The 57,671-nt window shown below is 61.8% G+C and carries 53 protein-coding genes (2 of these 53 running past the window's edge); 34 read left to right on the top strand and 19 right to left on the bottom strand.

What is annotated here, in order from left to right; all coding sequences use genetic code 11:
* The 8 genes from R4P70_RS05020 to R4P70_RS05055 form a co-directional block, all read right to left on the bottom strand.
* Positions 1-1,973: the 5' portion of a serine hydrolase gene (locus tag R4P70_RS05020; RefSeq protein ID WP_317830476.1), read on the bottom strand. Its footprint begins 1,387 nt before the window's first position; the window shows 1,973 of its 3,360 coding nt (coding positions 1-1,973); its start codon is at positions 1,971-1,973; its stop codon lies beyond the left edge, outside the window.
* Entirely contained in the window at positions 1,970-2,761 is a 792-nt protein-coding gene (locus tag R4P70_RS05025) for an ABC transporter ATP-binding protein (RefSeq protein ID WP_003940215.1), read from the bottom strand. Before R4P70_RS05025 ends, R4P70_RS05020 begins: the two co-directional genes overlap by 4 nt.
* A complete protein-coding gene (locus R4P70_RS05030; RefSeq protein WP_020909058.1) occupies positions 2,758-4,638 on the bottom strand; it encodes a dipeptide/oligopeptide/nickel ABC transporter permease/ATP-binding protein in 1,881 nt (626 codons plus the stop codon). Before R4P70_RS05030 ends, R4P70_RS05025 begins: the two co-directional genes overlap by 4 nt.
* A gap of 1 nt (position 4,639) precedes the next feature.
* A complete protein-coding gene (locus R4P70_RS05035) occupies positions 4,640-5,653 on the bottom strand; it encodes an ABC transporter permease (RefSeq protein WP_019745232.1) in 1,014 nt (337 codons plus the stop codon).
* Positions 5,654-5,718: 65 nt separating this feature from the next.
* Positions 5,719-7,320 (bottom strand): ABC transporter substrate-binding protein, encoded by a 1,602-nt coding sequence (locus tag R4P70_RS05040; protein ID WP_019745231.1) that lies wholly within the window; start codon positions 7,318-7,320, stop codon positions 5,719-5,721.
* A 227-nt stretch (positions 7,321-7,547) separates the two neighbouring features.
* The gene (locus tag R4P70_RS05045) at positions 7,548-9,152 is read right to left on the bottom strand and encodes an ABC transporter substrate-binding protein (protein ID WP_020970729.1); all 1,605 of its coding nucleotides are present in this window, start codon (positions 9,150-9,152) and stop codon (positions 7,548-7,550) included.
* A 144-nt stretch (positions 9,153-9,296) separates the two neighbouring features.
* Complete coding sequence (locus R4P70_RS05050; RefSeq protein ID WP_097388127.1) at positions 9,297-10,898, bottom strand: PucR family transcriptional regulator; 1,602 nt, start codon at positions 10,896-10,898, stop codon at positions 9,297-9,299.
* Positions 10,899-10,947: 49 nt separating this feature from the next.
* Entirely contained in the window at positions 10,948-11,862 is a 915-nt protein-coding gene (locus tag R4P70_RS05055; RefSeq protein ID WP_019745228.1) for an SDR family NAD(P)-dependent oxidoreductase, read from the bottom strand.
* A gap of 100 nt (positions 11,863-11,962) precedes the next feature.
* Here R4P70_RS05055 and R4P70_RS05060 point away from each other — a divergent pair, with 100 nt between their 5' ends.
* Complete coding sequence (locus tag R4P70_RS05060; RefSeq protein WP_317830479.1) at positions 11,963-12,580, top strand: TetR/AcrR family transcriptional regulator; 618 nt, start codon at positions 11,963-11,965, stop codon at positions 12,578-12,580.
* 302 nt (positions 12,581-12,882) lie between these two features.
* A complete protein-coding gene (locus tag R4P70_RS05065; protein ID WP_007731382.1) occupies positions 12,883-14,034 on the top strand; it encodes a magnesium and cobalt transport protein CorA in 1,152 nt (383 codons plus the stop codon).
* 104 nt (positions 14,035-14,138) lie between these two features.
* Here the strand turns inward: R4P70_RS05065 and R4P70_RS05070 are convergent, their stop codons facing one another.
* Positions 14,139-14,756, bottom strand: a complete 618-nt coding sequence (locus tag R4P70_RS05070) for a hypothetical protein (RefSeq protein ID WP_019745226.1) — start codon at positions 14,754-14,756, stop codon at positions 14,139-14,141.
* A gap of 109 nt (positions 14,757-14,865) precedes the next feature.
* Between R4P70_RS05070 and R4P70_RS05075 the strand changes: the two genes are divergently transcribed.
* From R4P70_RS05075 to R4P70_RS05135, 13 genes are all read left to right on the top strand, one after another.
* The gene (locus tag R4P70_RS05075) at positions 14,866-15,912 is read left to right on the top strand and encodes an ATP-dependent DNA ligase (RefSeq protein WP_019745225.1); all 1,047 of its coding nucleotides are present in this window, start codon (positions 14,866-14,868) and stop codon (positions 15,910-15,912) included.
* On the top strand, positions 15,912-16,952 hold the full coding sequence (ligD, locus tag R4P70_RS05080; protein ID WP_042952883.1) for a non-homologous end-joining DNA ligase: 1,041 nt from the start codon (positions 15,912-15,914) through the stop codon (positions 16,950-16,952). Before R4P70_RS05075 ends, ligD begins: the two co-directional genes overlap by 1 nt.
* Before the next feature lie 78 nt (positions 16,953-17,030).
* A complete protein-coding gene (locus tag R4P70_RS05085) occupies positions 17,031-17,546 on the top strand; it encodes a DUF6764 family protein (protein ID WP_020970725.1) in 516 nt (171 codons plus the stop codon).
* A gap of 109 nt (positions 17,547-17,655) precedes the next feature.
* A complete protein-coding gene (locus R4P70_RS05090) occupies positions 17,656-18,867 on the top strand; it encodes a serine hydrolase domain-containing protein (protein WP_047889667.1) in 1,212 nt (403 codons plus the stop codon).
* A 15-nt stretch (positions 18,868-18,882) separates the two neighbouring features.
* Positions 18,883-19,101 carry a dodecin gene (locus R4P70_RS05095; protein ID WP_003939815.1) on the top strand — a complete coding sequence of 73 codons (219 nt, stop codon included), beginning with the start codon at positions 18,883-18,885 and terminating at the stop codon, positions 19,099-19,101.
* A 10-nt stretch (positions 19,102-19,111) separates the two neighbouring features.
* Positions 19,112-19,993, top strand: coding sequence for a hypothetical protein (locus R4P70_RS05100; RefSeq protein WP_092764358.1), 882 nt, complete (start codon positions 19,112-19,114; stop codon positions 19,991-19,993).
* An 81-nt stretch (positions 19,994-20,074) separates the two neighbouring features.
* On the top strand, positions 20,075-21,757 hold the full coding sequence (locus R4P70_RS05105) for an FAD-dependent oxidoreductase (protein ID WP_042952881.1): 1,683 nt from the start codon (positions 20,075-20,077) through the stop codon (positions 21,755-21,757).
* Between the two features lie 216 nt (positions 21,758-21,973).
* Complete coding sequence (locus R4P70_RS05110; RefSeq protein WP_019745219.1) at positions 21,974-22,897, top strand: Ig-like domain-containing protein; 924 nt, start codon at positions 21,974-21,976, stop codon at positions 22,895-22,897.
* A 74-nt stretch (positions 22,898-22,971) separates the two neighbouring features.
* Positions 22,972-23,946 (top strand): carbohydrate ABC transporter permease, encoded by a 975-nt coding sequence (locus tag R4P70_RS05115; RefSeq protein ID WP_019745218.1) that lies wholly within the window; start codon positions 22,972-22,974, stop codon positions 23,944-23,946.
* The gene (locus R4P70_RS05120; protein WP_317830480.1) at positions 23,943-24,845 is read left to right on the top strand and encodes a carbohydrate ABC transporter permease; all 903 of its coding nucleotides are present in this window, start codon (positions 23,943-23,945) and stop codon (positions 24,843-24,845) included. Before R4P70_RS05115 ends, R4P70_RS05120 begins: the two co-directional genes overlap by 4 nt.
* A 38-nt stretch (positions 24,846-24,883) precedes the next feature.
* Positions 24,884-26,215 (top strand): ABC transporter substrate-binding protein, encoded by a 1,332-nt coding sequence (locus R4P70_RS05125; RefSeq protein WP_019745217.1) that lies wholly within the window; start codon positions 24,884-24,886, stop codon positions 26,213-26,215.
* 15 nt (positions 26,216-26,230) lie between these two features.
* On the top strand, positions 26,231-27,316 hold the full coding sequence (locus R4P70_RS05130) for an ABC transporter ATP-binding protein (protein WP_019745216.1): 1,086 nt from the start codon (positions 26,231-26,233) through the stop codon (positions 27,314-27,316).
* A gap of 16 nt (positions 27,317-27,332) precedes the next feature.
* Positions 27,333-27,659: a YnfA family protein gene (locus R4P70_RS05135; protein ID WP_003940244.1), complete on the top strand. Its 327-nt coding sequence runs from the start codon at positions 27,333-27,335 to the stop codon at positions 27,657-27,659.
* Positions 27,660-27,727: 68 nt separating this feature from the next.
* Here the strand turns inward: R4P70_RS05135 and R4P70_RS05140 are convergent, their stop codons facing one another.
* The gene (locus R4P70_RS05140) at positions 27,728-29,686 is read right to left on the bottom strand and encodes a M13 family metallopeptidase (protein ID WP_019745215.1); all 1,959 of its coding nucleotides are present in this window, start codon (positions 29,684-29,686) and stop codon (positions 27,728-27,730) included.
* Positions 29,687-29,799: 113 nt separating this feature from the next.
* Between R4P70_RS05140 and R4P70_RS05145 the strand changes: the two genes are divergently transcribed.
* The 3 genes from R4P70_RS05145 to R4P70_RS05155 all read left to right on the top strand — a co-directional run bounded on the left by R4P70_RS05145 (position 29,800) and on the right by R4P70_RS05155 (position 33,114).
* Positions 29,800-30,249 (top strand): helix-turn-helix transcriptional regulator, encoded by a 450-nt coding sequence (locus R4P70_RS05145; RefSeq protein WP_019745214.1) that lies wholly within the window; start codon positions 29,800-29,802, stop codon positions 30,247-30,249.
* Between the two features lie 5 nt (positions 30,250-30,254).
* A complete protein-coding gene (locus R4P70_RS05150; RefSeq protein WP_020909044.1) occupies positions 30,255-30,665 on the top strand; it encodes a VOC family protein in 411 nt (136 codons plus the stop codon).
* A gap of 88 nt (positions 30,666-30,753) precedes the next feature.
* A complete protein-coding gene (locus tag R4P70_RS05155) occupies positions 30,754-33,114 on the top strand; it encodes an ATP-binding cassette domain-containing protein (RefSeq protein WP_019745212.1) in 2,361 nt (786 codons plus the stop codon).
* Between the two features lie 13 nt (positions 33,115-33,127).
* On the opposite strand, the gene R4P70_RS05160 is transcribed toward R4P70_RS05155, so the two are convergent.
* The 6 genes from R4P70_RS05160 to R4P70_RS05185 all read right to left on the bottom strand — a co-directional run bounded on the left by R4P70_RS05160 (position 33,128) and on the right by R4P70_RS05185 (position 38,619).
* Positions 33,128-34,117 carry a protocatechuate dioxygenase gene (locus R4P70_RS05160; protein WP_317830481.1) on the bottom strand — a complete coding sequence of 330 codons (990 nt, stop codon included), beginning with the start codon at positions 34,115-34,117 and terminating at the stop codon, positions 33,128-33,130.
* A 66-nt stretch (positions 34,118-34,183) separates the two neighbouring features.
* Complete coding sequence (locus tag R4P70_RS05165) at positions 34,184-35,110, bottom strand: PaaI family thioesterase (protein ID WP_047889660.1); 927 nt, start codon at positions 35,108-35,110, stop codon at positions 34,184-34,186.
* A 44-nt stretch (positions 35,111-35,154) separates the two neighbouring features.
* Positions 35,155-35,937, bottom strand: a complete 783-nt coding sequence (locus tag R4P70_RS05170; protein WP_020970714.1) for a pirin family protein — start codon at positions 35,935-35,937, stop codon at positions 35,155-35,157.
* Positions 35,938-36,051: 114 nt separating this feature from the next.
* Positions 36,052-36,798, bottom strand: a complete 747-nt coding sequence (locus tag R4P70_RS05175) for a pirin family protein (RefSeq protein ID WP_019745208.1) — start codon at positions 36,796-36,798, stop codon at positions 36,052-36,054.
* A 1-nt stretch (position 36,799) separates the two neighbouring features.
* Positions 36,800-37,765, bottom strand: coding sequence for a pirin family protein (locus R4P70_RS05180; RefSeq protein ID WP_020970712.1), 966 nt, complete (start codon positions 37,763-37,765; stop codon positions 36,800-36,802).
* A 131-nt stretch (positions 37,766-37,896) separates the two neighbouring features.
* The gene (locus R4P70_RS05185; RefSeq protein WP_317830483.1) at positions 37,897-38,619 is read right to left on the bottom strand and encodes an IclR family transcriptional regulator; all 723 of its coding nucleotides are present in this window, start codon (positions 38,617-38,619) and stop codon (positions 37,897-37,899) included.
* 138 nt (positions 38,620-38,757) lie between these two features.
* On the opposite strand from R4P70_RS05185, the gene R4P70_RS05190 reads away from it, so the two are divergent.
* The 6 genes from R4P70_RS05190 (at position 38,758) to R4P70_RS05215 (ending at position 44,228) form a co-directional block, all read left to right on the top strand.
* A complete protein-coding gene (locus R4P70_RS05190; protein WP_021345469.1) occupies positions 38,758-39,207 on the top strand; it encodes a nuclear transport factor 2 family protein in 450 nt (149 codons plus the stop codon).
* 49 nt (positions 39,208-39,256) lie between these two features.
* Positions 39,257-40,093, top strand: coding sequence for an SDR family NAD(P)-dependent oxidoreductase (locus R4P70_RS05195; protein ID WP_007731420.1), 837 nt, complete (start codon positions 39,257-39,259; stop codon positions 40,091-40,093).
* Positions 40,086-40,868, top strand: a complete 783-nt coding sequence (locus tag R4P70_RS05200) for an SDR family NAD(P)-dependent oxidoreductase (RefSeq protein WP_317830484.1) — start codon at positions 40,086-40,088, stop codon at positions 40,866-40,868. The genes R4P70_RS05195 and R4P70_RS05200 overlap by 8 nt, the downstream gene beginning before the upstream one ends.
* The gene (locus R4P70_RS05205; protein WP_317830485.1) at positions 40,865-42,322 is read left to right on the top strand and encodes an FAD-dependent oxidoreductase; all 1,458 of its coding nucleotides are present in this window, start codon (positions 40,865-40,867) and stop codon (positions 42,320-42,322) included. The genes R4P70_RS05200 and R4P70_RS05205 overlap by 4 nt, the downstream gene beginning before the upstream one ends.
* A gap of 76 nt (positions 42,323-42,398) precedes the next feature.
* Complete coding sequence (locus R4P70_RS05210; protein ID WP_007731424.1) at positions 42,399-43,712, top strand: MFS transporter; 1,314 nt, start codon at positions 42,399-42,401, stop codon at positions 43,710-43,712.
* 27 nt (positions 43,713-43,739) lie between these two features.
* Entirely contained in the window at positions 43,740-44,228 is a 489-nt protein-coding gene (locus R4P70_RS05215) for a nuclear transport factor 2 family protein (RefSeq protein ID WP_317830486.1), read from the top strand.
* Between the two features lie 68 nt (positions 44,229-44,296).
* On the opposite strand, the gene R4P70_RS05220 is transcribed toward R4P70_RS05215, so the two are convergent.
* Together R4P70_RS05220 and R4P70_RS05225 are read right to left on the bottom strand one after the other, a co-directional pair.
* Complete coding sequence (locus tag R4P70_RS05220) at positions 44,297-45,937, bottom strand: ABC-F family ATP-binding cassette domain-containing protein (RefSeq protein ID WP_317830487.1); 1,641 nt, start codon at positions 45,935-45,937, stop codon at positions 44,297-44,299.
* A gap of 208 nt (positions 45,938-46,145) precedes the next feature.
* A complete protein-coding gene (locus R4P70_RS05225) occupies positions 46,146-46,703 on the bottom strand; it encodes a TetR-like C-terminal domain-containing protein (RefSeq protein ID WP_317830488.1) in 558 nt (185 codons plus the stop codon).
* A gap of 51 nt (positions 46,704-46,754) precedes the next feature.
* Here R4P70_RS05225 and R4P70_RS05230 point away from each other — a divergent pair, with 51 nt between their 5' ends.
* The 8 genes from R4P70_RS05230 to R4P70_RS05265 all read left to right on the top strand — a co-directional run bounded on the left by R4P70_RS05230 (position 46,755) and on the right by R4P70_RS05265 (position 54,459).
* Complete coding sequence (locus R4P70_RS05230; RefSeq protein WP_070386419.1) at positions 46,755-47,714, top strand: DMT family transporter; 960 nt, start codon at positions 46,755-46,757, stop codon at positions 47,712-47,714.
* Positions 47,711-49,306, top strand: coding sequence for an amidohydrolase (locus tag R4P70_RS05235; RefSeq protein WP_317830489.1), 1,596 nt, complete (start codon positions 47,711-47,713; stop codon positions 49,304-49,306). The genes R4P70_RS05230 and R4P70_RS05235 overlap by 4 nt, the downstream gene beginning before the upstream one ends.
* A 515-nt stretch (positions 49,307-49,821) precedes the next feature.
* Positions 49,822-50,364, top strand: a complete 543-nt coding sequence (locus R4P70_RS05240) for an alternate-type signal peptide domain-containing protein (RefSeq protein WP_200316635.1) — start codon at positions 49,822-49,824, stop codon at positions 50,362-50,364.
* A gap of 3 nt (positions 50,365-50,367) precedes the next feature.
* On the top strand, positions 50,368-50,922 hold the full coding sequence (locus tag R4P70_RS05245; RefSeq protein WP_317830490.1) for a hypothetical protein: 555 nt from the start codon (positions 50,368-50,370) through the stop codon (positions 50,920-50,922).
* Positions 50,919-51,554, top strand: coding sequence for a signal peptidase I (locus tag R4P70_RS05250; protein WP_317830491.1), 636 nt, complete (start codon positions 50,919-50,921; stop codon positions 51,552-51,554). Before R4P70_RS05245 ends, R4P70_RS05250 begins: the two co-directional genes overlap by 4 nt.
* Positions 51,547-52,170, top strand: a complete 624-nt coding sequence (locus R4P70_RS05255) for a SipW-dependent-type signal peptide-containing protein (RefSeq protein ID WP_317830492.1) — start codon at positions 51,547-51,549, stop codon at positions 52,168-52,170. Before R4P70_RS05250 ends, R4P70_RS05255 begins: the two co-directional genes overlap by 8 nt.
* A gap of 7 nt (positions 52,171-52,177) precedes the next feature.
* Positions 52,178-53,800: a hypothetical protein gene (locus R4P70_RS05260; protein WP_317830493.1), complete on the top strand. Its 1,623-nt coding sequence runs from the start codon at positions 52,178-52,180 to the stop codon at positions 53,798-53,800.
* Between the two features lie 41 nt (positions 53,801-53,841).
* Positions 53,842-54,459: an alternate-type signal peptide domain-containing protein gene (locus R4P70_RS05265; protein WP_158024815.1), complete on the top strand. Its 618-nt coding sequence runs from the start codon at positions 53,842-53,844 to the stop codon at positions 54,457-54,459.
* Between the two features lie 98 nt (positions 54,460-54,557).
* Here the strand turns inward: R4P70_RS05265 and R4P70_RS05270 are convergent, their stop codons facing one another.
* Positions 54,558-55,190 carry a hypothetical protein gene (locus R4P70_RS05270; RefSeq protein ID WP_317830494.1) on the bottom strand — a complete coding sequence of 211 codons (633 nt, stop codon included), beginning with the start codon at positions 55,188-55,190 and terminating at the stop codon, positions 54,558-54,560.
* Positions 55,191-55,623: 433 nt separating this feature from the next.
* Between R4P70_RS05270 and R4P70_RS05275 the strand changes: the two genes are divergently transcribed.
* Positions 55,624-56,907: a hypothetical protein gene (locus tag R4P70_RS05275; protein WP_317830495.1), complete on the top strand. Its 1,284-nt coding sequence runs from the start codon at positions 55,624-55,626 to the stop codon at positions 56,905-56,907.
* Positions 56,907-57,671, top strand: partial view of a lipase family protein gene (locus tag R4P70_RS05280; RefSeq protein ID WP_411742457.1) — the 5' portion only. The gene runs 621 nt beyond the window's last position; 765 of the gene's 1,386 nt are visible here — the first part of the coding sequence; the start codon lies at positions 56,907-56,909; its stop codon lies beyond the right edge, outside the window. The genes R4P70_RS05275 and R4P70_RS05280 overlap by 1 nt, the downstream gene beginning before the upstream one ends.

Raw genomic sequence — 57,671 nt, forward strand, 5'->3', positions numbered from 1 at the left:
GGCGTAGGCGAGAGATGACGTTCGATCCAGTCGACGAGACGGGTGCTGTAATCCAGACGGTGGGAGGGTCGACCCGTCAGCACAAAGGCATGCGACGCGCCCGGGAAGACCACCAGTTCGGTCGGGGTGCCGGCCAAACGCAGTCCACCGAACCACTGTTCTGCCTGGTTGACCGGGCAGCGGACGTCGCTACCGCCGTGAAGTATCAGCGTCGGTGTCGTCACCTGGGAGACTCGCCCCAGCGGCGAAAGTTCCTGTACCCGAGATGACTGCGGGTCGAATTCGACCGTCTGCAGCAAGATGCCCTCGTCCGAGGGGCCCGCCATGTTCGCGATGTCGCAGACAAGGCCGCCAGCGACTGCGACGGCAAACCGATCGGTGACGGACGTCAGGGCGCACGTCATGAATCCGCCGTAGCTGTAGCCCGTGAGCACCAGTTGCTTCGGATCGGCCATCCCTTCGGCGACAAGGGTTTCGACTGGTTCGAGCAGGTCGGCGCGATCCGCCTCACCCCAACCGTCACGCACACCGTCGAAGAACTCGTTGCCGTAGCCGTCGCTTCCCCGCGGATTGATCATCAAGACCGTGTATCCGAGCGCGACCAGTTCCGCGTGGTACGCGTGCATCGGGGTGGGTGTACCGGTCCAGGCATTGTGTGGTCCGCCGTGGACGTCCAGAACCAGCGGACCGGCGCCCGTGACGTTCGGGTCGCGCAAGATCCAACCCTGAACACGGGTGCCGTCGCTGATGCCGAACCAACGCTCGGAGGCGACTGGAAACGCGACGGAAGTTGTCAGTTCCGTGTTCAATTCGGTGACGGTTTCGACTGCGCGAGTCTCGAGATCGATGACGGCGACCTCACCGAAGGACGTCGCCGTTGCCAGCGCGACGACGGCCTTCCCGGATGTCAGGGCAAGACCGGAGACCACTGTCTGTTCTCCGGTGAGAAGTGGTGAGACGGAGCCTGATCCGAAATCGATCTTGTGCAGTTCGGTGGAGCCGTGGTTGCGGATGCAGAAGACGATGTCGCCGTCGGCGGTGAAACGCGGTGCGCCACCGGGATAACCGGTCCCGCCAGGCATGACGTTTCGGTCGAGTGCGGATGTCAGACTGCGGTCTTCCACTCGCTGGTCGCGGTGAAGGACAAGAAGTTCGTTGTTGTGAATGATCGGCGTATGCCAACCGACTGCTACGACGGCGTCGCCGGCAGGTGTCCACGTAAGTGGTCCGGCGATGCCGCGTGCGTGCCCCAGCATCCGCGGAGCCGAGGCGAGATCAGTCAGCGATACGGTCCACGCGGAGCTCGCCCGTGTCAGATCGGCATTGCCGTCCATCGCCGCGGTGAAAGCAAGTTCGGTGCCGTCGGGACTGTACGCGGGATGCGAAGCGTCCCAATCGCCGTCCGTCAGTTGCCGAAGCGAGCCGGCGGCCAGATCGAACTCGAACAAGTGCGCCCGAACGCTGCCCCGGACACCGGATCCGTCGACCTTGTAGTTGAGGCGTTTCGCCACCAAGAGGTGTGACGATCCGGCGGCAGTGCGGTCGACCGGGGCACTGAAGGCGATTCGAGCACCGTCGGGAGAGAACACTGGTGCCCCAGCGCCGAGCGGGAGCTGCGCCGTGGTGGTCATCTGAACGGCGGGCCCGCCGGTGGCGTCGACCTTCCACAGTTGCGGTGTGCCCGAGGAATCCGGCCGAACGAAGACCAACAGCGTGGAAACGGGATGCCATGCCGGCGAGGTGTCGGCAGGTCCCGCGGTGAGCTGTAGTTGCGGGGAAGCCAACCAGATCGAGTGCTCGTTGGTATCCGCGGCCGGATTCGCTTCGGTACGTACGTATGCAATGCGTCCCGACGCCGAGACGGCGATGCTGGTCGGTGTAACCACGGACGCGTAATCCTGGATTCTCGCCGAACGACGTTCTTCGGCACGGGCTGCGGCAGCGGGGGAGTCGAGAGTGGTCGGCGTTGTCATTGGAACATCGGCTCCCCGAAGGTCGGGATCGCGGACAACAGCTTTGCCGTGTACGGCTCCTTGGGCGAATCGATCACGTCGAGAACCGGCCCGTGTTCGACGATCTCGCCGCCGAGCATGACTGCGACGTGGTCACAGACATAGCGGATCACCGCCAGGTTGTGACTGACGAATAGAACCGTCAGACCTAGCTGCTTCTGCAGATCCACCAACAGATTCAGAACCGCGCCCTGCACGGACACGTCCAGAGCGGAGGTGATTTCGTCTGCAAGCAGAACTGCCGGTGCGGCTGCCAATGCCCGCGCGAGGGCAACGCGTTGGCGCTGACCACCAGACAACGACGACGGGTATTCGTGCGCCTTCTCCACCGGCAGTTGGACGGTGGTGAGGAGTCGAGCCACCTCGGCAGCGCGGTCGCCGCGGCTGCGGCGAGCTTTGTCACGACGCTCGGTGGACCGCAGCGCCTCGGCGAGTGACTGGCCGATGGTCATTCGCGGGTCGAGGCACGAGTACGGATCTTGGAAGACCATCTGGATCCGGTGGCGCAGACGAGCCGTCGCGCCGCGGGCGTGAGCGACGTCCACACCGTCGAGAAGGATCTGGCCGGAACTGGGCTCGGCCAAGCCGACAGTTGCTCGCGCCAGTGTCGACTTTCCGGAACCCGATTCACCGACGAGACCGACCACCGATCCGGAGGGGATGTCGAGATTGATGTTCTTGACGGCGTGGAATTTTTTCGAACCGCTACCGAGGTGGACGTTGACGTCACGGAATTCGAGCCTGCTCATCGGATCTCCTCTGCAACAGCCAACAGTTCTTCCAACTCGATGTCGGCGGTGCTCTCCTCGGCGTCGAGGCTCTCCACCTGCCAGGCTTCGTCGACGGTGGCAAGCGGCTTGTCGCGATCGGTGCTCATGGTGGGGACCGCGGCGATCAGCGCGCGGGTGTACGGATGCTTTGCACGACCGGCAATCAGATCGTCGACTGCGATGTCTTCGACGATTTCGCCGGCAAACATGACCAGGACACGGGTGCACATGCCGGTGATGACGGCCATATCGTGTGAGATGAGAAGGATTGCGGCGCCGGTTTCTTCGCGAACCTCGTGGAGCAGCCCGAGAACCTCACGCTGAACGGTCACATCGAGCGCAGTGGTGGGTTCGTCCGCGATGATCAGAGCGGGCTTGCCCATCAGACCCATGGCGATCATCGCGCGCTGACGCATACCGCCGGAGAACTCGTGGGGGTACTGCTTCGCACGCCTGGGCGCGTCGGGGATCTTGACGGCGTTCAGTCGCTCGACTGCCGCCTTCTTCGCGTCGACCTTGCTCATACCTTCGTGGAGCCAACCGATCTCGGCGACCTGGTATCCGACCTTGAGAGACGGATTCATGGACGACATCGGATCCTGGAACACCATCGCCATACGTGTGCCGAGTTGGCGGGCAACCTTGCGCGAAGCCGCGTTGTCCGGCCGCTTCCCGTCCTTCATCAGCACGGTGCCGTCGAACTCGATGAGCCCGGCGTCGACCACGGTGGGGTGGTCGGTCAGCTGCGCGATTGCCATGCAACTCAGTGACTTTCCGGAGCCGGATTCACCGACGATGCCCACGGTTTCGCCGCGATGAACTGTAAAACTGATGTTGTCGACGGGGCGACGCCAGTCGTCACCCGCGGGGACTGCGACGGACATGTTGCGGACGGTGAGAACTGCGTCCTCGTCGCTGGGCGCCGAATCGGCCTGGGCAGTTTTCCGGTTGATCGGCTTCCACTTCGGCAGGCGACTGCTGATCGGGCTGCGAACTCCCGCGCCGCGAGCAATGGCCTCGCCGAGCAGCGTGAAGGTCAAGCCGGCGAGCACGACGGCGATGCCGGGGGCAAGTGCGGTGGCCGGGTTGACGAAGATCTTCGACAGACCTTCGTTGAGCATCCGGCCCCAGTCGAATGCAGGCGGCTGAATGCCCAAGCCGAGGAACGAGAGTCCGGCGAAGACCACCAGGCCGCTGCCGACAGCGATGCTGGCATTGACGATGAGTGGTTCACGGATATTGGGGAGAATGTGGCGGAACAGCAGCCCGGGCTTGGTGACCCCGAGGATGCGTGCTGCGTCGATGAAGTCGCGTCCGTTGACCGACGAAGCCAGTGCGTACGTCAACCTCGCGAACGGCGAGGCCAGGGCGAGACCGATGGCGATCACCGCGCTGCCCGCACCCTGTCCGAGAACGACCAACAGGAAGATGGCGAGGAGCAGTCCGGGGAATGCGATGGCGAAGTTGAGGAATGCCACGACCATTCGTCCGACCCAGCGGGGTGCGAGCGTCGGGAGCGTACCGAGTATCAGGCCAATTGTGACACCGAGTGCGACGGCTCCGAGAGCCATGAGCACCGACAGTCTCGCGGCGGTCATCGTGCGGGCGAAGACGTCACGCCCGCCGGCGTCGGTGCCGAAGATGTGCTCGGAACTCGGTCCCTGAGACAGTGCCTTCGGGTTGGCTGCGACAGCGGCGTCACCCCAGATCATCGGTCCGAAGATGACGAGGGCGATCAGAGCGGTCAGGAAGGTGAGGGCCAGGATTCCCAATGGGGTGCGGAACGTTCCGACGATCCAGTGTCGTCGCGGGGGCGTCTTGGGGGCCGCAGTGGGGGCCGTAGGTGAGGTGCTCAACTCAGTTCTCCCGAATTGTGGATCGTGGGTCGATGAGAGCGAGCACCACGTCGACGATGAAATTGATGAGAAGGACGATGGCGCCGTAGATCACGACCAGTGTCTGGGCGAGCGGGTAGTCCTTCTCGGTGATGGACTTGACCAGCGCCATGCCCATACCGGGCCAGGCGAAGATGCTCTCGATGAGCACGGTGCCGGCAATCAGACCACCCAGGAGGAGTCCGGCGAGCGTCAGCGTCGACGTCATGAGGTTGGGCATTGCATGACGGAAGTAGATTCGTGCCACGGGCATTCGCTTGGCGCGCGCCGTACGGATGTAGTCCATGTCCAACACGCCGAGTGCCTCTGCACGGACGATGCGCGACATCGAGGCGATGGCACCGATCGACATGGCCGCGACCGGGAGGATGTAGCTTTCCGGTCCACCGCGGCCGGCGACGGGCAGAACAGGGAACGTGACGGCAAAGAGGTAGACCAGCGCCGTACCGAACATGAACTCGGGGATCACGGCGATGGTGCCTGACGTTGCGGTGTAACCGATCTCGACTCCGCGTCGTCGACCGTTGCGGGTCAGTGCAGCGAAGATGAGGCCGATCGGAATGCCCAGTAGCAGCACCGTGACGACTGTGAGTACAGCCAGTTCGAGTGTTGCAGGGAGGCGGGACGCGATCACCTCGAAGACCGGAGTCCTCAAGGTGATCGAGTCACCGGGATTCCCGCTCAGCAACCCGCCGACGAATCGGAAGTACTGCTGCCACAAGGGAAGGTCGTAACCGAGCTGAGACCTCGTTGTCTCGACCAGTTCGACCGGTGCGTTCATTCCCAGAGCCAACCGAACCGGGTCGCCCGGAATCAGTTGGAGCATCAGGAACGCCGCAGTCACCAGCGCCCAGAGTGAAATCACGAAGGTGCCGAAACGACGCAGAAGATATGCGGGCCAGCTGTCGGACTCGAGCCACTTTGCTCGAGCCTGAGGCGCCGCTTCTGGTTTCGCGGCTTCAATAGTTTGACTCATGGGCTGTCTTTCCGGAGGGCGGGAACAGATGCAGGGCGGGAAGAGATGCTGAGCGGGAAAACGACTTACTGGTAGAGACGCAACGCAGAACCGGTGAGCGTCTTACCGAATGAGAGTCCGGCCTTGTTGAAGTACACGTTCATGACGGAATCCGCGAAGGGCACGGCCGCGATCGTCTTGGTGAGCTCCGACTCGGCGTCGGCCCAAGCGTCACAAGCGTCGCTACCGGTCAGACCGGAAGCCTTGGTGGCTGCTGCTTCGTAGGCGGGGTTGCTGACCGATCCGAAATTCTTGCCTGCTGCGGGAACCGGCCCGGCAAAGTACGCGGTGAACGTGCTGGGCAGCGAGGAGTTGATCTGGACCCAGGCGATGTCCCAGGCAGAGTTGTCCTTGCCGCTCAGAATGACGTCGATGATCTTGTTCGAGTCACCACCGGTCACCTCGACGTTTGCGCCGAGTTCGGACCACGCCGACTGAGCAAGTTCGGCCGCCGCGTTGCGCGGATCGTCGGTGCCGTCGTACACGAGGCGGAGATTGAGCGGCTTGCCATCCTTGCTTCGCTTGCCGTCAGCGCCGGCAGTCCAACCAGCGCCGTCCAGTGTTGCCTTTGCAGCTGTGAGGTCGAAGTCCGGAATGTTGCCTGCGACAGAGTCGTAGACACAGGCGCGCGGTTCGACGGCGACGAGACTGGTTGCCCGGACCCCGTTTCCGGCGGTGATGACCTGAGTGAGGTCGTCGAGATTGACCGCTTGGATCAGCGCCTTGCGCACTGCCGGATCACTGGTGGGGTTGCTGGCGATCTGGTTGAAGTACATCTGGCCTGCGGGCACCGGCCGGCCAACCGAGTCCAGATTGGCTGCCGCGACGCGGTCCTTGTCCGGCCCGGCGATCGGAGCTGCATTGAGTTCACCCGAGAGAAGCTGATTTGCGGCGGTGCTCACGTTCGGTGCCATGGCGGCGATGACCGTCTTGGGGACGCCGGGGGTATCGGAAGCGGTGCCGTCGGGGCCCCAGTTGTAGCCATCACGTCGCTGGAACGTGTAGTGGTCGTTGGCGGCGACTTCGGTGACTTCGAACATGCCGGTGCCGAGCGACTTCTTGTTCGATGCTGTCGGATCTTTCAGCCCGGCCTCGCACAGGATCGGCAGTCGACCGACGTTGAGAAGCAGGAACGGGCTCGGCGCCGCAGTGGTCACCGTGACGGTGCGCGCTGCCGGATCGGCGGTTGCTGTGGCACCGGTCGGAACGGAGGACCCGCGCAACTGTGAACCGTTGTCCGGATTGGCCACGAAGTTGATGTTGTCCGCGACGGTCTGGGAAGTCAGCGTCGATCCGTCGGTACAGGTCACCCCGTCACGGATGGTGAAGGACGCCGAGGTCGGGGTCTCTTCCCACTTCTCCGCCAACCACGGTCCGACTTCGCTGGTATCGGGATCCTGGTAGATCAGGTAGTCGTAGGCCAAACGAGACAACTCGGCGGTTGCCTGAGAGGCCGACATGATCGGGTTGAGTGCGCCCGGATCGGCCTGCAGGGCGAAACGGAAGGTCCCGTCCGTGGCCGGTTCACCGCCACTGGCGCCCGAGGACGTGCCTCCCGAGCCACAAGCAGACAACACAAGCGTGAGCCCTGCGGCTGCCGCAAGTGTTGGATAGGAGCGGTGTTTCATGGTGCCTCCGGGATGGAGCTGGGGCCCGAGCGAAAAACGTGAGGGCGCGATTGAGTGTTGACTGCTAAATCTTGGCGCATGACGTGACGCGCATCTCTGTCGATCCTCACGAAAATCGGGTCGATTTTCGTCCGCTCCCACGAAAACCGCCTGGATCGGTGAATACCTGTCCGTATACCGACAGCGACCGGCGAAACACGACGATTTCCCCGGTCGCTACCGGCGGTCTACTGGTACAGGCGCAGGGCCGAACCGATGAAATTGCGGCCGAATGCAAGACCCGCATTGTTGAAGTAGAGAGTCGTGATCTTGTCGGCAAAAGGTACCGCCGAGTTTGCTTTGATGATCTCGGACTCGGCGTCTGCCCAAGCGGCACAAGCGTCCTCGCCCGTCAGCCCGGAAGCCTTGGTGACGGCTGCGTCGTAGGCCGGGTTGGAGATCGACGCAAAATTCATTCCCGCAGCGGGCACAGGACCGGAGAGGAAGGGGACCAGCATGCTGGGCAGCGCGACGTTGATCGGCTCCCACACAACATCCCACGCCGTGTTGTCCTTGCCGCTGAGTGCTACATCGAGAATCTTGTTCGAGTCTCCACTGGTGAGTTCAATGGTGGCGCCCAGGTCGTTCCACGCGTTGACCGCGACGTCGGCGGCAGCATCGGTCGCGTCACCGAACGTCTCGTAGACCATCCGAATTCGGAGCGGTGTGCCGTCCTTGCTGCGCTTACCGTCCGCGCCGACCTTCCAGCCCGCAGACTCGAGAGTTGCTGCGGCTGCACTGGTATCGAAGTCCGGCAGGTTTCCGGCGACAGAGTCGTAGATGCAGGCCCGCGGTTCGATGGACACCATCGTGGTCGATCTGGTTCCGCGACCGGCCGTGAAGATCTCGGCGAGGTCGTCGAGATTGAGAGCCTGGACCAGAGCCTTGCGGACGGCAGGATCGCTCGTCGGATTACCGGGACTGTGGTTGAAGAACATCTCGCCCGCCGGAGCAGGCTGCTTGACGGTGTCCAGGTTCGCGGCGTTCATGCGATCCTGGTCGGGGCCGGAAACTGCTGCGGCATTCAGATCGCCGGACAACACCTGGTTGGCCGCTGTGCTGTTGTTCGTGATGATGGACGCGACGACATTCTTGGGTACTCCGGCCGTATCCGAGGTGGTGCCGTCCGGTCCCCAGTTGTAGCCGTCGCGCCGAACGTAGGAGTAATGATCGTTGGCGACTGCCTCTGTCATCTGGAACATGCCCGACCCGAAGGTCGTCTTGTTTGCCGCCGTCGGATCCTTCAACCCGGCCTCGCACATGATCGGTATTCGCGCCAGGTTGAGAAGCAGGAACGGAGAGGGCTCCGGAGTCGTGACCGTCACTGTCCGTGTCGCCGGGTCGGCGGTGGCGCTCGCAGTTGCCGGTGCGTACACCCCGCGGAGAGCAGATTTGTTTGCTGCGTTGGTGATGAAGTTGACGTTGTCGGCGACAGTCTGGGCAGTCAGAGCGGATCCGTCGGTACAGGTGACGCCGTCGCGAATGGTGAAGGACGCGGAAGTGGTTGTCTCTTCCCATTTCTCGGCGAGCCATGGCTTGGTGACACCGGTATCGGGATCCGGGTGGAGCAGATAGTCGTAGCTCAGACGCGCCAGCTGGTGCGCCGGCGATGCGGCCGTCATCAGCGGATTCAGAGCGCCGGGGTCGGCCACGAGAGCCAATTTGAAGGTGCCGTCCGTGACGGGTTCACCCCCACCCGAACCCGAACCCGACGAGCCACCCGATGAGCACGCGGTCAGGGCAAGAACGGTGCCAGTTGCCGCAGCCAGCAGTGCGTAGGACCGTTGTTTCATGGTGCCTCCGGAAGGTGTAGTCCCGCCCGAGTGACGCGAGGTCTGTCGGGTCAGGAGCAAAAAACGATTGCTTGAATCCTCACTCAACAAAAGGAGGAGAACATCGTCCGGATTTACGAATGTTTCGTGAGACTTGGTAGATCGCTACAACGCTGTCGGATAGAAGAGACGAAGCTGGAGCATCAGGCTGAATCGAGTTTCCGGATCATCGAGATCGATTCCGGCAATCCCGGCAAGCTTCTTGAGGCGGTATCGAAACGTGTTGACGTGGATGTGAACCAACGACGCAGCCGCCGGAATGTCGCCGAACGTGTCGAGCCAGGCTCGAAGGGTGTCCACGAGGTTGATGTCGTGAGTGCGGTCGTACTCACGCAGTACCGCGAGCGGACCCGACGCGGTCTCGTTCTCGTCCGCCAGGGCGTCGGAGAGGCGCAGAAGTAGGGAATTGATCTGCACGTCGTCGGCGCGCGCGACGGTCCGGCCCGAGGAATTCCACGTCGACCTCAGAACGCGAAGCGCTCGGTCGGCTTCGTCGCGTGACTTCTCCAGCGTCATCACGTCGGCCACTGTCGCACCGATTCCGATGACCACCGACTTTTCCGAACGGGAACGGTCTGCAAACTCCGACGCGATCCGACGCACGTAGTCGTCGTCGGTCTGGTGCCGGGTGTGTGGGATGACGGCGTAGACGGTGCCGCCGATCGCTGCCGCCACCGACAACGGAAATACTTGGTCGAGATAGGTATTGAGTGTCAGGGCCAGTTGATCGACGTCGGCTTCGGCCTCAAACGATGCGCCGGCGCCGCTACGGAAGCCGGCCGCAAGTACGTTTGCTTTCGAGCGGCCGTAGCCCAGTCGCTCGGCCGCTTCCTTGGCCGAAGTGCCGCCACTCAGTAGCGTGATCACCTCGCCCAACCTCAGCCGTCGTGCGGAATCGGCGGCCAGCTTGGCGCGAAGCAAGCTCATCGCGGCTACGCCCGCCGCCTCGACGAGCGTTTTGACCTGCAATTCGTTCGGCTCCTCGTCCAAGATCACCCAGATCGAACCGAGGATCTGTGATGCCGCATGTATTCGCATGCCGACCCGGGGCCTGATGCCCGGCCCGATACCCGGTAGAAATACCGGCAGGGTAGAGCCGTAGATCTTGTTGAAGTACCCCATTGACCTGAGCCGGTCGGAATAGTGCTGCGGCACTTGATGTCCGAGGACGCTCTGCTTACGTGCCTCGTCACCGAAGGCTTGATCCGCCGAAAACGCGAGGATCCGGCTCGACTGATTCTCGATGGTGACCGGGCCGTTCAATACCTGAGCGATCGAGTTGGCAAGATCGAACAGGTCGGCGTCGGCGGCGGACGTGCGGTCCCCGTTGTTGCCGGATTCGAGGATCTCGTTGATCAGCGACGCACTTTGCAGCCAGCTTGCATCCTTGACCATTCCCAGTAGTGCGATATCGGCTTCGGCGACCGCCCGTGCGACGCTTTCGTCGACGGCCAATGGCTCCCTGACGATCAGCGCGACGGCTCCGGCCGAACCGTATTCTTTTACTGCAGTGGCAATGTCGGCCGACTCGGCCAGTCCTGCGCCGAGCACGACGGCGCCCGCACTGCCTTGCGTGACTCCGGACCCTTCGTGCAGGGTCACTCGGCTGACAGTGCGGGCGTCGTCGACGGTGTCGCCTCCGCTGAGGAACGTCATTCCCAGTCTGTCGACGATGTCGACGATCGAAACTCCCGTTGGTGTGGTCACCACCACACCTTAGGGGGAGCAGGATCGATCAGTCGGCTGGTTGCCCTGCTCAGTTGGCCGGCTGCTCGGCTACAGCTTTCTCGACGAACCGGCGGGTCTGATCGAACGCCGCGGGCACCTGGACGGAATTGGTCATGTCACTGATCTCGGACCACCGTTCGGCGACGACCTCAGGGGAGAGTGCGCCTTCGGGGATGTACACGCCCTGCGACTCTTCCATGCGAGCGATCGCGAAGACACCGGCACCGGCGCTGAGGATGGTTTTGGTCGGTGCGTCATCGGAGACCATGAACAGTGCGCCGGGTGAAATCGATTCGGGTGCAAGCAGAGCGAGAGTCTTCTCGTCGAGGAGGTCTTCGGTCATGCGGGTCGCGGCGGTCGGGGCCAGCGAGTTGACGCGGATGCCCTTGCGTTCGCCCTCGATGGCGAGAACGTTCATCAGGCCGACGACGCCGGACTTCGCGGCGCCGTAGTTTGCCTGGCCGAAGTTGCCGTAAATTCCCGACGCCGACGTGGTCATGAGGATGCGTCCGTAGTTCTGTTCGACCATGTGCGGCCAGACTGCCTTGGAACAGATGACGGAACCCATCAGATGCACGTCGATGACTTTGCGGAAGTCGTCGAGCTCGGCCTTGATGAACGACTTGTCGCGCAGGATTCCGGCGTTGTTGATCAGGATGTCCACGCGGCCCCACTTGTCCACCGCCGTCGCGACCATGGCGGCGACGGCGTCGACGTCGGTGATGTCGCAGTGGTCCGCGATGGCCTCGCCACCCAGCTCGACGATTTCCGCCACTACCTTCGCTGCTGCGGTATCAGCGCCGCCACTGCCGTTGACCGAGCCACCCATGTCGTTGACGACGACGCGTGCGCCGCGTGCGGCGAGGGCCAATGCATGTGAACGGCCGAGTCCGCCGCCTGCGCCTGTGATGATCGCTACCTTGCCGGAAAAATCCAACGACATTGGAAAACCTCTCTGATCTGGGATACTACTCAGTATTACTATGCGATAGCGTGGAAACAGTCAAGGGCCGGCAGGCAGTGCGAATGGGAGTGGAAGTCGAATGAGTAGTGATCTTCCGGACGTGCGATCCGCGATCATCACCAGCGCCGCCGACGCCTTTGCCGAAGACGGTTACGCGGCCACGACCATGGATTTGCTGGCCGATCGAATCGGGGCCACCAAAGGTCTTGTCTACTACCACTTTCGTTCGAAGTTCGACATCTACCTGGCAATCTACGAGCGCGGGATGAGCCTGCTCCGCGCGGAGGTCGAGTCTCGGATCGACGGGCCAGACAGCGGCCTCGCGCGTCTCGAAGCGATGTCGCACGCCCACCTGGTCAATCTCATGACACATCTCGGGTACCACCACACGATCCACCAAGGTGTCCGGGGCCAGATGAACTCCGCGCTCAAGCCGAGGCAACAGCAAGTCCTCGTGGAACTGAATTCGCTGCGACTCGACTACGAGAATCTGTTCGTCGACGTGATGACCGAAGGTGTCGCGGATGGTTCCATTCGTGCGAGCTCGCCGCGAATGGCGGCAAAAATACTCCTCAGCAGTCTCAACGGCATCGACCTCTGGTACCGAAGGCGTGAAGGGCAGACTTTGGCGGAGACGGAGTCGTTGGCGGACCAGATCGTCGAACTCTTGATCGGCGGATTGCGCGCTGCGAACTGACTGAAAGCTGCATTCGTCGAGCGGGTTTCCTCCGACCGGTTCGTGCTGTCCTGCGGCTTGTCGTTCGGTTTGTCCCGCTCTGACAGTCGGGGTAGCATGTTGGCGTCGTGCGCGGACTTGCGTAGGAATTCAGGGAAGAGGAGGTGTGGCTGTAATGCGTGGCCAACCTCCGAGTACCAACTGAAGCTGTAGCCGCCCGGGTTGTTCCGGTATTTTGCTGCAGCTTCATCGTGTGTTCATCGGCTTCGGCTTTGCTGTGAAGCAAGCGTCGTCGTTCACTCTTCCCTCGAAAGCTGTTCAGCATGCGCGAATTTCGTCGTTCACGGTCGGTACTGCCACGTCGTTCCGCGGGTCTCGGTGACTCACATCCCGGGCACTCGCGTGCCGCACGCACCGTCGTCAAGGCTGCCCCGCCCGAGGCGGTGGCGCCCGTCGAATCGACCGTCGTCAACAGTGGCGTGTACCGCGACGGCGAGCGGATAGCGTCGCCGTCCACGCTGGCGGAAGCACTGTCATGCCTTCCGGATTCGCAGTCGATGGCGTGGATCGGCATGTACCGGCCCGACGACGCCCAGTTGTATGCCGCTGCACAACATTTCGACCTCCACGAACTGGCGGTCGAGGATGCGATTGTCGCGCACCAGCGCCCCAAGCTCGAGCGCTACGGCAAGACACTGTTCGTGGTCCTGCGTGCTGCGCGGTACCGCGACGAGACCGAGCGGGTCGAATTCGGCGAGTTGCACATCTTCTGTGGTCCGAACTTCATTCTGACCGTCCGTCACAGTGAATCGCCGGATCTCTCGGCGGTGCGGACTCGCATGGAGAACGATCCTGACCTGTTGCGGTTGGGTACCGAGGCCGTTCTCTACGCCATTCTCGACGCAGTCGTCGACGGGTACGCCCCGGTGGTGGCCGGCCTGCAGAACGACATCGACGAGATCGAAACCGAAGTGTTCAGTGGCGATCCCGGAGTTTCGCGTCGCATCTACGAACTGACCCGTGAGGTGATCGAATTCCAGCGGGCGACGCGTCCGCTGCTGGGAATGCTGCGTGGGTTGTCGGCGGGGTTCGACAAGTACCACACGGACGAGGAACTCCAGCGTTACCTCCGCGACGTCACCGACCATGCGACGACTGTGGTGGAGCGGGCCGACGGCTTTCGTCAGTTGCTCGGAAACATCCTCACGGTGAACGCAACTCTGGTGTCGCAGAACCAGAACGAGGAGATGCGCAATCTGACGCAGGCGAGCTACGCGCAGAACGAGGAGATCAAGAAGGTCTCGGCGTGGGCGGCAATTCTCTTCGCGCCGACGCTTATCGGAACCGTGTACGGAATGAACTTCGACGACATGCCGGAACTGCACTGGCACTTGGGCTATCCGTTTGCGCTCTCGATGATGTTCTTGACGTGTGGAAGTCTCTACACGATCTTCAAACGTCGGGGCTGGTTGTAGAAAGCGCTGGTTGTAGAAGGCACTGGCTGTAGAAAGCGCTGTGCGCCTTGCCAACCGAGATCGGTTGGCAAGGCGCACAGGTGTTTTTCGGGAGGGCGCTCGAATCAGAGCGTTGCGACGCAGACCGTGAACTTACGTTCCGGGTGCTCGAATCCCGAGTCTGCCCCCGAACCGCATTCGTCGATCGACGTGGAGTTCTGCAGGATTTCGACGACCTCGACTACATTGGTGCCGCTGGTATCCGAGCATTCGATGCGGGCGGGCTCGTCCATTCCGCTGCCGAGGTCCATGCATCCGCCGACTACCCAGTCGACGTCGAGACAGACAGCGCCCTGCTCGTCACCCGCGAGGGTCTCGTAGTAGTACGAGTCGACATCGGAGGCACACTGATCAGAGGTGGGAACCTTGGCGACCACCTTGTAGTTGGAATCCTTGCTACCGCAGTCCGCGTTGTCGATTTCCGCGGCCGTCGTGGTACCGCCGAGCTTGACGCAATCACCGATCGACACGTCGATGTCGACGTCGCCGCCGTCGTCCGAACCCTCCTGGCCGGTGATCTTCGAGGTGGTCGGGGCTGCGGACGTAGTGGTCGAATCGGCAACCGAGGAAGATGATTCCGCAATGGCTTTCGGCTCGATGTCGGAACCGCAACCGACGGTGAAGGCGGCGATTGCAGAAGTTGCGATCACCGCAGTGCAAAGTCGCCGGACGATTCCGGACATAAGGACCCCTTTGTTGATTCTTGGATAATTCTGTTGGTTCGTAGATTGTTCGGGACCTATTCCAATACATCGGTAGTCGAATTGCCAACCGGACTGTCAGTATGGGTAGGTGGAGCTACCCCTGATGCCGCCGCTTGCCCCGATGCTCGCGAAGGCTGCGGCCACTGTGCCGCCTCAGCCCGAGTCCGGTGACCCGACGTGGTCGTACGAGCCGAAATGGGACGGATTTCGAGCAATCATCTTTCGTGACGGTGACGAAGTGGTGCTCGGGTCGCGAGGAGGAAAGGACTTGGCGCGGTACTTTCCCGAGGCGGTGGAAGCCGTCAAGTCTGAATTGCCCGAAAAATGTGTGGTGGACGGAGAACTGGTGGTTCCCCGTGAGATCGACGGTGTGACGCGCCTGAGTTGGGAAGCGCTCTCCGAGCGGATTCACCCCGCCGCGAGCCGCGTCGCATTGTTGTCGGAACAGACGCCCGCGCAATTTGTCGGGTTCGATTTACTGGCGCTCGGGGATCGCGACGTCTCGATCGAGGACTTCGGTGTGCGACGTGCGTTGCTCCTCGATTGCGTCGGTGGCGGGCCGAGTTGCCACGTCACGGCAGCGACGGCCGACAGCGCCGAAGCAATGGCCTGGTTCGAAACCTTCGAAGGCGCGGGCCTCGATGGGGTTGTCGCCAAGAAGCTGGCGGGACCGTACCTGCCGAACAAACGCGAGATGATCAAGGTGAAACACGCCAGGACCGCGGATGTCGTACTGCTGGGCTACCGTCCACACAAGAGCCAGCCGGGTATCGGGTCGATGCTTCTGGGTCTGTTCGACGGTTCCGAATTGAAGATGATCGGTGGCGCTTCGGCTTTCACCGCGGCGCGGCGGATCGAGTTGTTGGCCGAACTCGAACCTTTGCGCCTCGGGGACGACGTTGTGGCAGAGGGAGAGGCCAGCCGGTGGAGATCGGCCGCAGACCGCTCCTGGATTCCGCTTCGTCCTGAGCGGGTGCTGGAAGTGGCGTACGACCAGATGGAAGGGGAACGCTTTCGGCACGCCGCACGGTTCCTGCGCTGGCGTCCGGACAGGGTGCCCGACGAATGCACTTTCGATCAGTTGGAGGTTCCGGTGCGATACGACTTCGCGGATGTTCTTGCAGGTGGTAAGTGATGGCGAGTCCCGCAGAGGAACTGGACGTCGACGGGATCGCGGTCCGGTTGTCGAGCCCGGACAAGATCTACTATCCGCAGTTGGGTGAGGACGGCGGAACCAAACGGCATCTTGTCGAGTACTACCGAACGGTGGCGCTGCAGGGTGCAGCGTTGCGGGCGCTCCAAGATCGGCCAACGCATCTTCAGCGATTCCCCGACGGCATCGAGGGCGAAGAGGTTTACCAGAAGCGGCTGCCGGCAAAGCGGCCCGAGCACGTCGAATCCTGCGAGGTCACGTTCCCGTCGGGTCGCAAGGCTGACGTCCTTCGAGTGCGAAGTGCTGCGAACATCGTGTGGGCCGCCAATCTCGGGACTGTCACGTTTCATCCCTGGGCCGTGCGGTGCCCGGACACCGACCACCCCGACGAACTCCGCATCGATCTCGATCCGCAACCGGGGACCGGGTTCGACGAGGCCGTTGCCATCGCGGACGAGGTCCTTCGCCCTCTGCTCGCCGAGTTGGGATTGGAAGGATTTCCCAAGACGTCCGGTGGCCGAGGCCTTCACGTCTACATCCCGCTCGAGGCGCGCTGGGATTTTGTCGAGGTCCGCCACGCGGGTATCGCCCTCGCCCGTGAAGTCGAACGGCGTAGTGCCGATCGCGCCACAACCGCGTGGTGGAAGGAAGAGCGGGGTGAACGGATCTTCATCGACTTCAATCAGAATGCCCGAGACCGGACGATCGCGGCGGCGTATTCGGCTCGTAAGACGCCGATCGCAACTGTGTCCACGCCGGTGACCTGGGACGAACTGCGGGACGTGCATCCAGACGACTGCACCATCGCCACGGTTCCCGGCTTGCTCGCCGATCGTGGTGATCCGATGGAAGCGATGCACGACAAGGCCTTTGCCCTCGACGTTCTGTTGGAGATGTGGGAGAAGGATCTGGTGGCGGGACTTGGCGATCTGCCGTACCCGCCGAACTATCCCAAAATGCCCGGTGAACCCAAACGAGTTCAACCGAGCAAGGACCGCGATCGGAAGAACAAAGACGGGTAGCGTCAGAGGCGGACATATCGGGTAATTCGATTAGACGTCGAATGTACGGTCACGTCGAATGCACTGTGGGGGTTGGATATGGATCGCCGGAAAATGCGAGCAGCAGGCTTAGCGGCGGGTGGCGTGATTCTTGCCGCCTTCGGATTGTCACTCGGTAGCGGAACAGCGTCGGCCGCGACGCTGGATTGTTCGGCGCGCGGCCAAGATCAGACGATCGTCGACGGGTCATCCGCATGCCGAGCGGTGGCAGATCCCTCCAGTTACGCGATTTCACACGTGGAGGGCGATGGCGTCGGCGTCGCCGATTCGCGAGACGGTGGCCGGTCGGCGGGCGTCGGACTCTTCGGCGGCGTTGCTGCAGCGGAGTCGCGCGGTGGGCTGCTTGCCGCCGTTGCGTACGGCCCGGGTTCGCTCGCACTCGGTCGCACAGACTCCTCACCCTTTGCCGTGGTGCTCAGCGGACCTGGCGGCAGAGCGGCGGTGGGTGACGCGGACGTCGGGGCGATCTGCTCGGGTGGTCCCACCCTTGTTTTCAACCTTGCCACAGGTCAGGGATGTGTCAGCGACGGCACTTCGACGTGGGTCACCCCGTGAGTGCACCCCGGTCCTGAGCCTCTTGCGTGACAGTGGTCACAATGGTGTCAAGCTCCTGCCACCGATCCGGTGACCGGACAACTTGAATCAGCGGGGATCGGAGGACGCGATGGCTCCCAATGCACGACGGGGTTCGCTCGCCCGGGTGGAGGTGCCTTCGCGCACCGAGCTGTATGTGGACCGGCGATTCCTTCCCTTGGCCGACCGCTTCTTCGCGATGTATCGCCAACCGCAACAAGGCGGCGGCGCGCTGGTCGTGTACCTGGGCGGCGAGAAAGTTCTCGACATCTGGGCCGGCAATGCCGACCGCGACAGGCGCTGGGACCACGACACGGTGTCGCTTTCCTTCTCGACCGGCAAGGGCGTGGCCAGCACCGTCGTTCATCGACTCGCCGAACGCGGGCTGATCGACTACGACGCTCCGGTTGCTCAGTACTGGCCCGAATTCTCAGGGGCCGGCAAGGACAAGATCACCGTCCGGGAACTGATGTCACATCGCGCGGGCCTTCACCGCGTTCGCGGCCTGATGCCGCATCCCCTCGACCTGATGGACTACGACGCGGTCGTTGCCGCCCTGGCTGCCGAGAAGCCGGATCCGCGTCGGCTTCGAGGCCCCGGCTATCACGCTGTGACCTACGGCTGGTTGGTAGCCGAACTTGTGGCCAGGGTGTCCGGTCAGCCGTTCATCGACGTCGTACAAGCGGAGATAGCGAAGCCCCTCGGAGTCGACGAATTCTGGTACCGCGTACCCGAAACCGAGCGTCCACGGATCGCGAAGCTGTTCCCACATATCAACCCTGCCGGCTTGAACTGGGCCTTCGCGTCGACCGTGCTCTCACACGTCGGTCCGACTCGCGGACTCGCGGAGGCCGCGATGCCGGACGGTTTCGACGTCATGGTGCGCAACCCGGCTGTCCATGACGCCGTCATGCCGGGCTGGAACGGAGTGTTCAGCGCGCGTGCTCTCGCGAAGATGTACGGCGCCATCGCTAACGGCGGCGTGATCGACGGGAAGCGGTTCCTGAAGGAATCGACCATCGACCAGATGTCGACCATCCAGACTCGCGATCGGGATTACGTGCTGGCGGTGCGGCCCAACTGGACTCTCGGTTACCACCCGCCGATCATTGCCGCGCGGCGGCAGCCGCGGAATGCGATAGGCCACTACGGAGTCGGCGGTTCAGGCGCGTATGCGGACCTGTCCAGCGGACTCTCGCTCGGTTTCACCACCAACAGGTTGGGTAGTGCTGTGACAGCTCTCGGTGATCTTCGCCTTGCGAGGCTCGGCGCCGAGGCGCAGGAGTTGGTTCGTCGAATCTGACACGAAGGGAATGCCATGAGCAGCAACGTGTACCGGGTGACCGAGATCGTCGGCTCGTCCACCGAGAGCAGTGACGCGGCAATTCGCACCGCCATCGCCCGGGCGAACGAGACGGTGCGCAACCTCGAATGGTTCGAGGTGGTGGAAACTCGCGGCCACATCGAGAACGGCGCCGTAGCGCATTTCCAGGTCACGTTGAAGGTCGGCTTCCGGCTCGACGGCGACGAATCCTGAACCGTTCTTCATGAGTGTTGATCTCACGGCAGCCGTCGGGTTCATGGCGGGACATGCCAGGACTCTCGATCGGCATCGGCTGAATTTGATTCTCGGACAGGGTGACCGGGCCGCGGCTTGTGCGGCCGTGGACGGTTATCGCAACCCGGACGGTGGGTACGGCTGGGGACTCGAACCGGATCTTCGCTCGGCAACCAGCCAACCTGGCGGAGCGCTGCATGCCTTCGAAGCCTTTGCCGACATCGGAACGCCGACGCCCAGAGCGGTCGAACTGTGCGACTGGTTGCAGACCAATTCGCTGGCAGGCGGCGGTTTGCCCTTCGCCTTCCCGATTGCCGACCCAGCCGGGTGTGCGCCCTTCTGGGTGAGCGCGGACCCGTCGGCGCCGTCGTTGCAGATCACCAGCATCGTGTGTGCTGCAGCGGCTCGCGTTGCCGAATTCGACGAGGCCGTCGCCGAACATCCGTGGTTCGCCTCTGCCGTTCGATATTGCCTCGACGCGATCGACGGGGCCGATTCTCTGCATGCCCTCGAGCTCGCCTTTGCCTTGCAGTTTCTCGACGCGGTTCACCGGAACAGTCCCGAAGCGTCGTCGTTGGTGAGCACTCTTGGTTCGCGTATCCCGGCTGACGGCTTGGTTCACGTGGACGGGGGAGCCGAGGGCGAATTCATGCGGCCCCTCGATTTCTCACCGCTTCCTGGCGGTCCGACCCGCGCGTTGTTCGATGCAGCGGTGATCGACTCCGAACTGTCCGCGCTCGCTGCACGGCAACACGACGACGGCGGTTGGGCGGTGGATTTCGACAGCTATTCGCCCGCCGCGGCGTTGGAATGGCGAGGTCACGCCACCGTGCAGGCGGTATGGCTGCTGAAGCGCAATGGGGTGATCTGAAAACGATTCTCGCGCCAAATTGGAACACGTTATAGTCTGGGAATCAGTTCGTGCTTCGTGTTTCAGGGATAGGGGAATGTCATGGCGTATGTGATCACGCAGCCGTGCTGCAACGACGCCTCGTGTGTTGACGTGTGTCCGGTCAATTGCATTCACCCGACACCGGACGAAGCTCCGTTCGCGACCACCGAAATGCTCTACATCGATCCCGACACCTGCATCGATTGTGGTGCGTGTGTGGACGAGTGCCCGGTCGAGGCGATCTTCCCGGACAACGAACTCGACGAGGACGACGCGCCGTACCTGCAGATGAACGCGTCGTACTTCGAGAAGCATCCGATGGGCCCGGATTGGCCCGAGCCGATCACGATGGCCAAGATCGATCCCGAACTGGGAACGCTGAAAGTGGCGATCATCGGCTCCGGCCCCGCAGCCTGCTATGCGGCGATGGAACTGACCGGCAAGCCTCGCGTCGAGGTCGACATGTTCGATCGGCTTCCCACTCCCTACGGATTGGTGCGCGCCGGCGTGGCTCCGGATCATCCCGGAACCAAAGGCGTCACCGACCAGTTCCGCGCCGTGGTCGCGAAAAAGACCGTGCGCTGCCACTTCAACGTCGAGGTGGGTACCCATATCTCGCATTCGGAACTCTTGGACCATCACCACGCAGTGATCTACGCGGTCGGCGCTGCCGGGGATCGCAAGCTCGAGATCCCGGGCGAGGAACTGCCGGGAAGTCACGCTGCCACCGAGTTCGTCGCCTGGTACAACGGCCACCCGGGATATGCCGATCGGACTTTCGATCTGTCCGGCGAGCGAGCGGTGATCGTCGGAAACGGCAACGTCGCACTCGACGTCGCACGCATCCTGGTGACCGACCCTGACCAGCTGGCGAAGACGGACCTCGCCGAGCACGCATTGGAAGCGCTGCGTAACAGCAAGATTCGTGAGGTCGTCATTCTCGGCCGTCGCGGGCCGGCGCAGGCCGCGTACACCAATCCCGAACTGTTGGCCCTCGGACAGATGGCGAACGTGGACGTAGTCGTCGACCCGATCGAAGCCGAACTCGACGAGGCCAGTCAGGCGTTCGTGGACAGTGATGCCGCGGAGCCGTCCGTGCTGCTCAAGGTCAAGCAGGCGCAGGAATTTGCTTCCCGTACCGCAGATCCTTCCCGCAAGCGGATCGTTCTCCGGTTCCTCACCTCGCCCGTCGAGATCCTCGGTGACGGTGCAGTCTCACAGGTGCGGATCGTGAAAAACGAGTTGGTGGCAACGCCGACCGGTCAGCTCTCCGCCCGGCCTACCGAAACCGAGGAGACGATCGACACCTCGCTGGTGCTTCGGTCGGTCGGATACCGCGGTACACCGATGGCCGACTTGCCCTTCGACGACGCTCGCGGCGTGATCCCCAACGAGAACGGTCGCGTGATCGACACCGACACCGGCACGCCGATCCCGGGTGTCTACGTCGCGGGTTGGATCAAGCGCGGACCGACCGGCGTGATCGGCACCAACAAGTACTGCTCCGCCGAGACCGTGTCGATGATCTTCGACGACTTCGCTGGTGGGCGCCTCGCCACGCCGACCGAAGACGCTGACAAGTTGCAGGTTCTGCTGGCAGATCGGTCGCCGGATCAGGTGGACTACCAAGGTTGGCAGCGGATCGACAAGGCAGAACGAGCATCCGGTGCCGCCGCCGGTAGACCGCGAACCAAACTCATCTCCATCGAATCGATGTTGGCGGCTGCTCGCAGCGAGGGATAGCAACGTTTGGGCGAACATCCGAATTGCTCGATTGCCGCATTTGTGTGTTAATGACTATGGAAATGTGCGGTTTGCTCTCTTTGGCGTGCTCGGGCGTGTAGGTGTGCGCCCGGCGGGCGCGTCCGGATGGTGCATCGGCATCGGTACCAGGCGGGTATCGATGCCGGCCGCGCAAAATCCACGTGAGTACGTGGTCATTCGAGCGAAGGTAGTGACATGGGCAGCAAACAGGGTCGTCGGACGTCACGGGTTGCCGTGGCAATCGTCGGAGCGGTGGCTGCCGGCCTGGCTCTCGCCGGACCTTCCGCGGCCGTTCCTCTCTTCCCCGGTGGACCGGACATTCCATTGCCCGTCATTCCCGGCGTTCCGTACCTCGATCCGGCGATTCCGGTTCCGGGCATCCCGGGTACACCGATTCAGGCTCCCATCGGCGCTCCCAACTTCTCCGCGCCGTCGCTCAACCCGTCGGCGGGTGAGACAGTCGGCATCGCGCAGCCGATCATCATTCGTTTCAACGAGGCAGTCGGCGACCGTGCCACGGCCGAGCGCGCGATTCGCGTGACCACCGATCCTCCGGTCGATGGCAGCTTCTACTGGATCAACGACAGCCAGGTCCGTTGGAAGCCGGCACAGTTCTGGCCGGCGAACATCTCCGTGACCGTCGACGCCGGTGATTCGCACTCCACGTTCAACATCGGTGACGCACTCGTCACCGTCGCGGACGACAACACCAAGCAGGTCACCGTCACCCGCAACGGTGAGGTCGTGCGCACCATGCCGACGTCGTTCGGCAAGCCGGGGCACGAAACACCGAACGGCACGTACATCGTCGGCGAGCAGCTGCGCGACATGTACATGGATTCGTCCACGTACGGCGTTCCGATCGATTCTCCCGAGGGTTACCGCACCTACGTCGAGTACGCGACACGAATTTCCTACAGTGGCATCTTCGTCCATGCCGCTCCGTGGTCGGTAGCGCAACAAGGTTTCACCAACGTCAGCCACGGCTGCCTCAATGTCAGCACCGAGGACGCCAAGTGGTTCTTCGAGAACGCAGGCAAGGGTGACCCGGTGATCGTGCAGAACACCGCAGGTGGAGTCCTCAGCGGCGCCGACGGATTGGGTGACTGGAACCGCTAGACATCGACGAGGAAGGCCCTGCGCGAGAAGTATTCGCGCAGGGCCTTTTTCGTGTCGCGTTCAGCTCGAGTGTCTTGTACGTTCACCATTCATTCGTTGCGAGCGGTCAGACTGCCTCAGTGAGATCGAGTCCGGAAAGAACGCTGCCCACATCAGGCAAGCCAGGTCTGTGGGGCAGACCATGGCGTGATTACGCGCTCTTTGCGCTCTTGGTAGGTCCCAATCTCGCGTTGCTGATCTTGTTCACCTATCGCCCGCTGGTGGACAACATCCGACTTTCGTTCTTCGACTGGAACATTGCGGACCCGAAGGCGACGTTCATCGGGCTGAGCAACTACCGCGAGTGGTTCGGACGAAGCGACACCTGGCAGATCGTCACCAACACAGTGGTATTCACATTGGTCACAGTGGTGGGTTCGATGGTCATCGGTCTGGCGTTGGCCATGCTGCTCGATCGCAAGCTCGTCGGGCGAAACCTGGTCCGGTCGGCGATCTTCGCGCCGTTCGTGATCTCCGGTGCAGCGATCGGTGTCGCGTTTCAGTTCGTCTTCGACCCCAACTTCGGTCTGATCCAGGATCTCCTGCACCGCGTCGGACTCCAATCGCCCGACTTCTATCAGGACCCCCACTGGGCGCTGTTCATGGTGACGGTGACATACATGTGGAAGAACCTCGGCTACACGTTTGTCATCTACCTCGCTGCGTTGCAAGGAGTTCGGCAAGAATTGAATGAAGCAGCCGAAATCGACGGCGCCAAGCCGTGGACCAAGTTCCGCCGGGTGCTCCTACCTCAGTTGCGCCCGACGACGTTCTTCCTCTCCATCACCGTCATGCTCAACTCGCTCCAGGTCTTCGACATCATCAACGTCATGACCCGTGGTGGCCCGCTGGGTACAGGGACGACGACGATGGTCTACCAGGTGTACAACGAGACATTCCGAAACTTCCGGGCGGGCTACGGCGCGACGGTTGCCACCATCATGTTCTTGATCCTGCTGATCATCACCGTCTACCAGGTTCGTGCCATGGATCGGGGAGAAGAGAAATGACAGCGGTAGAGGAAAAGAAAAGCGCTGCTCCGACTTCCGTCGTCCGGCCCGGGCCGGAACGCGAGAACGTGGACCGGCGTGAGGTCGGTGTGAAGATCCTCGGCTACGCGGCAATGGTGATCGCCTTGATCATCATCGTCCTGCCGCTCTACTGGATCGTGATGACCTCGTTCAAGGAGCGTCCGGAGATCTACACGCAGCCGGCGACGTGGTGGCCGTTGTCGCTGCATCCCGAAAACTATTCCGAAGCAACGACATCGGTTCCGTTCTGGATGTTTCTGCGGAACTCGATAGTGATCACGGCGATACTGTCCGCGGCGAAGTTCGTTCTGGGGACTCTCAGCGCCTATGGGCTGGTGTTCCTGCGCTTCCCGGGGAAGAACTTCGTCTTTCTCGGAATCATCGCCGCATTGATGGTTCCGAACCAGATCACCGTGATCTCGAACTACGCGCTCGTGGCAGAGTGGGGCTGGCGTAACACGTTCCAGGGCATCATAGTTCCGCTTGCGGGTGTAGCCTTCGGTACGTTCCTCATGCGCAACCATTTTCTCTCGATACCTTCGGAGATCATCGAGGCAGCGCGGATGGACGGCGCCGGCCACTGGCGGCTTCTCTGGCGCGTGGTGCTCCCCGTTTCCGGGCCCACGATGGTGGCGTTCGGCATCATCACGGTGGTCAACGAATGGAACGAGTACCTGTGGCCGTTCCTCATGTCCGACGATTCCTCGGTGGCGCCGCTGCCGATCGGATTGACCCAACTGCAGAACAACGACGGACTCACCAACTGGGGGCCCGTCATGGCAGGAACGGTACTGACGATGCTACCGATCCTGGTGATTTTCCTTCTGCTGCAACGACACATGATCAAAGGCCTCACCTCCGGTGCGGTCAAGGGCTGACAGCTTTTCCCGTCACATTTCTTTCTCGAGGAGCAGTAATGGCAAACATGAACAGGCGCGGATTTCTGAGCCTCGGCGGTGCAATCGCCGCCGGCGCAGCACTGACCGCGTGCGCGGGATCCGGTGGTTCCAGCGCTGATGCTGCGGGAACATCCGGTGCGTCGGGTGAGTCCAACACCATCACCTTCTGGTCGAACCACCCGGGTAAGTCCACCGACGTGGAGAAGGAATTGATCAACCGCTTCCAGACCAAGTACCCGGACTTGAAGGTCAACTTGGTGGACGGCGGCAAGAACTACGAAGAGGTGGCGCAGAAGTTCAACGCTGCTCTCTCCGGCGGAGATGTTCCCGATGTGGTTGTGCTGTCGGATGTCTGGTGGTTCAACTACGCACTTGCCGGGGCAATCGAGCCGCTCGACGGACTCTTCTCCGAGGTGGGCGTCGACTCGGCCGACTACGTCGACTCGTTGCTCGCCGACTACCTGTTCCAGGGCAAGCACTACGCACTTCCCTATGCGCGGTCGACGCCGTTGTTCTATTACAACAAGGCGGTCTGGTCGCAGGCCGGACTTCCCGACCGTGGGCCTGCAACGTGGCAGGAGTTCGACGAGTGGGGGCCTGAGCTGCAGAAGGTCGTGGGCAACGGCAAGTTGGCACACGGGTGGGGCAACGCGAAGGATTACCTCGGCTGGACCTACGAAGGCCCCATCTGGACCTTCGGCGGATCGTACTCCGACCAGTGGAATTTGCAGCTCGACAACGAGAAGACCATTGCCGCAGGGCAGTTCCTCTCCAGCATGATTCACGACAAGAAGTACGCCGCGGTCTCCACTGACATCGCAAACGAATTCGGTACGGGCATCCTGGCGTCGACCATCGCGTCGACGGGTGACCTGTCCGGCATCAAGAAGACTGCGAACTTCGACTTCGGCACCGCGTTCCTCCCGGCAGTGGACGGAACTCCCGGTTGCCCCACCGGCGGCGCCGGGCTCGCCATCCCGTCCAAGATCTCCGATCAGCGTAAGAAGAACGCGCTCAAGTTCATCGACTTCATCACCAATGGTGAGAACACGGCGTACTTCTCGCAGAACGTCGGCTACATGCCGGTCCGCAAGTCGGCAACGTCGGAGCCGAGCATGAAGGCATTCCTCGACGCGAATCCGAACTCCCGTACCGCTGTGGATCAGCTTTCGCGTACGCGCTCGCAGGACTACGCACGCGTGTTCGTCCCGGGTGGCGATCAGATCATCGGCACCGGACTCGAGCAGATCGCTCTCCAGAAAGCCGACGTCGCATCGACATTCGCCGGCGTTGCCACCCAGTTGCAGCAGATCATCGACCGGCAGATCACCCCAAAGCTGCCGAAGTAGTAGGAGAGAACACTCATGGCCAACGTGCAATTCGCGGGAGTCACGCACCGCTACGAAGGAACCGATCGACCGGCAGTCGACCGTCTCGACCTCGACATCGCCGACGGTGAGTTCCTGGTACTCGTAGGGCCTTCCGGTTGCGGTAAGTCCACCAGCCTGCGAATGCTCGCCGGTCTCGAATCCGCGTCGGACGGCCGGATCGAGATCGGCGGCACGGACGTCACGCATCTCGCGCCGCGAGCACGTGACGTCGCCATGGTGTTTCAGAGTTACGCGCTGTACCCGAACATGACCGTCGAGCAGAACATGGGTTTTGCGCTCCAGAACGCGGGAGTGGGAAAGTCCGAACGGCGCGAGCGGGTACTCGAGGCAGCACGGATGCTTGAACTCGAACCGCTGCTCGGACGTAAACCGGCCAAGCTGTCCGGTGGGCAACGTCAGCGAGTTGCCATGGGTAGGGCCATCGTTCGCCATCCCAAGGTGTTCTGCATGGATGAGCCGCTCAGCAATCTGGACGCCAAACTACGCGTCAGCACGCGGTCGCAGATCGCTGCCTTACAGCGTCGACTCGGCACCACGACGGTCTACGTCACCCACGATCAGGTCGAGGCGATGACGATGGGGGACCGGGTGGCGGTGATGCTGGACGGTCGTTTGCAGCAGGTGGCGAAGCCGCGGGAACTTTACGACAACCCCGTCAACACCTTTGTGGCCGCCTTCATCGGATCGCCCGGCATGAACCTGATCGAAGCGCCGGTCGAGGGTACTGTCGCAGTGCTCGGTGACCTGCGGATTCCGCTGCCCACCGGGGCGTCCGAGCGGGAGCGGGTCGTAGTGGGAGTGCGCCCCGAGTCGTGGGATCTGGTGGGAGCGTGGCGAAAGGGCTCGCTGGCCGTGGATGCCGACCTGCTTGAAGAGCTGGGCGCCGAATCGTTCGTCTATGCAAAGGGTGCCCCGGATTCGCAGTGGCAGAGTCGATCCGGCCGAATTGTCATTCGCGTCGATCGGAAGATGTCGGTGGCACCGGGGGAGTCGCTTCATCTGCTGCCCAAGGCCGGCGAGGTGTACTTCTTTTCCGCGGAGACCGGGGTACGTCTGTAGCGATACTGTGTGCGGCATGACCGTCGCACGTTCGCTCTTGCTGTTCGTACTCGCCGCGCTGCTCGAGATCGGGGGCGCGTGGTTGGTGTGGCAGGGAATTCGCGAGCACAAGGGCTGGATCTGGGTAGGGCTCGGCGTCATCTCGCTCGGTCTCTACGGTCTGGTCGCGACCATGCAACCCGATGCGAACTTCGGGCGCATCCTCGCCGCGTACGGCGGGATTTTCGTAGCGGGTTCACTGCTGTGGGCGGTGGTGATGGACGGATTCCGCCCGGATCGTTTCGACATCGCCGGTGCGCTGATCTGTCTGGTCGGCGTCGGGGTGATCATGTACGCCCGGTAGGGCCTTCGGCCCCGTGCGCGCTCAGGGAGTCCAGGGGGTCCTCGAGCGCGCACAGGGGCTTGCCCTTGCTACCAGATCTTCACACGCTTCTCCGGCTCCAAATACAGTGCGTCACCGGGCTTGACGTCGAACTCCTCGTGGAACGTGTCGAGGTTGCGGACGACGCCGTTGCACCGGAACTCCGGCGGCGAGTGGGGGTCGACGGCCAGACGGCGAAGCGCTTCGGCCTCACGGGCCTTCGTGCGCCATACCTGCGCCCACCCGAAGAACACGCGCTGCAGACCGGTGAGTCCGTCGATGACCGGAGGTTCGGTACCTTCGGTCGCGATCTTGTACGCCGCGATCGCGATCGACAGCCCGCCGAGATCGCCGATGTTCTCGCCGATCGTGAATTCACCGTTGACGTGGTGGCCCGGCAGTTCCTTGGGCTCGAACTCGTTGTACTGCTCGATGAGAGCCTTTGTGCGCTTGCCGAATTCGCTACGATCCTCGTCGGTCCACCAGTCGACCATGTTGCCGTCGCCGTCGTACTTGGCGCCCTGATCGTCGAAGCCGTGCCCGATCTCGTGGCCGATGACGGCGCCGATACCCCCGTAGTTGGCGGCATCGTCGGCTGCGGCGTCGAAGAACGGCGGCTGGAGAATGGCTGCGGGGAACACGATTTCGTTCATGCCCGGGTTGTAGTAGGCGTTGACGGTCTGCGGCGTCATGAACCACTCGTCACGGTCCACGGGGCCACCCAGCTTGGCCAGGTCACGGTCGTACTCGGCGGCGTATCCACGACGGTAGTTGCCCACCAGGTCGGTAGCCGAGATATCGAGACCGGCGTAGTCACGCCACTTGTCGGGGTAACCGATCTTCGGGGTGAACTTCTCGAGCTTGGCCAACGCGGCCTCACGAGTCTGCGGGCTCATCCACTCGAGGTCGGAGATGTTGCGGCGGTACGCCTCCTGCAGGTTGGCGACCAGTTCCAGCATGCGGGTCTTCGCCTCAGCGGGGAAGTGACGGTCGACGTAGAGCTTGCCGACGGCCTCGCCGAGCAGATCTTGCACCAGGCTGACTCCGCGCTTCCAGCGCTCACGGTTCTCTTCGGTACCCGAGAGCGTGGTTCCGTAGAAAGCGAAGGTCTCGTCGACCAGCGCCGAATGCAGGTAGGGGGAGCGAGCGTGCAGCACCTTCCACGCTGCCCATGCCTTCCAGTCGTCGAGTGACTCCGACGCCCAGAGTGCGGTGAAGGTGTGCAGGAAATCGGGCTGACGGACCACGATCTCGGCGAACTTCTCCGAATCGGCGCCGAGACCGGACAACCATGCCGCCCAGTCCAAACCGGGGTTCTGCTCGGTCAGTTCCTCGAAGCCCACGAGGTTGTAACTCAGATCTGCGTCACGACGCTTGACGACGTCCCAATGCCCGGCCGCGATCTTCTTCTCGAGTTCGAACACACGCTGTGCGTCGTAGCCGACGCCGGCGAGGGTGAACATCTTGTCGATGTGCGCGACGTACTTCTCGCGGATCTCCGCGTAGTTGTCCTCGCGGTAGTACGACTCGTCGGGCAGGCTGATTCCCGACTGGCTGAAGTGGATCAGGTACCGCTCGGAATTCTTGGCATCGGTGTCGACGTAATGCGAGATGGCACCGCCGACGCCGACGCGCTGGTGGCGTCCGATCACGGTGGCCAACGACGACCGGTCCGGCGCATCGGCGACGGCGTCCAGTTCGTCGTCGATGGGGCTGAGGCCCGCGGCCTCCACGGCGTCGGCGTCCATGAAGCTCGAGTACAGGTCGCCGATGCGCTGTGCATCGGTACCGGCGGCAGAGTTGGACTCCGCGGCTTCGGTGATGATGGTCTGTACGTCTTCTTCGGCCTTGTCGTAGAGCGTCCGGAAGGCCCCGTCGACTGCGCGGTCTGCCGGAATCTCGTATTCGGCGAGCCATTTTCCGTTGACGTGGACGAACAGATCGTCCTGCGCCCGTGTGTCGCCGTCGAGGTGGGTGAGGTCGATGCCTGAGCGATGAGCCGTGGTCATTTCTCCATCCTTACACGATCATGACGAACTGCTCGGTGTGTGCGTGATCGCTCCACACCCCAGTTCATCTCTTGTGCTGGGCAACGTAGGTACCGCATGGCACGATCGAATACGTGACCAGCAGACCTGCCGCAGATCCGCACCTGCAGGACCTCGCGCGACTACGACGCGTGCGTGACCGTATCGACCGGGAGTACGCGCGGCCTCTGGACGTGGAGGCGCTCGCGCGGGGAGTGAACATGTCTGCGGGGCATCTCAGTCGCCAATTCCGTCAGGCGTACGGCGAACCGCCGTACGCATACCTGATGACCAGGCGAATCGAGCGCGCAATGGCGTTGCTGCGCCGCGGAGATCTCAGTGTCACGGACGTCTGCTTCGAAGTCGGCTGCAGCTCTCTCGGCACTTTCAGCAGTAAGTTCACCGAATTGGTAGGGGTCCCGCCCAGCGTCTATCGGCGCGAGGCCGAACAGTCGACGGCCGGAATGCCGTCCTGTGTGTCCAAACAAGTCACCAGACCGATCAGGAATCGAGAAGCGCAGAACCCACAACCGCAATTAACGTGATCGCCATGGACATCACCATTCACTCGAGTTTCCTTCCGCAGGACGACCCTGACGCCGCCCTGAACTTCTACCGCGACACCCTCGGCTTCGAGGTGCGCAACGACGTCGGATACGACGGGATGCGTTGGATCACGGTGGGGCCGCCCGGCCAGCCCGGCACCTCCATCGTGTTGCATCCGCCGGCCGTCGATCCCGGAATCACCGACGACGAGCGCCGCACCATCATCGAGATGATGGCCAAGGGCACGTACGGCGGACTTCTTCTGGCCACCAAAGATCTGGACGATACGTTCGAGCGGCTTCAGGCCGGCGACATCGACGTCGTCCAGGAACCGACCGAGCAGCCGTACGGCGTTCGCGATTGCGCCGTCCGCGACCCAGCGGGAAACCTGATCCGTATTCAAGAACTGCGCTGAGCCCGTCAACTGCGCTGAGCCCGTCAACTGCGCTGAGCCCGTCAACTGCGCTGAGACCGTCGGCGATCGACTGACAGATGGAGACACGATGACTGCCCTGCACACTGCAGACAGCCACGATTTGATCCGCGTGCAAGGCGCGCGGGTGAACAATCTCGAAGACATCAGCGTCGAGATCCCGAAGCGGAGGCTGACGGTATTCACCGGCGTCTCCGGTTCGGGAAAGAGCTCGCTGGTGTTCAGTACGATCGCCGCGGAATCGCAGCGGATGATCAACGAGACCTACAGCGCTTTCGTTCAAGGATTCATGCCGACGCTCGCGCGGCCGGACGTCGATGTTCTCGACGGCCTGACCACCGCGATCATCGTCGATCAACAGCGGATGGGCGTCGACCCGCGCTCGACAGTCGGAACCGCCACCGACGCCAACGCGATGCTCCGCATCTTGTTCAGCCGTCTCGGAAAGCCTCACATCGGTTCGCCTCAGGCGTTTTCGTTCAACGTGGCCTCGATCTCCGGAGCAGGCGCGGTCACGATGGAACGCGGCGGACGTCAGACGAAAGAGCGTCGTAGCTTCAAGATCACCGGCGGCATGTGTCCGCGATGTGAGGGACGAGGGGCGGTCAACGATTTCGATCTGACCGCGTTGTACGACGACACCAAGTCGCTCAACGAGAGTGCGATCACGGTCCCCGGCTACAGCATGGAGGGTTGGTACGGCCGGATCTACCGCGGCTGCGGTTTCTTCGATCCCGACAAGCCGATCAAGAAGTACACCAAGAAGGAACTGAACGATCTGCTCTACAAAGAGCCGACCAAGATCAAGGTCGAAGGCATCAACCTGACGTACACGGGTCTGATTCCGCAGATTCAGAAGTCGTTCCTCGCCAAGGACGTCGACGCGATGCAGCCCCACATCCGGGCATTCGTCGAGCGGGCGATCACGTTCACCACCTGCCCTGAATGTGACGGGACGCGACTGAGCGAGGGCGCGCGGTCGTCGAAGATCAAGGGCGTCAACATCGCCGACGCCTGCTCGATGCAGATCAGCGATCTCGCGGAATGGGTCAGCGGTCTGAAGGAACCATCGGTCGCGCCTTTGCTCACGACGCTCGGCGAAACGCTCGACTCCTTCGTGGAGATCGGACTCGGCTACCTCAGTCTCGACCGTCCGTCGGGAACGCTGTCCGGTGGTGAAGCTCAACGCACCAAGATGATTCGGCACCTGGGTTCCTCGCTCACCGACATCACGTATGTATTCGACGAGCCCACTACCGGCCTGCATCCGCACGACATCGCGAGGATGAACGATCTTCTGCTGCGCCTGCGGGACAAGGGCAACACCGTGCTCGTTGTCGAGCACAAGCCGGAGACGATCGTGATCGCCGATCACATCGTCGACCTCGGGCCAGGCGCGGGTAGCGCCGGCGGAAACGTCTGCTTCGAGGGCACAGTCGATGGCTTGCGAGCCAGCGATACGGTCACCGGGCGTCACTTCGACGACCGGGCCGCCCTCAAGGAGACCGTGCGGGAGTCCACCGGAGCAATCGAGATTCGTGGAGCGAACTCACACAACCTCCAAGATGTAGACGTCGACGTACCTCTCGGCGTACTGGTCGTGGTGACTGGTGTGGCCGGATCGGGTAAGAGTTCGCTGATCCACGGCTCGCTCGCGAAACGCGAGGACGTGGTGTCGGTCGATCAGAGTGCGATCCGCGGCTCGCGTCGGAGCAACCCGGCAACGTACACCGGGCTGCTCGACCCGATCCGCAAGGCATTCGCGAAGGCCAACGGCGTGAAGCCGGCGCTCTTCAGTGCCAACTCCGAAGGTGCCTGCCCGACGTGCAACGGCAACGGCGTCATCTACAGCGACCTGGCGATGATGGCCGGCGTTGCCACTCTCTGCGAGGAGTGCGAAGGCAAGCGCTTCCAGGCGGAAGTTCTCGAATACAAATTCGGTGGCAAGGACATCAACGAGGTTCTCACGATGTCGGTGGCCGAGGCCGAGGAGTTCTTCGGCGACGGTGAGGCCAAGACCCTCGCTGCGCACAAGATCCTCGTACGACTGGTCGACGTTGGGCTCGGGTACCTCACGATCGGCCAGCCGCTGACGACGCTGTCCGGCGGTGAACGACAGCGAATCAAGCTGGCGACGCACCTGGGCGAGAAGGGTGGCGTGTACGTCCTCGACGAGCCGACCACCGGACTGCACCTGGCCGACGTCGAGCAGTTGCTCGGCCTGCTCGATCGACTCGTCGATTCCGGTAAGTCGGTCATCGTCATCGAGCACCACCAGGCCGTGATGGCACACGCCGACTGGATCATCGACCTCGGCCCTGGAGCCGGTCACGACGGCGGTCGGATCGTCTTCGAAGGCACTCCCGAGGAGCTCGTCGCCGACGGCTCCACCCTCACCGGAAAGCACCTCGCGGCATACGTCGGCGGCTGAGTCGGCTCCTACCTCAGGCGTCGATACCCAGGTTGATGACGGCGAGGTAGGAACCGTCCGACTGCTTCTCGACGGTCATGAGGCCGGTGTCGTCGTAGATGCCGTCACTGGCGTTGTTCGTGTTGTTCTCGCGACCGGTGTGCTCGCTGTACGGGGACTGCGAGTACACCTCGTCGAGAAGGGTCTCGTCGAAGAAGGTCTGCGACGTGAGGACCGTCTTCTTGTCGATGTGCACCTTGACGTGAATGTGGGTGGTGCGGCCCATGTACCAGCCGGGAAAGATCGTGGTGAACTGGGCGATGCCGTTTGCATCGGTGGTCTGGGCGCCGCGCAGGTAGGTGCCGTCGTCGGTGGTGGTGGCTTCGGTGTCGCCGACGCTGTACGAACCGTCGGAGGTCTCGCCGGAACCACCCATGCCGCCGCCCATTCCCCCGGGGGCGCCTGACGGAGGTTCGCCCATTCCACCTCCGGGTGTACCTGACGGAGGTTCACCCATCCCGCCGGCCGGGGGAGTTCCGCCACCGCCACCGCCGCCGCCGTTGGCGCTCAGCGAACCGGATTCGAAGCCGGAGTACACGCCGCCGGCGTCGCAGTGCCAGATCTCGACGACGGCGTTGGAGACCGCGCCGATGCTGCCGTCGACGTTGCACTGGCTGTTGTCCTGCACGCGCATTGCCACCTGCAGTGTGGTGCCCGGACGGTCCTCGCGGATGTCGCCGCGAATGGCGTCGACGTCGAACCAGTAGGGGCCCTGTGTCTCTTCCTTGCTCATGACGCACTGCGGTGCTTTGGCCAGAAGTGCGGTGACGGCATCGCCGGACGTGGCCGCTGCGGAAGCGCCGGAAGTGGTTGTCGCCGATGCAGCCGCGGCCGAAGTTGTCGTGGCGGTGCCACTGTTACCGGAACAGGCTGCGATGAGCCCGCCGAGACTGATGGTTCCGCCGAGAGCGAGGGCCCGTCGACGGCTCACGCGTAGCCTGCTCGCTTCGATGTCTTTGTTCACGCCGCTGTACCTCCATTGTGTGGGCTGTTGTCTCAATGGTGGACGGGCGACCTGGTGCGGAACTGGTTATCCGCTGTGAACTTGCTGGGAGAGCATCTGGATGCTCGAGGTGGCCCGTACGTAGACCTGCCCGCCGGCGTCGACGATGCGAGTTTCGATCAGGGCGAGCCTGCGCCCGGCGCGAATCACGGAGGCTTCGGCGCGCAAGACCGGCCCACCGATGTCGGGTGAGCGCAGGAAGTCGATCTTGTGGTCGAGGACGCGATAGTCCTGATCGGCGCTGGTCAGGGTCTGTGCTGCCAGTCCCGTAACGGCGTCGACTGCCGAGATGAGGACACCGCCCTGCACGGCGCCCAGCGGGTTGGCCATCCAGGCGACGGGTGCGAACTCCCCGACGACGGAACCTGGCGTCACGTCGACGACAGCAAGATCGAGTAGTCCGGCGAGCGGTCCGCGTTCGAGCGTGCCGCCTCGGATACCTTCGACGACGTCGGACCCCGACAACCCACTCAGGTTGCTCGTTTTCTCCGGCGTCGGGACCGGTAGCGGCTCACCGTCCACGTAGTCGTCGATTCCGACGACGGGTGGACGCGAGACCACCATTGCGCGGCCGGCCATCACGGCCAGCAGGGTGCCGTTCTCGTCGCGAAGTTGACCGGACGCGAGCCCGACGCCGTCGTCGAGATGCACGAGCGTGCCGGTGGCGCCGACGTCTGCGAGAGCGGGAATGTCGGCGCCCGCGCTGACCGTGACCTGCGCGAGCACGGATTGATGGCCCGAGGTCAGTCCCGAGTACACCGCGCCGCCCATGGCACCGTCGATCATGACGCCGATGGAACCGAGCACCGTCTTGCCACGGTGATCGTGGAAGCGCGGGCCGACTGCCTGCGCGAAGGCCAAGTCGCCAGGCACGACCGATACGGCGCGCACACCCATCAAGGTGTTGAGGGGGTCAAGTTGCGTGACGGGTGCGGCGGAGTTGTCGATGCTCATCCGTCGAGTATCTCCAGCGCACCCAGTCCTGCCGAGACCGGGTCTCAACCACCGATACGTGAATGCATCTCCCAGACGAGGACTTCCGCCCCGGCGTCGGAGGTCAGTTGCTGCCCACCCGAATCGCTCAACCGGACGGCATCACCCTCGTACAGTGTGCCCACGCCCTCCATCTCGGCAGTGCCCTGCGCAACGAAGACGTGCAGGAACGGTGCGCTGGGAAGATTCACGGAGGTGCCGGGCAGAATCCGCGCGACGTGCATGGCGGCGTTCTTGTTGTTGATGCGAATCGCCGAATGATCCTTGTAGCGCTCCATTCCGGAGGCCACCGGGATCAGACCGCCGCGCAGCAGTTCGTCGTCGATCTCGAGTTGTTCGTAGCCGGGAGTCAGTCCACCTTCGTCCGGTACCACCCACATCTGGATGAAATGCACGGGGTCGGAATGCTGTTCGCCGCCAATACGCCACGAATCGTTCTTCTCGCTGTGCATGATTCCGGTACCGGCGCTCATGCGCTGGGCGAGGCCTGGATAGATGACGCCGGTGTGGCCGATGGAATCCTGGTGCACGAGCGAACCGCGAAGTACCCACGTCACGATTTCCATGTCCTTGTGCGGATGGGTATCGAAACCGGTTCCCGCCAGTACGGTGTCGTCGTTGTTGACGAGCAGCAATCCGTGATGAGTGTTGTCCGGATCGTAATGCTGTCCGAACGAGAACGAATGTTTCGAATCCAGCCAGGAGACGCGGGATTTCAAGCGATCACCGGAGCGGTGCACATCGATGTGCGGTGTCGTCCGTGGGGCCTGTGCTCGACCAGATGCCATGGCTCCTCCTTCTGTGCCACCGGGATCCATCACTACCGGATCCACCACTACCGGCATCCACCCTACGACGAACCTGCTGTGTAGTCCGAACATTGGGCGTACTCGGTGGTGTCGTCAGTTCGTCGACGCGTGCATCTCCCACACGAGTATCTCCGCATCGTCGATTCCCTCGACTCGTTGACCGCCAGTGTCCTTGAGTCGCAACGAATCTCCTGGTCCCAGCAATCCGACTCCCTCGACGTCGACAGTGCCGCTGGCGATGAACCCGTGCACGTACGGCGCATCCGGAAGAGATACCGACCCGCCGGTCTCGAGGCGAGCAACATGTAGTGCCGCATGTTTGTTGTGCAGGCCGATGGCGCTGTGACCGCGATGCGCAGGCATCCCCGATGCCAGGGTGATCAGGCCACCGCTGTCGAGTTCGGAGTTGATGTCGAGTTCCTGATAGCTCGGGGTCACTCCGGATTCGTCCGGCGGTATCCACATCTGAACGACGTGAACGGGTTCGGTGACGCGTGAGCCGTCGGCCCGGAAGCGATCGTTGCGCTCGGAGTGCAGGATTCCGGTACCGGCGCTCATTCTCTGCGCGAGTCCGCGATGGATGACGCCGGAGTGCCCAGCGGAATCCTGGTGAACCAGAGATCCGCTGAGCACCCACGTCACGATCTCGGTATCGCGGTGCTGATGAGTGTCGAAACCGGAGCCGGCTTCGATGATGTCGTCGTTGTTCACCAACAGAAGTCCGTGCGCGTACGCGGCGTGATCGAAGTTTCCGGCGAAGGGGAAACTGTGACGCGCGGTGAGCCAGCCGTAGTTGAGGTGCGCACGTTCGGCTGCTCGTTGGACGACCACCGACGACATGTCAGCTCAGCTTTTCGTGTGCTGCCGGGATGGATCCGAGGCGTCCGGCCTGGAAGTCCTCGAAGGCCTGCATGACCTCGGACTTGGTGTTCATGACGAACGGCCCGGCCATCGCGATGGGCTCACGAATCGGTTTGCCACCGAGGATGAATACCTCGAGGGATTCGGTCCGCGAATCCTGGCGATCGGAAGCGGCGACGGTGATGGAGTCACCGCGTCCGAAGACAGCCGTCTGCCCTACTCGAATGGGTCGACGCTCGGCTCCGACCGTTCCTTCGCCGGCGAGCACGTAGACGATGGCGTTGAACTCGGGGTTCCAGGGCAGAGTCAGGCTCGCACCCGGGGCAATAGTGGTGTGGGAGAGCGCGATGGGTGTGTACGTCGATCCGGGTCCGGCGTGGCCGGCGATGTCTCCGGCGATGACGCGCACCAAGGCTCCGCCGTCCGGCGAGGAAAGCAGGGCCACCTTGTTGCCCGTGATGTCCTGGTACCGCGGAGATGCCATCTTGTTGTCGCGAGGCAGGTTGACCCACAGTTGGACGCCGTGGAACAGGCCGCCGCTGAGGACGAGGTGCTCCGGCGGAGTTTCGATGTGAAGGATGCCGCCACCCGCGGTCATCCACTGGGTGTCGCCGCCGCCGATTACACCGCCGCCACCGTTGGAGTCCTGGTGCTCCATGATGCCGTCGATCATGTAGGTGACGGTTTCGAAGCCGCGGTGCGGGTGCCACGGAGTGCCCTTGGGCTCTCCGGGTGCGTAGTTGACTTCGCCCATCTGGTCCATGTGGATGAACGGGTCGAGGGCGGAGAGGTCGATGCCGGCGAACGCGCGGTGGACGGGAAAGCCTTCACCTTCGTATCCGACCGGTGCGGTGGTGATGCTCTTGACGGGGCGGTCGACTGCTGACTCTGCCGGCTCGTCGAGGCGGGGCAGGGCCAAGATGTTCTCGACTGTCACAGCAGGCATGTCGTACTCCTTGTATCCGTGAAGCTGATGTCAGGTAGTTGATTGTTCAACTATCTCATTCGGAGTCAACAAAGTCGAGCCCCGGGTATTCCCGGGGCTCGACTGGTGTTCGGATCAGCCTGTTGTCTGGATCAGCCCAACATGCTGCCGAGGGTTTTTGCCGCTGCCATGACCTCGGCGCCCAGGGCTGCTTGATCCTCGGAGTCGAACACGGAGATTCCGAGGCTGGAGATGGCGTCGCGGCGTCTGCCGGGGATGACTGCCGAGATTCCCAGGACGGACGGGATGACCTCCCCGACGGTCACTGCGTAACCCCGTGCGCGGGCCGCCGTCACTTCCTCTCGTTCCCCGCTCACCGGTGGGAGTGAGGCAAGAATGGAAAGCCCGGCGGAGCCGCGGTCGATCGGATCAACCTGCCCTGGATGAAACGCGACGTGAACCTTGGCGCTGCGCGGTTCGACCACCATCAGTGCGCGCACTTCGGTGTCGCTCTCGCGGACCACCAGGTGTGCTGTCGCCTCGGTGGCCTCGGCAAGTTCTTGAAGTATCGGGCGGGCCAGGGTTCGTAAATCCTGTTCCACCGGTTCGGCGAGGGTGACCAGTCCGGCGCCGAGAGTGACGCGCTTGAAGGAGTCTTTGCGGCACAGGTGATGAGCCTCGAGCGTGCGGATCAACCGATGTGCGACAGTCCGGTGGACTCCCACTCCGTCGGCAATGTCCGTGACTGACAAACCGTGCGGATAGGACGTCAGGAGTTCCAAGATCTCGAGTCCGTGGTGCAGCGTTTTCGACATGCTCGAGTCCACTTGAACTGCGCTTTTGCGCGGTCGGTGTTCCTCGCTCAGCTCTGACATCAAATCCCTTTCTTGACGTTTGTGAGGTATGCCACCTACGCTTTGAACATATCGCACAGTGTGTGCGATTATCGCACACTTTACGGAGCTGCACAACCTTCGGGTGGATGCAGCGCAGCGTGTTCGGAGAGAACCTTCATGAGCAACTATCGCGTCGTGGCAACGGAGGATGTTGTCGCAATCCAACAGCTGTACGGCCACCAGAGTCATTGCATAGACTCTGGGCGCCAGCAGGATTGGGCGCAGACATTCACGGCCAACGGTGAATTTCATTCACCCAGTTATCCGGAACCCGTGGTCGGTTTCGGCGACCTTGCAGCGTTTGCTGCTCGCTTTTACGCTGCTGCGGAAGCCGTCGACGAGGTGCATCGGCACGTTCTGACCAATCTCGTAGTCGAGGCGGTGGACGAGAGTGCTCTCGCAGTGCGCGGGTACCTGCAGATAGTTGCCACCGCTCGCGGCGGCGAATCGCGACTGGTGCGGATGACGACTGTCGATGACCGCGTGGTTCGGGTCGGTGAGGAATGGAAGATCGCCCGCCGCACCGTCTCCCGAGACGACGCACCTCGAGTGTCCGAACAAGGCTGAAGTACCGAAAAGTTTCTTGCACAACAATATTCAGTAGGAGAAGTACATCATGACCGAAAGCTCTGACCAGACGAACCCGGGCCGCACCGTTGTGACGCAGATGTCGGCGGTGTACCCGGAGTTGGCAGGCAAGGTCGCAGTGGTGACCGGCGCGGCTCAGGGTATGGGTGCGACGTTCGCCGAAGGGCTGGCAACACGCGGCGTACATGTCGTCGGTGCCGACATCAACGAAGAGCAGATGCTCGCCACGGCCGCACGAATCAATACGGACCTGGAATCGAATGCACTGGCGGACAAGCCGGGTCGCGTCGTTGGAGCTCGGGTCGACGTCACCAAGCCGGACGAGCACGAACTGCTTGCGCAGTTGGCGTTGAAGGAGTTCGGCCGGGTCGATTTCTGGATCAACAATGCGGGTATCTTCCCGTTTGCGCTGGCCGAGGAGATCACCCCGGAGCAGATCGGCGCAACGCTGAGTGTCAATGTCGAAGGAGTGCTCTACGGTGCTCAGGCAGCGGCACGCCACCTCGGTCCCGGCGGCGCCATCGTCAACATGTCCTCGGTATCTGCGCTGCGTGTGCGGAAGGGGAGAGGCGCTTACTGCACGTCGAAAGCTGCCGTCGCGCACCTCACTGAGTCGCTCGCAGTGGAGTTCGGAGACAAGGGTATTCGGGTGAACTCCATTGCGCCCGGCTACATCGACACGGCGATGACGAAGTGGGTCCAGGAAGATCCGATCGCGCTCGCGAACGCACTCGACGCGGTACCGCTGCATCGTCTGGGCTCGCCCGAAGAGGTCTTCGGGCCGCTGCTGTTCCTGCTCTCGGACAGCGCGCGCTACGTCACCGGGCACAGCATTGCGGTGGACGGTGGTTCGCGGCATGTCTGAGTCCACGAAATATCCCGGCGTCGTTCTCGTTACCGGCGGTGCTGCCGGGATGGGAGCGCATCACGCGCGCACTCTCGCCGCGCGCGGTTCGCATGTCTGCATTGCCGATGTTTCGGATTCATCCGGCGTGGTCGACGACATTGTCTCCGCCGGCGGATCGGCGTCCGCTCATCTTCTCGACGTCACCGATGCCGATGCCTGGGACCGGGTTGTCGACGAAATTCTTACTACACGTGGGGAACTCGGCGGACTGGTCAACAACGCCGGCATCTCGCGTCGGCTCGAATTCATGGACACCCCGAACGACATCTGGGAACTGACCATGAAGATCAACCTCTTCGGTCCGTTCAACGGTATGAAGGCGGTGGCGCCGCTGATGCGCGAGAGTGGTGGCGGATCGATCGTCAACATCTCGTCCATCGCCGGTCAGATCGGATACTTCTCTCCGGCTTACTCGTCGAGTAAGTGGGGTTTGACCGGTCTGTCGAAGTCGGCCGCAGGAAACTTCGCGCAGTGGGGGATTCGCGTCAACTCTGTGCACCCGGGACTGGTCGGTACGGCGCTGCTCGGCGGCGCAAACGACTTCGTCGCCGCGTCACTGAAGTCGGTTCCCTTCGGACGCATGGGAACTCTCGACGAGATCACCGAAGCAGTGCTGTTCCTGCTCTCGAACAGTTCGACCTACACCACCGGTACGGAGCTCACCGTCGACGGCGGGTTGGTGTCGAACGGTCTTTACCACCGCATCATCGCGGAGACTGGAGAACTTTCATGACCGAGCACTGGGACGTCGTTGTCATCGGTGGCGGTGGAGCAGGTCTCGCGGCCGCGGTGTCCGCGGCAGAAGAAGGCGCATCCGTTCTGCTGTTCGAGTCCGAAACCGAACTCGGTGGATCCACTGCGCTGTCGGCCGGAATCTTCACGGCCGCCGGAACAAGCGTGCAAGCCGGCCTCGGCGTCGACGACTCGGCAGAGAAGTTCTTCCAGCACTACATGGACCTCAACCAGTGGATGCTCTCGCCCGGATTGATTCGTGCGTTCTGCGAAAATGCCGGTCCGACACTGGAATGGCTTATCGGGCTCGGCGTCGAGATTCCAGCGGCGATCTCGGGTAACGCCCACCAACCGGGCCTCGCCCAGGCCGGCGTCGAGGACGTCTGGCGCGGCCATGTGCCCAAGGATCAGGGATACGGACTGATTCAGGTGCTGGACAAGGCTCGTCGTAAGCACGGGATCGAGGTCATCTTCGGAACACGGGTGCAGAAGCTGATCGAGGAAGACGGTCGGGTTGTCGGTGTTGTCGCCGACGACATCGAGGTACGTGCGGGCGCCGTCGTTGTTGCTTCCGGTGGATTCGCGCAAGATCCGGGCTTGGTGGCGCGCCACTTCCCGGACGCGAACAAGGCCGGAGACGCCTTGTTCGTCGTCGCAGCCGAGGGGAGTCGCGGAGACCATCTTCGTTTTGCCGAAAACCTCGGTGCTTCCGTGGCGGGCGACGGCTGGGGTCTGATGCTGCCCACGGTCTACTTCCAGCGATTCCATCACTGGCAGGCCGGTTTTCCGCCGAAGTCGCGGATCTACGTCAACCAGGACGGCCGTCGATTCATGGACGAGGACAGCTCGTACGCCGTCTCGACCGGCATCATCGACCATCAGGGTGGATACGGTTGGATGATCTTCGACGAAAACGCTCGCGTGAATCTGGCTCCGGGATATGCGGATTGGAATCCCGAACGCGTCGAGGAAGAAGTTGCCGCCGGTGGCACGATTCGCGCGGATACGATCGAAGACCTCGCAGTGGCTACGGGTGTTCCGGTTGCGACGTTGACGCAAACCCTGCGTCGATGGAACGACCAACTGCCCAGCGGTCACGACGACGACTTCCTCCGTCATCGCACGCTGCGAAACAAGGGTGCCGTCGGCAACCCGGATCCTATTGCGACAGCTCCGTTCTATGCCGCGAAAATCCTTCCGGCGGAGCTCGTATGCACGCACGCGGGAATGGAGATCAACACCGATGCGGCCGTACTCGGCAGCACCGGAGTACCTATCGAGGGTCTGTACGCGGCCGGTGAGGCCGGCGCCGGAATCCTCGGACTGAGATACGTGGGCGGCGGCAATGCAGTTGCCAACGCTTTGACCATGGGCCGCGTAGCGGGACGTAATGCGGCGAATTACACCAGGACCAGCGCTGAGAGCGCACCGGTCCATTCCATCGCGCACTCCTGACGTCCGACGTCTGCGCGGCACCGAATCCAGTCAGTATCCAATCCAGGCAGGGAACAACATGTCAGAGAATGAGACCATGGCGAGAGCCGAATCCACCGAGGGCAGCAGCGTGGCAACCGAACGACAGTCGACGACGAAGGTAATTCGCGCGGCCATCGTCGGTACCGTCGTCGAGTACTACGACTTCGGTATCTACGGATACATGGCCACGACAATCGCCGCGCTGTTCTTCGTTTCCCACGACCCGAACGCAGCACTGCTCGGTACCTTTGCAGCATTTGCCGTGGCCTTCTTCCTACGCGTGCCCGGCGGAATCTTCTTCGGCCACATCGGCGACAAGTACGGCCGAAAGAATGCTCTCTCCTGGACCATCCTTCTGATGGTTCTGGCGACAGCAGGCATGGGCCTGCTGCCGACGTACGCCACGTTGGGTGTGTGGGCCACGTCCATCCTCGTTCTGGCTCGTTGCCTGCAGGGCTTCGCGGCCGGCGGTGAACTCGGCGGTGCCAACGCGTTTGTCTCCGAGTCCGCTCCCAAGCGGTGGCGTGCGACGCAGACCTCGATGGTCAATACCGGCACCTACCTGGGTTCGCTGGCTGCTTCGCTCATGGCCCTCGGCCTGACGTCGGTATTCTCGCAAGAGCAGATCCTCGAGTGGGCGTGGCGTATCCCGTTCCTGCTCAGCCTGCTGATCGGTGGCATCGGTATCTGGATCCGTAGCCAGATGGAAGACACTCCTCAGTTCGAGGAACTGCAGGACAAGGGTGAGACCAAGAAGCTTCCCATCCGTGAGCTGCTCAGCACCTCCGGTGGCAGCGTCGTCAAGATCATCCTGCTGGGCGCACTCATCACCGGTGGCTACTACATCGCCTCGGTGTATGCCGCAACGTACCTGCAGACCACCGGCGGTCACTCGTCGCGCGTTGCCTTCCTTTCCACTTCTCTTGCGCTGGTTCTCGGCGTCATCACGTTGCCGATCTCGGGATACATGGCAGACAAGTACGGGCGTCGGCCGGTGCTGTTCGCCGGTAGTGCCGCCGCAGTGGTTCTCGGAATCCCGATGTTCATGATGATGGCCGGTTCTGGTATCTGGCAGGCGGTTGTCGGTCAGTCGGTGCTCTTCATCTGCGTTTCCGTTGTCAACGGTGCTTCGTACGTGACCTATGTCGAAATGCTGAAAGCATCTGTGCGGTACAGCGGTCTGGCCTTGGGTAACAACGTCACCAACATGTTCCTCGGTGGCACCGCGCCCTTCATCGCCACCTATCTCATCAGCTTGACCGGTAACTCTCTCGCCCCGGCCGGATACTTCGTGTTCTGTGCCGTGATCACCCTCGTCACGGTCTTCTTCATCAAGGAGACCAAGGGCGTTGAACTGCAGGTTGATTGATCACCTCGGGAGAACAGGAGACGGGCTGTGTCCCTCGCTGACAAGCAAGAAATCACCGAAGTTCTGTATCGCTACGCTCGGGCCGTCGATCGGAAAGATTTCGAGAGCGTAGCCTTCTGCTACTTCGACGACGCGATAGACAACCACGGTGGTTACATCGGAACTGTCGACGGGCTCATCGAAGACATGAAGTTCAGGCACAAGACGATCGACTCGTCGATTCACTGCATCTCCAACGTACTGATCGACGTCAACGGCGATGTCGCTCAGTGTGAGTCGTACTGTTTGTGTTTTCTGCGGCAGGAGCGTTCCGGTACGGATTCGGTGCAGACGCTTGCCACGATCAAGTGCCGTTACGTCGACAGGTTCGAAAGGCGCCGTGGTGAGTGGCGAATCGCCGATCGGATCGTGGTGTTCGACGAATCCCGTGAAGACGTGATCGAAAACGTTCTGCCCACTGACTGGGTGACCCAACGCCGATCCTTCGACGATCCTGTGTACACCAGGACGCCTTGACCAGTAGTGCAGACGAAGGCCTTCACACACGATGTGTGTGAAGGCCTTTCGCCTGTTCACTGGTCGTGTCAGCCCACTGCGTCCGGTGCGGCGACCTCGGTCAAACGGCCGTCCGAGAGCCTGAGCCAGCGTTCGACCTTGACCTCGGCCAGGAATCTCTCGTCGTGGCTGACCACCACGAACGCCCCCTGATATGCATTCAGGGCACTTTCGAGTTGAGCAACGCTCACCAAGTCGAGGTTGTTGGTCGGCTCGTCGAGAAGAAGCAATTGCGGGGCCGGATCGGCGAAGAGAACGCATGCCAACGTAGCCCGCAGCCGTTCACCGCCCGAGAGTGCAGCGACGGGTAGGTGAGCACCCGCACCCCGAAAGAGGAAGCGCGCCAGGATGTTCATGCGTTCCGGGGCCGGAAGGCCTGGAGCCGACAATGCAAAGTTCTCGGCGACGGTGCGTGCGGGGTCGAGTAGGTCGAGCCTCTGCGACAGATATGCCACCCGGCCGTCGGCTCGCTTGACCTCACCGGAAGTCGGCGCAACATCCCCGTTGACGATGCGAAGTAGCGTCGACTTTCCGACGCCGTTCGGCCCGGTCAACGCGATACGCTCCGGTCCTCGAATGGCCAGGTCAATGCCGGGGTCGGCGAAGATCTCACGATCGCCGAACGCGAATTGCATTCGCTCACCAAGGAACACCATGCGTCCAGCGGGTACGTGAGTGCCTGGCAGTTCGAGCGAAATCGTCTGGTCGTCTCGAAGAGCGCGGCCCGCTCTGTCGAGTCGGTCCTTTGCCGCGTCGACCCGGGCGAGGTGTGTCTCGTTCGCCTTGCCGGCCGACTCCTGAGCATTGCGCTTCATGGTCCCCGCAAAGATCTTGGGCAAGCCCGCGTTCCCGAGATTGCGGGCAGCGTTACTTGCGCGTCGTGAAGCGCGTTCTCGGGCCTGCTGCAGTTCGCGTTTCTCGCGTTTGACGTCCTGCTCGGCGTTGCGGATGTTCTTCTCCGCCACTTCGCGAGCCGAGCGTGCCGCAGCTTCGTAGTCGGTGAAATTGCCACCGTAGAAGCTGATCTCGCCGCTGTGAAGTTCGGCGATGCGGTCCATACGGTCGAGTAGTCCCCGATCGTGGCTGACTACCAACAGACAGCCACTCCAGTCGTCGAGAACGTCGTAAAGTCTGCGGCGCGCGTCAAGGTCGAGATTGTTGGTGGGTTCGTCGAGGAGAAGGACATCGGGGCGTCGCAGGAGTTGAGCTACCAGTCCGAGCGAGACGACCTGCCCGCCGCTCAGAGTGTCGAGACGACGATCGAACGTCATGTCGGCCAACCCGAGTCGACCGAGTTGGGCTCGGGTCCGCTCTTCGACGTCCCAGTCGGACCCGATTGTGGTGAAGTGTTCTTCTCGTGTGTCTCCGGATTCGACAGCGTCCAGCGCAGCGAGCGTCGGGGCGATGCCCAAGACCTCGGCAACGGTCAGATCGCCCGTCAGTGGAAGGTCTTGCGGAAGGTATCCGAGAATGCCGTCGACGGACACACTGCCGGCGCGTGGGCGGAGTTGACCGGCGATCAATCTGAGCAGAGTGCTTTTCCCGACGCCGTTCTGGGCAACCAGCCCGGTTCGGCCACCGGGCACGGTGAAGGACAATACGTCGAAGACCGGAGTGTCGTCCGGCCAGGCAAAAGACAGATTCGAGCAAACGATGTAGGTATCGGACATGAATAGACCTCAGGTGTCGTGCGGGCGCGGCAACGCTGCTCCGCAAAAAGTCGGGTAAGTGAACGACAACATGGCCACTACGGCAGCGCTCCGAGGCGTCTGCCGGTGGCCGTCATGCCCGGTTTTATCCGGAGATGTCGAGTTCACCAACCATGTCTGATCCTTTTTGGTCTGTGTCGTTTCATCCGACGATAACAGGAGCCGGTATTTACATACGAGCAATACCGGCGCAGAGAAGTTCGACCAGTCTTCGGTACACCCGATCCGGGTCGGTGCCGGCCGGTTGACCCTCTACCGATTCGAGGATGCAGAAACCGTGCAGCGCGCTACGAAGAGACCACGCCGCCTGCTCCGAATCATCCGGGCTCAGACCGTATCCCGCGATCACCTTGTTGATGACGTCTACCACCTCGCCGACGGCGGAGACCAGATCGGGATGCGGAGCAGTGGGGTAGCGGTCGGTGATGGCGTAGAGCCCGGGGTGCACCCGGACGAAGGCACGCCATGCGTCTGCGAGCGCCATGACGGCGTCGTCGCGCGAGAGACCAACCGCGGCGACACGCAGTTGTTCGGCGAGAAGGTTGCGTGCGAGGAGGCTGAGTTGATGGTGGACGTCGTCGACCCCGTCGACGTGTTTGTACAGGGCTGACTGCCGGACGTCGAGGGTCTCGGCGAGTTGACTCAGTACCAGAGCGTCGGCGCCTTTGCTGTCGACCAGGTCGGCTGCGGCAGCGATCACGCGTTCACGGGTAACCGGAGTTCTCATGCACGCATCTTCCCTGTATGACCGACTTTGCGTCGGTGATACATTATCACCATGAGTGATGAAGTATCGCCACGCGTGCCGTCCGGCGATCAACTACGCCGACGTGACCTGCGCGTAGTCGTCACCGGTGCATGCATCCTCGGGTTGACCTCGGTGCTCTATGAACTCTCAGGAGTGTCTCCGTCGACGGGTGCCTTCTTTCGGTGTCTCTATGCGCTCATCCCTCTCGGCATACTCGTGCTCGTTCAGCGTCGTCGGTCATCCCGGCCTTCGATCTCGGCGCCCTGGATCGTGAAGTCTTTGCTTGCCGGCGCGTTCCTCGGAATCGATCTGGTGCTCTGGCACGAGTCGATTCATTCGATCGGGGCAGGTCTTTCGACTGTGATCCTGAATTTGCAAGTGCTGTTCGTCGCAATCCTCGGCTACGTTGTTCTGCGCCAACGGATCGGCCGGGAACTGGTCGCCAGCCTTCCGTTGCTCTTCGTCGGAGTTGCTCTGGTAGCCGGGACGAGCACAACGCTCACGGGGTCGAATCCTGCTGTCGGAGTGTCGTTTGCCGTGATCGCCGCAGGCGCCTACGCGGTCTACATCTTCCTGATGGGTCTGGCTACTCGGGCGGCGGGTAGAACGGCTCTGCCGATGTTCGTCTCGACGGGAGCCACTGCCCTCACTGCAGGTGTATACGGCCTCGTGAGTGGAACTTTGGATCTGACCCCTTCGCTCGTAGCTCAAGGCTGGCTTGTGCTGCTCGCGTTGGTATCTCAGGTGATCGGGTGGCTCCTGGTGGCAAGCGCCAGTCAGCGTCTGCCTGCCAGTGCAGTCGCCGCCAGCCTGGTGTTGCAATCGGCGTCGGCACTGCTGTTCGGCGCGGTGATGCTTGCGCAGACCCCAACACTCGTCCAACTTGCGGGTGCCGGAATGATTTTGGCCGGAGTGGTTGTGGCGACGCGGATACCTGCGAAGAAGTCCTCGACGACTGTAGTCGGAAAACGAATGGAGACAAGCGTATGACAACGGTGGCTGACCACATCTACATCAACGGCGAGATCAGGACCATGGACGGTGCTGTCAGCGATAACGCGACCGCTGTGGCCGTCAAGGACGGCAGATTTGTCGCTCTCGGAACTGACGCCGAGATCTCGGCGCTGACCGATTCCGAAACCTCCGTTGTCGATCTCGCCGGAGCGGTGATTGTTCCGGGGTTCATCGAGACGCACCTTCATCCGATGATGTGGGGTTTGATGCTCAGTGGGGTCGACGCAACGACGAGTGCGTGCCCGACCATCGAGCAGTTGATCACGGCGTTGGCCGCGCGGGCCGCGATCACACCAGTTGGCGAGCCCATAGAAGCGTGGGGCTTCGACGACAGCCTCGTGGCGGAGGATCGAGGTCTGACCGCAGCTGATCTGGACAAGGCATCCACCGAGCATCCGATTCTGGTGCGGCACTTGTCTGCTCACGGGATCTATGTCAACTCGGTCGCACTGGAGAAGGCCGGGATCGATGCCACCACGGTCGATCCGGAGGGTGGTGTCATCGTTCGGGACAGCGCCGGTGTACCCACCGGTGAACTGTGCGAGGTTCCGGCAATGTCTCTGGTACACGGACTTGTTCCGGATATGAACCCGGATGCGTCCAAGATCGCGATGCTGCGGGCGCAGGAAGTCATGGCTTCGGTGGGCGTGACAAGTTTTCACGACATGTACGTCACAGCCGAGATGTACGAGGCGTACCGACAACTGGACGCTGATGGTGAACTGCGTCTGCGTGCGCGCCTCTACCTCGGCCACGGGGTGCACGATCAATTGGGTGAACTCGCCGATTCGACAGACCGAGTTCGTGTGGGCGGCGTCAAACTCATTTCGGACGGGTCGATTCAGTTGCACACCGCTGCCCTGACCGAGCCGTACCACGATCTGGGTGGATGCCACTGCGGCGGAATGGCAATCCCGGCAGGTGCACTCGGGGCGCTGGTCGAGGAACATCACGCTGCCGGCCGGCAGGTTGCGATTCATACCAACGGTGATCAAGCCATCGATTTTGCACTGGACGCAATTGCAGCGGCACGGACGGCACACCCGGACGTCGAAGTTTCGCATCGACTCGAGCACGTTCAGACGTTGCGGGAAGATCAGATCGTGCGGATGGTCGAACTCGGGGCGGTGGCGTCGATCTTCGTGAACCACGTCTACTACTGGGGCGACCGGCACCGTGATCGGTTCCTCGGACCGGTTCGTGGCGAGCGGATCAGCCCCGTGGCGTCGGTCGTGGCGGCGGGGCTTGCCTACGCGCTGCATTGCGACTGCCCTGTCACTCCCGTGAACCCGCTCTTCACGATGAACACAGCCGTACACCGTGTGACGCGAGAAGGTCATGTTCTGGGTGCAGAGCAACGGGTTTCCGCGTCCGATGCGTTGGCCGGTTACACAAGCGCTGCCGCCCGTCTCACCGGTGAGTCATCGGACAAAGGTCGGATAGCGGTGGGACTTTTGGCGGATTTTGTTGTGCTCGACGGAGATCCGTTGCGGAGCGCTTCTCAGGAATTGAACGAACTGTCGGTCCTGCGCACGGTTGTCGGCGGTGAGACCGTCTTCGAGGTGTAGGGCCTCCGCCTTAGTTGTTGCTCGATTGTCGCTGCTTTCGAAGTAGCGGCAGTCGAGCGATTTCCAAAACAAACCAAAAGTTTGTAGAACCTGTTTCAGTTCATTTTCGGACCTCAAAGACCATCTGGACGAAGGTTACTTCAGCAAACGGGTTGCAACAAAGCGCTAGGTTTTTCCAATAGTCCAGGTGAGAGGCGATTCTGTAGTCAAGTTCAGGTTTCAACAATCTTCTGGACATTCGACCAGCTTTTCGCCAAAAATTACTGATACGTGTGGTAAAAATCTAAACGACGCAAGCGGACGTCGACAGCACGAGAGAGGAATGGCCCGTTCGCAAGAACGGCTCGCAATCTTTCCGCAACACGCTCTCGCTCTGCACTTACCGCTACGACCCCTCACTGACCACGGATGAACGAAACCCTCTGCCCGTACCAGGGCGCACATGACTGGATCCGACCAGCTTTCTCACCCTGCAAGCTCCCCGCCACGGGGACCAGACGAAAAGAGTGTTCTCCATGAACAAGGCAACCAAGGGCGCAGTCGCGGCCGGTGCAGCAGCACTTCTCCTCGCCGGTGGCGCGGGAACCATGGCGGCGTGGAACGCAAACGCGCCGATGACCGGCGGAACGATCACCGCAGGTCATCTGACTCTCAGCGCTGACCCCTCTGCTCTGCCGAGTTGGACCGTCACCAATGGGGCAACAACGGAAACCAATGTCGACATCGCGACCTATCGCGTTTCTCCCGGTGACAAGATCACCTACACAGGCAAGGTAAAGGTCGGTATCGACGGTAAGAATCTCAAGGCTCAAGTTGTTGCCGACACGACCACGATTACCGGCTCGTTGGCTACTGCCCTGACAACCACGACCTCAACCACCCTCGCTGGGCAGCCGCTCACTCAGCTGACTGAAGCCAACGACGGCACGACAGTTGACGTTGTTGTGACCTTCGACTTCCCCAAGGGCACAGTGTTGCCTGACAACACAGCCAACAACGCCAGCCAGGACCAGTCGGCAAGCCTGGCGAACTTCAACGTCAAGCTTGAACAGGTCTAAGGCTTGCGTAAGCACTACCGTTGGTGGGCAACTGCCGCCGCGCTGGTCATCGGACTGATCTTTGTATCGGTGCAGCAGACCAGCGCGCGGTGGACGGCCGCTGAAACACTGTCCGGTGGCACGATCCAGTCCGGGATCCTCGACCTGACGGTGGGCAGTGCCGGTAGCGGCCAGAGCAGTTACGACTTCACTGCTCTGGGCGCCACCGGTATGTTCCCCAACGCATATGCACAGGCTCCGTTGACAGTTCACAACTCCGGTAGCGTTCCGCTCATTTATCGGATCCAGGACGTCACGCAGTCTTCCGCTGATGTTCCGCTCTCACTCGCGGTGACGCCGGTGACTTCCGAAGCCGGCTGCCCTGCCCAAGGTGCAGCTTCCGGCACCGCGATCTACGACGGACCCATGGTCGGTGCTCAGGTACCGACAGCTCCAGGATGGCGCACGGTCGCTGCCGGCGGTACCGATATCTTGTGCCTGCGTGGCACTGTCGGTGCTGACGTTGCGTCTGGTGTCTCGACGAGTGTGCAATTCTCATTCGAAGCGGAGTCGGTATGACGCACGCAGTGAAGGGTACTGATCAGAGAACCGGTGCTTGGTGGTGGATCCGCAATATCGTCTCGTGGGCTCTGCTGCTGGGTATTCTGGCGATTCTGTTGTCGACGGTCGTTGTTCCACGTTTGACGGGGTCGACGCCCTTCACTGTGTTGACAGGTTCGATGCAGCCCACCTATCCACCCGGCACCCTTATCGTGGTGAAACCGCAGGACGCTGCCCAATTGCGGGCAGGTGATGCGATCACCTACCAAATCGAGTCGGGGAAGCCCGATGTGGTTACGCACCGAATCACGATGGTGCGACTCAACTCCGCCGGTGATCTCACCTTCGTCACACAAGGCGATGCAAATCCGATAGCGGATCAGAATCCCGTTGTACCGGAGCAGATTCGCGGCAAGGTGTGGTACAGCGTGCCGTACATCGGGTACGTATACAACGCCATCACGGGGCAGATGCGCTCGGTGATGCTGACGGTTGTCGTCGGCGCACTGTCGATCTATGCCGTGTTCATGTTCGTCGGATCGGTCCGTGACCGTACCCGGCGACGTTCTGCGTCTACAGACCCCCAACCTTCCGAACCGAGTGCGCCGGCGCCTCGAGTTGAGCAGCAAGAAAGGCACAGCCATGTCTAAGCACGAGGAGCAGCAGGCGCCCGCCTCGCTCGGTACACGTCTGATCAGGGGCGCAACCAGCGGCCGCGCACGCGCGATCATGTCGGTGGGAATTGTCCTGGGTCTCGGTGCCGTAGGCACGATGGCTGCTTGGAGTGACAATGCCAGTGCCACTTCGGGTGTCTTCAGTACCGGAACGATGGATCTGCAAATTAACGACGATCAGGGAAGTCCGTCATACGGATTCACCACGCTGACGAAATCAGGCATGGTTCCCGGCAACAGCATCAGCGCTATGCTCCCCGTTCAGAACAAGGGCACCTCCGCGTTCAGTTACACGATGTCTGCAACTGCCAGCGCGTCCACGCTTGCGCCTCTGATGAAGGTTGCGGTTTACAGCGAGGGAGCAGCGACCAATGCCAACAACGTCGGCACATGCTCCGGCACTTTGATCGAGACCTCGAAGCCGTTTACGTCCGGCGGCACCGTTAACGTAATTGCGGCGCCTCGCCCGCTGGCTGCGTCGACCGGTGTCGAGAATTTATGCTTCTTGGTCACTTTGGATCCTGCAGCCACAGTTGACGTTCAGAATCAGACGGTGAGCGCGACATTCAACTTCAATGCAGCGACGGTCTGAGGCAGCTATGAGTAGTCATGGAGTTGCGTCGGGTGTTTCTCGTGGACGGACCAGTCGTGAAATCGCGCTTACGGTCGGTGCACTCGCTGGTTTGATCTGTGTGCTGTTCGCTGCCGGATCGATGCTGTTCGGAATCAAACCGCTCGTTTTTCGATCAGGTTCGATGTCTCCGGAGATCACAACCGGGTCGCTGGCATTGTCAAGAACCGTTCCCGCAGTTGACGTATCAGTCGGCGACATAGTGAGTGTCGTCAACGATCAGGGCGTGAGGGTCTCGCACCGGGTGCACGAGATCGACTCGGTGGCTGGAAACTCCGCAGTCTTAACCTTGAAAGGCGATGCCAACCGCGAACCCGATATCACGCCGTACACCGTCACCGAGGTTGATCGAATCTTCTTCAGCATCGGAGGATTTGGCTACGCCGTGGCCTGGCTTTCCGGTCCGCTTGCCATCTTCCTGGGCGGTGCGTTTGTCGGTGGCCTCTTGGCAATCGCGTTCAAGTCGTCAACCAAGAGCGATGACGACAATGACGGCGGGCGAACCAGGCCAGTATCGACTGCACTTCGAGATGACCCGGAATCGGACGAATCGCAAACTAGAATACTGGCAGCTGTGCCTTTAAAATCGCTAATGGTCGTCGGAGCCGTGGCCCTTACCGCGTTCGGCGCGACACAGACAGCGGGCACCAGCGCTGCATTCACGGACACGGCGAAGGCGACTAGTTCGCTGGGGGCCGGATACTTCCCGGCACCGCGGGTAGGTGCAGTCAGTTGTTCGAATGTGAATCTCTCCTGGCCTCACTACGCTGCAAGGATCAGTTGGGCGCATGTCGCTGCCCCACTCAGCTATCGAGTTGTTGTCCGTCGTGACAATGGTTCAGTCCAAACGACGATCAATGTGAGCGCAGGTTCGACACCGGTGGGTGGAACGCTGACGGCGCAGATCGGGGACTCGCAGGTTGGCGACCACACTGGGTGGTATTACACAGCTGAGGTCTACACGATCAACAACGGTGTCCAGTCGTTGCAGTGGAGAGGCTATGGCCTCAAACAGCCAACCATTTGGAATGTGGAGTGCACCGGTGCCGTCAATGCGGCTGCCTTGCAGGGAGATGCGGCGCGGGGCGCCGCACCCACAACCACGACGGCTGCCGAGACCACCACGTCGAGTGCACCGACAACGACAGGCACGTCGACGACGGCTCCCACTACGGCTGACGTGACAACCACGACCGGTCCCACCACAACAACGGAGGCCTCGACCAGCACTACGACTCAGTCGACAACTCCGACAACGACAACGGATGAAACCACGACAACCAGCACGACCACGAAGGAAGTGCCGGTGGCATTGGGTGCGGCGGAGACATCGCTGACCGGGTACAGCGCAGCGTTGATGCAGGACGGTGCCAGCGTCGCGGTGGTGGTCACCGACAGTTCGGGTACGGCGGTGTCGAGCACACCGGTGAGCGCCACGGCGACCGTGATGTGGCAGTCCGACGCAGACGACCTGTGGATCGTGGACGGCCCCAACGTTTATCGAGTCAATGCCGCAACGGGTGTCGCGGAGAAGAACCCCTCCGGCGAAGCTCCCGCAGAGATCGCTGCCTGGATCGACGGGCAGAAGTGATGAATAAAGAACAGAGGGAATTCGGGGACGGGAGAGTTCGGATGAATGATCGTATCGTTCCCGCAAGTCGATGGAACGCGAGACGTACCAGAATGATCGGGGTATCGCTGGTCGTACTCGGCGGAGCGGCATTCCTGACGGGCTGTGCTGATACCGGCTCGCTGGGTTCCTCAGGCGGCGGCAAGCCCACCACGACCACTTCCGTTCCGGCTACGACTACCCCTGTCGTGACTACTCCGGTCGAATCCGGTTCGTTGGCGCTGAAAACCGTCACTGCACCAACATGGACGGATCAGAACGGTCCGATCGATCTTTCGACAATGGTTGTCGTGCCGGGCGACGTTCTGACCTATCACGCCAGTTTCGCGTTGGAGATCAAGGGAACTGAAATGAAGGCAAAGCTGTCGACCAGTGATCTGGGTGTCTCCGGCGGAGATGCTCTGGTTGCCCAGCTGAAGCCGGTCACGGAAGTCAAGCTCGATGGTGTACCAGTGCCGGTCGGTGCGGACGGAACTGTGGTCAGTACGTCGAAGGACGGCAAGATCGTCGATGTGGCAATACGTTTCACCTTCGACAAGGATTCGGCGACAGCGTTGTCAATGGATCAGTCGTTGAACTTGGCGCGATTCGACGTGAATCTGGTGCAGATACCTGCATGATAAGGCGCGGTCGACGCCAGAGTAATAGCTGTTCAGAAGTGAGGCCGGGTAGCAGATTTGCTACCCGGCCTCACTTTGTGAATTGTTGTAGGGGGCGGTTATCCGATGAATGTGACCGACTTGCCGAGCGATCCGACATCAAGCGATCCGGAGCTGGCAGATCCGGTCTTTACTGATCCGGTGTCGAGTGAACCGAAGCTCGCCGACCCCAAATTCAGGGAACCGAAATCGAGTGATCCGGTTCCGCCGGGCGTGACGGGTGTATCGGTGGAATCAAGCGTGAGGTCCACACTCCAGTTCGGCGTAATACTGCCGTTCTGCGACGAATTCCCTGCCTCGAAGGGCATTCCGATGACGAAGGCAACCTTGGCACTTTGGCCCGGTGCGAGGTGGACCGAGTTCAACTGGGTCCCTGGTGTGGCGGCATTGCCGGTGACGGTGAGCGGATTGCCGGCGACGCCGTTTACGTCGACACGAAGGAAGGCTTCCATGCCGTCGCTGATTTCGTAATCTCCGACGTAGAAGTGTGCCTCACCTGCGCGGTCCGATGCGTTTCGGACGTAAAATGTGGTTGTGTTGGTCCCACCCGGGATGAGTATGTCTGTGCTCCAGACGATTTTGGAAGTATCTCCCCAGGTCGAGTGGTCTGCGGAGTACTCGATGATTCCACTCTCACCGTCCGCTGCGTGAGCGAGCGACGGCATCAGCGCTCCGCCCACCAGTGCAAGCACGAGGGCCGTGAGTATCCCAATGACTGTGCTCCATAGCGCACCAGGCTTTCGAGATGAGTAACTGATAGTTTTCATAACTCCGAATTCTAGTCGGACAAACGTCCGAGCGTGGCGAGTTGTGAGAGCTAACTGTATGTTGTGCAACAATTTTCGGAAGTCTGACGAATCTACTGGGAGGCAGCTGAAAATGAACTGTGATCGGAGCGGATGTGAGCCGCAGATTGGGAGCGCGGATAGCTGGTTGATCGCTTGTCGAGTGGGTTTCGATGCCGGCTATGCGGGGTAAAGGATTCTCATCTGCAATGGCTTCAGTCGCTGTGGAGATGTCGATTCGGCATTTGGTATTTCTTGCAGATTCAGCTATCTTACTGCAAAGTAAGTTTGGTGTCGGCAATCGATCGGGGCGATTGCCGACCTGAGTACGAGGACCGATATGCGCGTGAACCTGGGGGCTGTAGTTCGGCGACGTCGTTGGGCGCGAGACGTATTGGCAGCCACGGCGGCATGTGCGCTGGCGATGTCCGCGTTGCTGTCGGTCCAGACATCAGCCTCGGCGTCCGAACTGGACGAGTACGTGAATTTGCCTTTGGTGAATCGGAATGCCGAACACGGTCCGGGCGGTGTCCATCCCGCTTTGCCGACTGATCTCGGCACCTTGCAAGCCCTTGTGGAAGAAGCCCGCGCCAGTGGTCGCAGTCCGGAATCCTATGCGGCCTTGCTGTTTCAGTATCGATTGGTCGCTGCCACGGAAGCCGCCGGAATCGATCTCTCATCGTGGAATCCGCGCGCCGGAGTGTCGGCTAATCGCACGAACCTGGTGAAGTCGTACCGCTTCTACGAGGATCTGCAACTCGGTCACCCGGAATTGCAGTGGGCGGGCATGGGCGGACAGGTAGGCGCAGACTTCGGCGGGGGATTGATCGACTTCGAACTGATGGCGGACGTGTACTCGTTTCCGAATCTGCAGCAGGTTGCCAATTCGATAGTTTCTCAGGTCACGGATCAGGTTGGCGTGCAAGCGCTGAACCAATTGCCGGCAGGGCTGCGCGCACTCGCGGCGGTGGGCAGGAACGTCACGGCGGACGACTTGGATTATGCGCTGGGGATGATCCTGGTGATGCAGAAGAACATCTTCTCGGATCTGATGCCGATGCATCAGGCATACGTGGATGAAGGGCTTCCCGCACTGGAGGAAATGCAGAGTGCCGGACTATTCGGCAAGGATGTCATGGACGCCTGGCGTGATGTCGCGTCCGGCGATCCGGATCGAATTGCACTGGGGAACGCGGCGCTGCTCCAGCGTGAGCAAGGGGTGATCATCCGCGACCAGTGGGATACCGTGCGCGCCTACAAAGGTGATGTGGGAGAAGCGATCACCTACGCATCGACCGTTGCCGGCTCGCCCTCGGTCGCCGGCGTGGTCCCGCCTCGCTCGTTCCGGCCCCTCGAGTTCACGACGACACTTGCCGACGGACGCACCGCGAACGTGACGATGCCACTGCCGGATTGGAACTGGTCGGTGTACGAGGACCGGTGGGACTACATCACCTCACAGCTATTGCCGAAGTACCGAGCGATGGTCGAAGAAGATTGGCCACGGCTCGTAGCCACATTGAGTGTTCCCTACGAAATTCAATTGGAGAGCCACCGCCCGATGATGACCCTCCCACAAACTCTCGAATCGGCCCTCTCCAGTTTGAAAGTGACGGTTCAGTGATGTCGTCGGCCACATTCCGAAGGTTGGCGCCGCTGGTGGCGCTGACCGTTGCGCTGGTCCTGCCAGCAACGGCTGGAGCTGAGGTGCCGGACAGTGATGTCCCGAAAGACGTGCAAACTCCTGTATCCGAGGAGTTTCGGACCGACACCCCAACTCTGGGAGAGGTATTCAACGGGTTCACCGTCGGTGCTCTCAGTTCAGGGGAGTTCGCATCCGAAGAGGAGATCTTCACTGCACTCACCGCCGATGATCCGTTTTACGACGAGCCGGTGTTGACCGGCGCCGAGCGTCCCGGTGATCTCCTGAAGTCGAAGAAGGTGGATGTACTGTTCACCGGATACAAACCGGGACAGCTCGACGCCTACAAGATCATGTATGTCACAACCGGAATCGACGGTTCGACGCCGGTAGTGAGCACTGGAATCATGATGATCCCGATCGACGGAACGCCGACGTCGGAGAAGAAGATCATCAGCTATCAGGAGGCCAACGACAGCGTCGGCGGCAACTGTCATCCGAGTTCACACTGGACCGGCGGCGATCCGCTGGACGGCGCCTCCTGGTCGGCCTTGGGTCCACTGGCGCTGATGTTCGGAAAAAGCTATGCCGTAGTGATTTCCGACGTCGGGAACAACGGAGACCGTGATCCCCACGGTGTCTTCGCGGGTAAGTTCGCCGGGCACGCCCAGTTGGATGCAGTGCGCGCAGCATTTCAGCTGCAGGATTCCGAGCTGAATCCGGAGGCGGAGATTGCGTTGTTCGGA

The sequence above is a fragment of the Rhodococcus sp. IEGM 1241 genome, from assembly GCF_033142365.1.
GTDB lineage: Bacteria > Actinomycetota > Actinomycetes > Mycobacteriales > Mycobacteriaceae > Rhodococcus_F > Rhodococcus_F erythropolis.

What these genes read in the sequence shown, in the direction of transcription:
- R4P70_RS05025 (WP_003940215.1), bottom strand. Translation starts at nt 2,761, where the DNA reads ATGAGCAGGCTCGAATTCCGTGACGTCAACGTCCACCTCGGTAGCGGT.
- R4P70_RS05035 (WP_019745232.1), bottom strand. Translation starts at nt 5,653, where the DNA reads ATGAGTCAAACTATTGAAGCCGCGAAACCAGAAGCGGCGCCTCAGGCT.
- R4P70_RS05040 (WP_019745231.1), bottom strand. Translation starts at nt 7,320, where the DNA reads ATGAAACACCGCTCCTATCCAACACTTGCGGCAGCCGCAGGGCTCACG.
- R4P70_RS05045 (WP_020970729.1), bottom strand. Translation starts at nt 9,152, where the DNA reads ATGAAACAACGGTCCTACGCACTGCTGGCTGCGGCAACTGGCACCGTT.
- R4P70_RS05055 (WP_019745228.1), bottom strand. Translation starts at nt 11,862, where the DNA reads ATGTCGTTGGATTTTTCCGGCAAGGTAGCGATCATCACAGGCGCAGGC.
- R4P70_RS05060 (WP_317830479.1), top strand. Translation starts at nt 11,963, where the DNA reads ATGAGTAGTGATCTTCCGGACGTGCGATCCGCGATCATCACCAGCGCC.
- R4P70_RS05065 (WP_007731382.1), top strand. Translation starts at nt 12,883, where the DNA reads ATGCGCGAATTTCGTCGTTCACGGTCGGTACTGCCACGTCGTTCCGCG.
- R4P70_RS05070 (WP_019745226.1), bottom strand. Translation starts at nt 14,756, where the DNA reads ATGTCCGGAATCGTCCGGCGACTTTGCACTGCGGTGATCGCAACTTCT.
- ligD (WP_042952883.1), top strand. Translation starts at nt 15,912, where the DNA reads ATGGCGAGTCCCGCAGAGGAACTGGACGTCGACGGGATCGCGGTCCGG.
- R4P70_RS05085 (WP_020970725.1), top strand. Translation starts at nt 17,031, where the DNA reads ATGGATCGCCGGAAAATGCGAGCAGCAGGCTTAGCGGCGGGTGGCGTG.
- R4P70_RS05090 (WP_047889667.1), top strand. Translation starts at nt 17,656, where the DNA reads ATGGCTCCCAATGCACGACGGGGTTCGCTCGCCCGGGTGGAGGTGCCT.
- R4P70_RS05095 (WP_003939815.1), top strand. Translation starts at nt 18,883, where the DNA reads ATGAGCAGCAACGTGTACCGGGTGACCGAGATCGTCGGCTCGTCCACC.
- R4P70_RS05100 (WP_092764358.1), top strand. Translation starts at nt 19,112, where the DNA reads ATGAGTGTTGATCTCACGGCAGCCGTCGGGTTCATGGCGGGACATGCC.
- R4P70_RS05105 (WP_042952881.1), top strand. Translation starts at nt 20,075, where the DNA reads ATGGCGTATGTGATCACGCAGCCGTGCTGCAACGACGCCTCGTGTGTT.
- R4P70_RS05110 (WP_019745219.1), top strand. Translation starts at nt 21,974, where the DNA reads ATGGGCAGCAAACAGGGTCGTCGGACGTCACGGGTTGCCGTGGCAATC.
- R4P70_RS05120 (WP_317830480.1), top strand. Translation starts at nt 23,943, where the DNA reads ATGACAGCGGTAGAGGAAAAGAAAAGCGCTGCTCCGACTTCCGTCGTC.
- R4P70_RS05125 (WP_019745217.1), top strand. Translation starts at nt 24,884, where the DNA reads ATGGCAAACATGAACAGGCGCGGATTTCTGAGCCTCGGCGGTGCAATC.
- R4P70_RS05130 (WP_019745216.1), top strand. Translation starts at nt 26,231, where the DNA reads ATGGCCAACGTGCAATTCGCGGGAGTCACGCACCGCTACGAAGGAACC.
- R4P70_RS05135 (WP_003940244.1), top strand. Translation starts at nt 27,333, where the DNA reads ATGACCGTCGCACGTTCGCTCTTGCTGTTCGTACTCGCCGCGCTGCTC.
- R4P70_RS05140 (WP_019745215.1), bottom strand. Translation starts at nt 29,686, where the DNA reads ATGACCACGGCTCATCGCTCAGGCATCGACCTCACCCACCTCGACGGC.
- R4P70_RS05150 (WP_020909044.1), top strand. Translation starts at nt 30,255, where the DNA reads ATGGACATCACCATTCACTCGAGTTTCCTTCCGCAGGACGACCCTGAC.
- R4P70_RS05155 (WP_019745212.1), top strand. Translation starts at nt 30,754, where the DNA reads ATGACTGCCCTGCACACTGCAGACAGCCACGATTTGATCCGCGTGCAA.
- R4P70_RS05165 (WP_047889660.1), bottom strand. Translation starts at nt 35,110, where the DNA reads ATGAGCATCGACAACTCCGCCGCACCCGTCACGCAACTTGACCCCCTC.
- R4P70_RS05170 (WP_020970714.1), bottom strand. Translation starts at nt 35,937, where the DNA reads ATGGCATCTGGTCGAGCACAGGCCCCACGGACGACACCGCACATCGAT.
- R4P70_RS05175 (WP_019745208.1), bottom strand. Translation starts at nt 36,798, where the DNA reads ATGTCGTCGGTGGTCGTCCAACGAGCAGCCGAACGTGCGCACCTCAAC.
- R4P70_RS05180 (WP_020970712.1), bottom strand. Translation starts at nt 37,765, where the DNA reads ATGCCTGCTGTGACAGTCGAGAACATCTTGGCCCTGCCCCGCCTCGAC.
- R4P70_RS05185 (WP_317830483.1), bottom strand. Translation starts at nt 38,619, where the DNA reads ATGTCAGAGCTGAGCGAGGAACACCGACCGCGCAAAAGCGCAGTTCAA.
- R4P70_RS05190 (WP_021345469.1), top strand. Translation starts at nt 38,758, where the DNA reads ATGAGCAACTATCGCGTCGTGGCAACGGAGGATGTTGTCGCAATCCAA.
- R4P70_RS05195 (WP_007731420.1), top strand. Translation starts at nt 39,257, where the DNA reads ATGACCGAAAGCTCTGACCAGACGAACCCGGGCCGCACCGTTGTGACG.
- R4P70_RS05200 (WP_317830484.1), top strand. Translation starts at nt 40,086, where the DNA reads ATGTCTGAGTCCACGAAATATCCCGGCGTCGTTCTCGTTACCGGCGGT.
- R4P70_RS05205 (WP_317830485.1), top strand. Translation starts at nt 40,865, where the DNA reads ATGACCGAGCACTGGGACGTCGTTGTCATCGGTGGCGGTGGAGCAGGT.
- R4P70_RS05210 (WP_007731424.1), top strand. Translation starts at nt 42,399, where the DNA reads ATGGCGAGAGCCGAATCCACCGAGGGCAGCAGCGTGGCAACCGAACGA.
- R4P70_RS05220 (WP_317830487.1), bottom strand. Translation starts at nt 45,937, where the DNA reads ATGTCCGATACCTACATCGTTTGCTCGAATCTGTCTTTTGCCTGGCCG.
- R4P70_RS05225 (WP_317830488.1), bottom strand. Translation starts at nt 46,703, where the DNA reads ATGAGAACTCCGGTTACCCGTGAACGCGTGATCGCTGCCGCAGCCGAC.
- R4P70_RS05230 (WP_070386419.1), top strand. Translation starts at nt 46,755, where the DNA reads ATGAGTGATGAAGTATCGCCACGCGTGCCGTCCGGCGATCAACTACGC.
- R4P70_RS05235 (WP_317830489.1), top strand. Translation starts at nt 47,711, where the DNA reads ATGACAACGGTGGCTGACCACATCTACATCAACGGCGAGATCAGGACC.
- R4P70_RS05240 (WP_200316635.1), top strand. Translation starts at nt 49,822, where the DNA reads ATGAACAAGGCAACCAAGGGCGCAGTCGCGGCCGGTGCAGCAGCACTT.
- R4P70_RS05250 (WP_317830491.1), top strand. Translation starts at nt 50,919, where the DNA reads ATGACGCACGCAGTGAAGGGTACTGATCAGAGAACCGGTGCTTGGTGG.
- R4P70_RS05255 (WP_317830492.1), top strand. Translation starts at nt 51,547, where the DNA reads ATGTCTAAGCACGAGGAGCAGCAGGCGCCCGCCTCGCTCGGTACACGT.
- R4P70_RS05260 (WP_317830493.1), top strand. Translation starts at nt 52,178, where the DNA reads ATGAGTAGTCATGGAGTTGCGTCGGGTGTTTCTCGTGGACGGACCAGT.
- R4P70_RS05265 (WP_158024815.1), top strand. Translation starts at nt 53,842, where the DNA reads ATGAATGATCGTATCGTTCCCGCAAGTCGATGGAACGCGAGACGTACC.
- R4P70_RS05275 (WP_317830495.1), top strand. Translation starts at nt 55,624, where the DNA reads ATGCGCGTGAACCTGGGGGCTGTAGTTCGGCGACGTCGTTGGGCGCGA.